Below are 56,589 nucleotides of genomic sequence, written 5' to 3' on the forward strand. Positions count from 1 at the left end.
CCTGTGGCAATCGCCGTTGTGTGGACCGGTGTTGGCCCAGGACACGGCAAACGCGACGCTCGGAAACCTTCATCTTGCTGCGAATGAGGTCGATGCAGGCACGGCGGCGCGAGGGGCTCAGAAGTTTCCCTTTGCGGCCTCGGACAGGATCAATTTGTCCAGCGTCAGGTCCGTTACCGCCCTGCGCAGGCGCTCGTTTTCCTTCTGGAGCCGCTTCAGTTCCTTAAGCTGCTCTGTGCCCATTCCACTGTACTTCTTCTTCCAGCGGTAATAGGTTTGCTCCGTCACGCCGATCTGACGGATTGCATCAATCCGGGGCATCCCTTGCCCCATCAACACTTCAACCTGCCGTAACTTCACGACAATCTCTTCGGGCTTCGGTCTCTTAATAGCCATCTATGGTCCTCCGCTTTTCTAAACATAGGGGCGGACCACTTCATTGGGGGAGGCTCAGGACGAAACAAGCGCCGCCGCGCCACCGATCTGCGCCTCGACTGCCCCTACAACGGCCAGGGTCTCGCCCCTGCCAATCTGATGGAGAATGAAATTGGAAAAGGTTGAAACGTAAAAGATCGGGCGCAGCACGCACACCCGATCTCTATGCCTGTGACAACAAGCTTGCGGCACCCTAATGGGCGGACGACCCGAGCGCCTACCAACACCTTTAGCGTGCATTTGTAGCCAAAACCTTAACCCCAGCCCCGAAACTGCACCACAAAATGGAAAGCTTATCAGCATGGCCAAAGTACTTATCGGATGCGAGACCAGCGGAGTCGTGAGAGAGGCATTTCTTGCCTTTGGGCATGATGCTTGGTCTTGCGACCTGCTCCCATCTGACACGCCCACCAACCGCCACATTCAAGGTGACATTCTCGACGTGATGCAGGGGGATTGGGACCTGATGGCCGTCATGCACCCACCTTGCACCCGTCTCTGCAATAGCGGCGTCCGCTGGCTCAGCAAGCCCCCTACAGGCCGCAGCCTGCAGGATATGTGGTTAGAACTAGACGACGGCGCTGCGCTGTTCTCAGCTGTCTGGAATGTGCCTCACATCCCCTGCGTGGCTGTTGAGAACCCCGTAATGCACAAACACGCCAAGGCGCGGATCCAAAACTATCAGCGCCCAGCGCAGACGGTGCAGCCTTGGCAGTTTGCGACAGACCCAAATGGCCCCGACAATGAGCGAAAGAGAACCTGTTTCTGGTTGCGCAACCTGCCGCCTCTGGCAGCTACAGGCTCCCTCGACGGTTCCACGTCCCGCGATAGCGTTCACAAAGCGAGCCCAGGCGCAGAGCGTTGGAAGTTGCGGAGCAAGTTCTTCCCCGGCATCGCTGCAGCAATGGCAGGCCAGTGGGGCAGCCACGCCTCTCAAATGGAGCGGGCGGCATGAACTCCCCCAAAACCGCTTCAAACCAACCCGGAGAGCCGCATGGGACGCGTTGAACGAATAGCTGTCACTGAAAAGACCGCTGCAAAGCTTATGGATATGGCGCCAGTGGAATTTCGCCAGCTCGTAAAATCCGGCTCCCTGCCTTCGCCTGTAAAGATTACGGGTAACTTTGAACGCTGGCGGGTTTCTGACCTTGAGGCAGTGCTCAATGGTGACGCAATGAATGAAGATGATTTCTCATGGTAAAGAAAAACGCCAAGCCGTACCTCGCCTGCATCCGCCGCGATGGAAAGGACTATTGGTATTTTCGACGGGGATACACCCGGATCAGGCTTCCTGACGATCCTGACAGCCCGGAATTTGATCGGGCCTATTGGAACATCCGAACGGGCAAGGCCAAGAAAGAAATTGCTACAACATTCGAGGCGGTGATCGTCAGCTACTATCAAACCCCGCGCTTCATGCGCCTGAAGGCTGGCACAAAAGCAGAATACCGCCGCACACTTGAACTAATCCGCGAGAAAAACGGATCCAAGGATTTCACTAAACTGCGGCGACGCGATGTGATCGCTGCCCGTGACCAGTATGCAGACCAATGGCGCAAAGCGAATGCAATGGTTGAACAGATATCAATCCTGGCTCGTCACGCAATCGATCTTGAATGGATCACCGCAAACCCCGCCCAGGGTGTGGAAAAGCTGAAAGGCGGCAGCTACGAGGCCTGGCCAGAGGTGAAACTTGCTGCCTATGAGCGCTACTGCAAAGATCACGGCCTGACAGTTGAGAGAACGATATTTGAACTCAGCATCGGAACCGGTCAGCGTATCGGTGACGTCGTTGCCATGGAGTGGGATCAGTTCAAAGGTGGCTATATGGAAGTAGTGCAGGAAAAGACAGGCGTCCGCCTATCCATCTTCTGCCCAGAGCGTCTACAATCCTATCTCGCACAATTGCCTAGAGCAGGTCGGCACCTCCTGGCGAAGAACCTCACCCAACACTTGAGCAAGCGCCGGGCGCAGTTTCTTGTGTCAGAGGTGCGGGAGGCAATTTCTGCCAAGGCTTATGTGATACACGGCTGGCGCTACACCGCAGCCAAGGAACTAGCGGAGGCGGGCTGTTCAGACACAGAGATTCAATCTGTCACCGGGCACAAATCTCTCGAAATGGTCAAGAAGTACCGCCAGCAGGCTCGCCAAAAACAGCTCTCGAAAACTGCACAGCTGCGTCGGAACAGAACGACAACGGAATAGGAACAAGAATCAGAGTGTAAAAAGAAGTGTAAAACTTCAAAATCGCACCTGAACCATGACCAAGAAAGAGTTGTGATTTTCCGTTTAAAATCAGAGTGGTGCGGGTGAAGGGACTCGAACCCCCACGCCTCGCGGCGCCAGAACCTAAATCTGGTGCGTCTACCAATTCCGCCACACCCGCACGTTTGGCAAATCACTGATTGCCTGCCGCGGTGGATAGCAAAGGTTGAAACCGGATGCGAGCGCTAATTTCACCAAAACCTAACAATGCAGCGGCGCAACAATCGGGAAAAAATTAACTTATTATGCAGGTCTGAGCAAAAAATGGCGCGACCAGATCACTGTTGCCCCCTAAGCTAAGCAAAAAAGTTGAGGCAAAAGAGTTGAAACCAATAAATTCGCAAGCCCCCAGGCCTGCGGGGTTGGTGGTCCCCCCCCCGAGACCGAGCCCACGCCGCCGCACATTTCAGAGCGTCGACGATCAGGCCTCTTTTGTTGCGCTGCTCCCCGGTACCCTGCTGCACACCCGGCGTGGTGACTGCCGTGTCGAAACACTTCTCCCAGGTGATGATATCATCTCTCGCGATCAGGGGCTGGTCACCTGTAACGCGATACAACAACGCACTTGCAGGACCAATACTATCTGGTTTGCACCTGGTTCTCTTGGCGATAGCCGCCCGGAATGCGATGTAATCCTGCCCGCCGATCAGCAGATTTTGCTCCGAGATTGACGGGCCAAAGCCATCAATGGAAAACCGCAAGCTCTGGCCCGGGCCGCAACCCTGGTAGACGAAGAATTCATCTGTGATCTTGGCCCGCGCGAAATCACGCTGACCGTTCTGCACTTTGGCCGTCCCCATATCATCTATGCTGGGGGACTGGAGGTCGCAGCGGCCAGGCACTCCGCAGGCGCTCAATCAGGCAAGATCACTGCACTCGGCTAACCTTCCGGCTCCAATCTGCGCAGCACAGCTGGGATCTGCTCAGGCAGATCTTCGGAGATCAGGCCCGGCCCAAAGGTGCGGGCAGATTCCACATGTAGCCAAGCTCCCATCTCTGCCGCTTGCATGGGGGAAAACCCGCGTGCCATGAGCCCCGTGATTATCCCGGCCAAAACATCCCCGGACCCCGCGGTCGCCAACCATGGCGCCGCCCGTTCGTAGTGAGCTGAATTCACCGAGCAACGCCCCGCTGGATCGGCGATCACTGTATCCGCTCCCTTGAACAGGATCACGCACCCGGCTCGCAAGGCCGCCTCTCGAGTGGCGTCTACCTTTGAATAGGCCGGGCCAGTTAGAGCAGGCGCTGCCAGCTTCGCCGCCAAATCCGGGAACAGCTTGGCAAACTCTCCGCCATGCGGCGTGAGCACGCAATCTTGATGAAGCAGATCAAACAGCACCTGCGGATCACGCTCAAACCGGGTGAGCGCGTCGGCATCCAGAACAGTGGCACGTCGCGCCTTCAAAGCAGCAATCACCACTGCCTGAGTATCCATTCCGCGCCCAAGGCCAGGCCCCAGACAGATCGCGTTGAACCGCTCGTCTTCCAGCAACTCAGAAACACCATGGGCTCCATCAATCTGATGTAGCATAATCGCCGTCAATTGTGCGGCATTCTCATACATGGCTGATCGCGGCGACCCCAATGTCACCAACCCAGCCCCAATGCGCAGCGCGCCGCGTGCCGCTAGCCGCGCAGCCCCCGTCTTGCCATGTCCACCGGAGAGAACAAGGGCATGTCCGTGGGAATATTTGTGATTTTGTGATGCCTTCCCAAGGGACTGCCCCCTCCCGCACTCCACCAGAGTGACAAGCCCACCAGTCGGGTGACACCCGTCAATCGCCAGGGGCTTCACCACAGTTCTTCCGCAATACCGAGCCCCTGCCCCAAGGACATGCCCCAGCTTCATGCCATGAAAGGTGACCGTTAGATCAGCCTCAACAGCTCTTGTTGCCGCGACGTTCTGTTCAAGCCCCTTAAACCCAGCCTCACAAAGAGCCCTACCACTGTCGCTACAGACACCGCTGGGCAGATCCACAGCAACTACCCTAGCGCTTGCCCCCTGGCGCTGCGCCGCCGGTGTGTACGATCCAACAGCGCGTTGTTCGCAAATGTCTAGCAACATCTGCCCCAGATCCAGAAGTGGGCGCGACAATCCAGTTCCAAACAAGGCATCCACAACCAGATCCGCCTCCATCGTAGAGGTCTCCAAGTTGTTCTCCAATGGCAGAACCGACCCAAACTCCAGCCACCGCTTGCAGTTCTGCTTTGCATCCGGCGGTAGCGTCTCTACATCACCATAGAGGAACACCTCCACTTCCCAGTCCCGTGCCTTCAACAGCCGCGCCACCACAAAGCCATCGCCGCCATTATTGCCAGGACCACATAGAACCACGGCGCGCCTTGGTGCGACCTGCTTCTTCATTTGGCCAGAAATATCCCGGGGGGAAGCCGCAGGCTGGGGGGCAGAGCCCCCCTCTTTCTCACCCTCTTTCCCCGCAAGCTCCGGCCATTCCTCAAAAATGGCCTCAACCACCCCCTGCCCGGCGCGCTCCATCAATTCCAGCCCGGTGATTTCCCCTGACTCGATGGCGACCAACTCAATGGCGCGCATTTGTGCAGAGGTCAGCAGTTCGGTCATCATGAGGCTCCTTCTTTTTCAAACTTGGCGATTCACTTCTGCATATTTTTGCAGCGCCTTGCCTAATTTTTAATCAAACACCTTCAAAACTGCCGTCCTCCCCCCCCTGAGACAGCACAGCGCATTGTCGTCATCATTAAGAAATGATCTGAGGGGCCTCGACAAGGTAGTGAGGAGCCGAAGCGATGAAAAAGATCGAAGCCATCATCAAACCGTTCAAATTGGACGAGGTGAAGGAAGCGCTGCAAGACGTCGGCGTCCAGGGCCTCTCCGTCATCGAAGTCAAAGGCTTTGGCCGTCAGAAAGGCCATACCGAGCTTTATCGCGGCGCTGAATATGTTGTCGACTTCCTGCCCAAGGTGAAGATCGAAGTTGTGCTGGAGGCCGATCAGGTCGAATCCGCCATTGAAGCCATAATCGATGCTGCAAAAACCGACAAAATTGGCGACGGCAAGATTTTTGTCTCTCCCGTCGAACAGGCCATCCGTATTCGGACCGGTGAATCCGGCACGGACGCGCTTTAAACATCAGAATTACCTGACATCAAAATCAGAAGGACCAAGGGAATGAGCACAGACGCAGTTCTCCAGATGATCAAAGACGAAGAAGCGGCCTATGTGGATATCCGCTTCACAGATGTGCGCGGCAAGCTGCAGCACGTCACTGTGGACGTGGACATGGTTGACGAAGACTTCCTCGACGAAGGATTCATGTTTGACGGCTCCTCGATCGCTGGCTGGAAATCGATCGAAAACTCCGACATGAAACTGATGGCGGACACAACTTCGGCCTATGTGGATCCTTTCTACGCTGAAAAAACCGTCTGCATTCACTGCTCCATCGTTGAACCCGACACTGGCGAAGCCTACGGTCGCGACCCGCGCGGTACTGCCCAGAAAGCCGAAGCCTACCTGAAGGCCTCCGGTATTGGCGACGTGGCCTATATGGGCCCCGAAGCCGAATTCTTCCTGTTTGATGACGTGCGCTTCTCCAACTCGATCAACAAGGTCTCCTATGAGGTCGACGCCACCGACGCCTCCTGGAACACCGACACCGAGTATGAAATGGGCAACATGGGCCACCGCCCTGGCCTCAAAGGCGGCTACTTCCCGGTGAACCCCATCGACGAAGCTCAGGATCTGCGCTCCGAAATGCTCTCGACCATGAAGCGTCTGGGCATGAAAGTGGACAAGCACCACCACGAGGTTGCTTCCTGTCAGCACGAGCTGGGTCTGATCTTTGACAGCCTGACCAAACAGGCCGATGAGCTGCAGAAATACAAATATGTGATCCACAACGTGGCCCACGCCTATGGCAAATCCGCTACCTTCATGCCCAAGCCGATCTACGGCGACAACGGCACCGGCATGCACGTGAACATGTCGATCTGGAAAGACGGCAAGCCGCTCTTTGCAGGTGACAAATATGCGGACCTCAGCCAGGAAGCGCTCTACTTCATCGGCGGCATCCTGAAGCACTCCAAGACCCTGAACGCCTTCACCAACCCGGCGACCAACAGCTACAAGCGTCTGATCCCTGGTTTTGAAGCCCCCGTTCTGCGTGCCTACTCTGCCCGTAACCGTTCCGGCTGCGTGCGTATTCCATGGACCGAAAGCCCCAAAGCCAAGCGCGTTGAGGCCCGTTTCCCCGATCCGGCCGCAAACCCCTACCTGTGCTTTGCAGCACTCCTGATGGCTGGCCTGGACGGCATCAAGAACAAGATCGACCCCGGTGAGGCCATGGACAAGAACCTCTATGACCTGCCTGCCGAAGAGCTGGCCGATATCCCAACCGTTGCGGGCAGCTTGCGCGAAGCGCTGGAATGCCTGGAAGCCGATCACGACTTCCTGCTGCAGGGTGACGTCTTCACCAAAGATCAGATCGACGGCTATATCGCTCTGAAAATGGAAGAAGTTCAGACCTATGAGCACACGCCGCACCCTGTTGAGTATGGCATGTACTACAGCTGCTAATCCCGAGCGATTAGACTGAGTTAGAAAGGGCGCCCCATCTGGGCGTCCTTTTTCCGTTTGAGTGTCGTTTTTCTCAGCATGGGCCGCCCGCAAGACGCGCAGCGCAATGCGGGTTAAGCTGCATCAGATCAGTCCACAAATGGGGTCGAGCCGTCCCAACCAGCACTGTTGCCAGCCGTGGTTAACGGCACAGTTTGTACAGGCACTGTCTGTACTGGTGCTGTCTGCACTGGAACCGTTGCCCCCGTCGGGCTGGCCACCGCCCCTACCTCTCCGACACAGCGCCCTGAAAAAATTTTGTAATCCGGCTCCGAGGGCAATACCCTGACGGAGAAGTCCACCATGGTGCCACCGGGGCAGGCGTCGATTTCAACATGCATTTTGATCTGCTGAGGTGTGAAATCAGAACCTGCAATGCCACTGAACCGGCCATTTGCTTCCTTGTCGAGTTGCATTTCATTGCTGGCAGGCAACCCGCCACAGGCCGTAAGCACCGCGCAGCATGCAACAGACAACAAGAGTTTGGCAGATTTTGTGATCATGGGTTTTTCTCCTTTTCCGTGGCACTTTACCCAATGGCTCCCCTATGGCAAGAACCCAAACCCTTCACTTCAACTTGGCACTTCACTTCAACTTGGCAAAATCCAACTCACCGTCTTCCTCTTGAAGCCCCATGGCGGCTCCTATAGGAAGGCGCGTTCCATCGCCCTACAGGAGCCCGCGCCATGACCGCCCCAGCTATGCCCCCCAAAACTCTGGGTATCGATTTTGGCACCTCCAATTCCGCTGCGGGCATTGCGGTTGGAGATCAGCCCTTTCTGGTGCAGATGGAGCCCGGTGAAACCACCCTGCCCACAGCGGTGTTCTTTGAACCCAAACGGCCGATGCGCATTGGGCGCGCGGCGACTCGCGCCCTGATCAATGGGGATGAGGGCCGCTTCATGCGCGCCCTCAAAAGCCTGCTGGGCACGCCCCTGTTGCGCGAAGAACGCCGGATCAATGGCGAGGTCACTGATTTCATCCGGATCATTGCGCGGTTTCTGGCAGAGGTAAAATCCCGCGCCGAGGCGGCCACCCATCAAACCTTCACCCATGCGCTGTCGGGGCGCCCGGTGCATTTTCACAGTGCGGATCCCGCCCGTGATGCCCAGGCAGAGGTAGATCTGTGCGATTGTTACCTGGCTGCGGGTTTCGAAGACGTGCGTTTTCTCTATGAACCCGAGGCCGCCGTGCGTTCTGCTGCGCCATCCGCAGGGCTGGGACTGATCGTTGATATTGGCGGGGGCACCTCGGATTTCACCCTGTTTGAACAGGACAGTACCGGGAAGACGCATATTCTGGCCTCGCATGGGGTGCGCCTTGGCGGCACCGATTTTGACCGCCAAATCAGCATCGACCATGTGATGCCGCTCCTGGGACGGGGCAGCCAGATCCGCAATGCCTTTGGGCCTGAGACCCTGCCCGCGCCCAATCGGTTGTTCAACGATCTCGCCACCTGGCAGATGATCCCCTTTCTCTACGCCGCCGACAGTCGTCGGGCCGCGCGTGAACTGGCAAAATACGCGGTGGAACCGGTCAAACTCAACCGGTTGGTTTCCGTCCTTGAGGACGAGTTGGGCCATGATCTGGCCTTTGCAGTGGAGCGCGGCAAGATCCAGGCCAATGGTGAGACAGGAGCAGATCCCCGGATCGATTTGCGCATTCTGGAACGCGGCCTGTCAGCGCCACTGCCCCCAGAGCTGATGCACCACAGCCTTGCCAAGATGATGGCACAGATTGCCCAATGTGCCGCTGAAACCCTGGCTCAGGCAGATGTGGCCCCCGGGCAAATCGACCGGTTGGTCATGGTTGGGGGTTCCTCTTTGCTGAGCTCTTTAGAAACCGGCCTGCGCCAGCTCTGCCCCAATGCTGCGGTCGAGAACCGCAATGCCATGACGGCTGTTGCGGACGGTCTGGCGCTCTCGGCTGCTGATGCCTTTGCCTAAAAGCGCCCGTCAGAAATGAGAAACAGGGGGCAGTTTTCCCGTTAGACTCCCTCTGTCGTCTCGTTACACTCTGATCGCAATTGCACCTCTTGCTTTCAGGATCTGATTATATGCGCCTTTTTGCCCCTGCCTCTCTTGCCCTCGCCCTAGCCGTCAGCAGCTTTGCCCTGCCCGCTTCCGCAGCCCCCTGCGGTAACACCTCTGCCAGGTTTAATGCCTGGAAAGCCGATTTTGCCAAGGCTGCGCGCCGGGCTGGCGTAAAATCCGCCGGGCTTCAGGCCTTGGCGCAGGCGCAATATGCCACCCGCACCATCGCCGCCGATCGCAACCAAAAGAGCTTTCGCTACAGTCTGGAGAAATTTATGCAGGTCCGCGGCTCGGCCACCATCGTGGCGCAGGGCCGCAAACGAAAGGCGCGCAATCCGGAGTTCTATGCGGCTCTTGAACGCAAATATGGTGTGCCTGCCGGGGTGCTGATTGCCATTCACGGCATGGAAACCGCCTTTGGAAACTATATGGGCGATAGCAAAATTGTCTCTGCTATTGTCACCCTGACCTATGATTGCCGCCGCTCAGCGTTTTTTGAACCCCATGCCTTGGGTGCTTTGAAGCTGGTAGACAGGGGCGCCATAACCGGTGCCACCCTCGGGGCCAAACATGGTGAGCTGGGCCATACGCAGTTTCTACCCGGCAATGCCTTGAAATACGGTGTTGACTGGGATCGCGACGGGCAGGTCAATTTTTATGACCTGGAAGACGCCCTGGCCTCTACCGCGCGCTATCTGCAAAAGCGGGGCTGGAAACGCGGCAAGGGCTACCAGGAGGGTCAACCCAACTACCGTGTCCTAAAGGAATGGAACGCCGCGACGGTCTATCAGCAATCACTCGCCATCATGGGGCGTCAGATCGACAGGTAATTTGGCGGGCGCCAGCCCGGTCGGCACACTCCTGGCCACGGGCTCACTCCCCTCCTGTTTTGCACCTTGAAACAAAGATGTGAACAATCCCCCGCATCGCTGACAATTGTAGGGTATGGGGCATCAAAGTGGCGGTTGAGCGCCCACATATTGCCTAATTTACCCAAGAAAAATGCAACAGATCCCCCTAAATATCTGAAAATTAATAATTTTCACAAATTCATAATTTCAAAGTAAAATCTGAATTTTTCTTCACCTATTGTCTCTCCCCGCCTCACTTTTGAGCCAGATCGCCCCCTATTGTTTATGCAGAGCAACCCGAACGGAGGACCCTGACGGTGGCACAGGTAGAGCAATACAAAGGCAAGCTGGGGTTTGAACACCGCAGCGAAGAGAAACTGACACTGGCGCTGACAGAGCTGCTGGATACGCTGGAAGAATTCGGCCATCCGACACTTCAGATCAATGCCCGCGATCCCCATCGGATCGGCTTGGACTGCGATCACTATAAGATTAGCCTGCGCCTGCGCCGTATTCCTTTGCGGCTTGGCGTACGGACGCCGCCGGGCGTTCCCGCCCCTGCTGCCTATATCGAGCTGGCATTGACCCCTTGTTTTCCTGACGCTTGCGATCAGGAGATCTCAGAAATTCTGCTCGCAATGATCCTGAAGCGGCTGACAGAGGCCCTGGATCCCCTGGTCATTTTTTGGCAGGAAACCAGTAAAGCTCTGACACCGAAGCAATTCCTTGGTGCATTTGCCCCTCTTGAAGAACCCGTTGCAGAGGCGTTTTTTGACTCCCCTGCCATGGTGATCAAGGATGAAAAAGCAGCCATTGTGGCAGCGGATACTATGCTGGAACAGGCTCTGGCCGATGCCTCACCTGCGCTTAGCCCCCCCGAGCCTGCCTCTCTCTTGGAAGAGTTTCTCTCCAAAGAACGCCACGTTGAGAAACCCGTCCCTTCGCAGGAGCAGTCTTCGGCAGCGCGGCCTGAGCCGGAAATGTCAGCCGCAGCAAAACGTCTTTGGATGGCGGACCAGGCCCGCGCTGATGCCGAGGCAGAACGCGCACGTGGTCAGGCCCGGTTTGGCTCTGCGGATGAGGCAACGCCAGTTCTGGAACAGCATTGTGACGAGATCCAGAGCCAGCCACGGCGCATCAAACCACGCAGCAAAATCCGGCGCAGACCCGCCGGGGCGGCGCCTCATGCCTCATATCAGACGGTCTTTGGAAAAAGCCGCCTCGGCTGGTTAATGGCACTTCCCCGCGCAGTTGCTTCGATGGTGACAAACTCCATCCGTAGCGTTGATCTGGTGCTGTCGGTGCGCGCCCTGCTGACCGGGATGGTCATTTTGTTCCTGCATGGCTCCGGCATGGTACAGGCTGCGGCCAAGGTACTCTTGCCCCACTAAATCTCTGCGCCCGGCTCACTGAATGGACCGGCTGGGCGCATTGGATGCCCCTGCAAAACAGCTATACAACTGCGTCAGTCTCCCCCCATTGCGCCATCACATCATCCTTGTGGACCATGAAGGTATGAATGGAAAAAACCACTGCACGGCTGACGGGCAGGCGCAGAATGGATTGTTTTTCACTGCGCATAAAGGGCGCATCCTTGCCGTGGCTGGTATCGCGGCGATCCTGCACACTGCGTGGCGCATGTAGATCCGACGACTGATACCATAGCGCATTGAACCGCCACAGCGGCCGTCCAACCTGCACCCCATCAAACAGCCGCTGCACCCGCGAGGCCATGCCGCCGTCATAGCTGTCGACCGTATCGTGAATAGCAATCAGAGGTCGCATGAATTTCTCGCTCAGCGTCCAGCTGGCCGGAAAGCACAACACTGCCCCTGTCAAAACATGCTCGTCGCTGCCCTCCCGGCGTTCGAGTATACAAAAGTCTTCCTGAGAGATCAGACCCAGCGTCGCCAGTGGATCCTGCCAGTCGATATCCACGGTCACCCCATCGGGCCGATGAACCTTATCGCCCTGCCCCGGATATCTGTGATCGAGAACCATCTGCAACAGTTCCTGCGCGGGGGCCAAAGCACCAGGATCCATCTGCAAAACCTGCGTGCGTTGCTCTGCAAGCAGCGCGTCACGACAGGCCATCTGACCCGCAAAGGCATCATCGGGAACCAGCCAATCCTTCAAATCCAAGGGTTTGATACCCGGCAGTTTGACCGTTTCCAGGGGGTTATGCGGAATGGATTTTTGCAGAATCATAGTTTGCCTTCATGTCTTTGCTACCCAAGATTACCAATCGAGCTGCCGTAAATCGCTCAAAAACGCCCAATCAACGGTCGCAATCAGAACGGAATCCCGGGAATGGCTGCACAAGACTGGACAGACATGTTCAGAGAGAAAGGCCCACCATGGACCTGCATTATCGAGACATCCGCAAGATTGACCCCACCCGTGGAACCCAGCTGGGGGATGGCAGCGAAAACAACAATGACCGGATCGAGATCGGCCCAACCCAACTGGCCTTCCAGGAATGGCAAGACGCTGGGCTGATCCTGCCTGACCTCACCCGCATGCGGGAGTTTCGCTGGAATCGGCTGGTGCAGGCCATCAATGCCCGTGACTATGGCGGCGTGTTGCTGTTTGATCCCTTAAACATTCGCTACGCCACCGACAGCACCAATATGCAGCTGTGGAACACCCATAACCCATTCCGTGCCCTGCTGGTCTGCGCCGATGGCTACATGGTGATCTGGGACTATAAAAACTCGCCGTTCCTTTCGAGTTTTAACCCTCTGGTCCGCGAACAGCGCTCGGGCGCCGATCTTTTCTACTTTGATCGCGGCGACAAGGTTGATGTGGCGGCTGATGCGCTCTCCAACGAGGTGCGGGAGCTGATCCAAGAACACGGCGGCGGCAATAAGCGGCTGGGGGTCGACAAGATCATGCTGCATGGGCTGCGCGCACTTGAGGCGCAGGGTTTTGAGATCATGGAGGGCGAGGAGCTCACCGAGAAAACCCGTGCCATCAAGGGGGAGGATGAGATCCGTGCCATGCGCTGCGCCAATCACGCCTGTGAAACCGCTGTGAAGGTAATGGAGGATTTTGCCCGCGCCAATGTCGGCGACGGCAAGACCAGCGAAGACGATATCTGGGCGGTGCTTCATGCGGAAAACATTCGCCGTGGCGGTGAATGGATCGAAACCCGGCTGCTGGCATCAGGGCAGCGCACCAACCCCTGGTTTCAAGAATGTGGCCCCCGCATCACCCAACAAAATGAGATCATCTCATTTGATACCGATCTAATCGGCTCTTATGGCATCTGTATCGATATCTCCCGCAGCTGGTGGATTGGTGATCAAAAACCCCGCCCAGATATGGTCTATGCCATGCAACACGCCCATGAGCACATCATGCAAAACATGGAGATGTTGAAGCCCGGCGTCATGATCCCCGAATTGACCGCCAATACCCATGTACTGGATGACAAATTCCAGGCGCAGAAATACGGTTGCTTGATGCATGGTGTTGGCCTTTGTGATGAATGGCCGCTGGTTGCCTACCCGGACAAGGCAGTGGCAGGTGCCTATGACTATCCACTGGAACCGGGCATGGTGCTCTGTGTCGAGGCCTGTGTCGGCGAGGTCGGAGGAGATTTCTCGATCAAGCTGGAGGATCAGGTGCTGATCACAGAGGATGGGTTTGAAAACCTGACAACATATCCCTTTGATGCCGCTTTGATGGGGCAGCTGTAACAGCGGTTCCTGAACATCCGGAGCCTCTCTCAAAGGCTCCGGATCAGCAATCCTGAGGCAACCAACACAACCAAAAATCCGGCGCCGATCTCCAAAATCGGCACAAACTGCGCGGCCCGCCCTGAACGCGCAAACAAAGCCAGCGCACCGCCACGTAGCCCAAGAGCCGCGAGCCCTACGGTGATTGTCACCAGTGCGGTGCCAAGTGCCATGGCAAAGGCCCCGGCAATACCGGCCAGGGCAATGCCCATCTGCCATGTAATCACCAGAACAAAAAGCGCGCCAGTGCAGGGCCTTATGGCAATGCCCGCAATCAAAACCAGGGCTTCTTTCCAGTTTTGCAAGCCGCTGACTTCTTCAATGCTCGGGCCATGACGATGGCCACATTCGCTACAAACCTCCGATGTGCCATGGTCGTGATCATGGGCAAGCGTGTGAGCGTGATCATGCCCATGGGAAGAGGCAGGGCTATGCTCATGCTCATGACTATGCGCGTGATCATGAGACACCTGCGAAGAGACGCTCGCGCTCCGCCAGAGTTTGCGCAGCCCCCGCAGCAGCAACCAAAAGCCAATGGCACCAATGGCCCCGTAGCTGATCGGTGCCATCGTTTTCTCAGCCACCCCGATCAGACTGTCGCGACCAAGTTGCAGCAGGGTAATCGCGCCATAGACCAGCACCACCGCCGTGACCGCCTGACCAAGGCTGGACAATAGCGCCACGCCGCTCAGACGGAGCCAGGGTGTTTTGCGCGCCAACCCATAGCCGCCAACCAGAACTTTGCCGTGGCCTGGGCCGATGGCGTGGAAAAACCCATAGGCAAAACACACCAGCATCAGGGCCATAATCGCCCCCGGCTCTCCGGCTCTCAGGGCCCGCAACGACCCTGCGATCTTGTTTTGGAAACTGCGCTGATGCCCGGCGGCCCAGTCCCCAAGGGGCGCAAGGAACCCCTGCGCCAGCCACCAGATGCTCAGACATAGTGCGATACAGCCCAGTGCCAGGGCCAGGGCTTTTAGGATGCGGGGCATGTGACCAGGATCTCAGTGGCAAATTCTCCGCCCATCAGCGGAATGTCATTTTCTTCCAGATCGGCATCGGCGTCCAACCTCAGCAGTTGCGCCTGCATGATGGCCAAGCCACCAACGATATCCGGCTCGATCCGCTCCAGCAGGCAGAGCCCCTGCAGATTGTCCGACAGTGTCACCGGCAGTATGATTTCATAGGCCGTGTAAAAGGACGGATCAAAGGCCTTGATCGAAAAAGGACCCGCCTGCATCGCCATTGGTGTCTCCAGCTGGCGTATATGCGTGCTGACAATCCGCCCCTCAACCAGGTCCGTGGTCGGGTTCACCGGGCCTGACAGCGCCAGGAGATCACCCCCTGCGCGGATTTCCAGATCTCCGTTAAACCCCTCGTCCCAATTGGTGTCAAACCCAACCAAACGCTCGGCTTCGCTGGGGGTCAGTTTGCCGTCGCCATCATTGTCCAGAAACAGGTCTTCGGTAATCAAAAGAGAATAGAATTCATCATATTGCCAGGTGACTTTAATTTGAACCAATTGGTTGCTTTCATCAAATTCCAGCAAAAAACCGGTATCCACAAAGACATGCGGATGGGCAACAAGTGATGCCGGAGCAGTCAGGCCACAGATCAGAGCAGGAAGGAGCAGCATAGGTTTCATGCCCCGGACCTTAGGAGCTGTAACCCTGCTCTGCAATTGCTGCGCAACAGATAGATGCAGGTGATCGGCAATTTCACGCTAAACAATCGGGTCGGATTTGATAGCTTTTTGCACAGGGCGGAAGGCCTTCGGCTCCCTTTTTCATCTCTTTGCTTCACCTTCCCGTGACGTTTCCTACTGCCGCCTTGCCCTAGGTGCCCCGGCTGCGCAATCTAAGGCACCCCTAGCAACAAGGCCTTTCCCAATGGCAACCGAACGCATCACCTTTCCCGGTCACTCCGGAGAACCGCTCTCAGCCCGACTAGATTTGCCCCCAGGCCCGGTGCTGGCAACAGCACTTTTTGCGCATTGCTTTACCTGTTCAAAGGATATTCCGGCGGCGCGGCGCATTGCCGGACGTCTGTCTTCAATGGGGATTGCCGTGCTGCGTTTTGATTTCACCGGGCTTGGCCATTCCGAGGGTGAATTTGCCAATACCACCTTCAGCTCCAATGTTGCCGACCTGAACTCCGCCGCCCAATATCTCGCGGGCCGTGACATGGCACCTTCGCTACTGATTGGTCACTCCTTGGGGGGCGCTGCTGTCTTGCGCGCCCGCGCCGGCATCCCGACGATCAAAGGTGTTGTCACCCTCGGTGCGCCCTTTGATCCGGGCCATGTCTCGCATCACTTTGATGCTGCCCTGCCTGAGATCCAATCCAAAGGTCAGGCCGAGGTCTGCCTCGGCGGGCGCCCCTTTGTGATTGGGCGCGACTTTGTTGAGGACATAAGGGCAGAAGCGCTCACCCCTGCCATCAAAGAGCTGAATGCAGCCCTCCTGGTGATGCATGCGCCGCTTGATGACACCGTGAGCGTGGACAATGCTGCAGAGATCTTTACCGCTGCCAAACACCCCAAGAGCTTTGTCACCCTGGATGAGGCAGACCATCTGATCAGCAAGGCCCGGGATGCGGAATATGCCGCCGAAATGATCGCCGCCTGGGCCGGACGCTATATTGACCTCACCCCGCCCGCACCGCCCCCCGGTGCGCCCGAAGGTGTCTTGCGGATCACCGAGGCCGATCCGGCAGGTTTCTTGCAGGATATCCAATCCGGCCCCCATCATCACGCCTATGCGGATGAACCCCTGGCCTATGGTGGCACCAATCGCGGCATGTCCCCCTATGGCTTTGTTTCCGCCGGTCTGGGGGCCTGCACTTCGATGACCATTCGGATGTATGCGCGCCGCAAAGGCTGGCCGCTGGACAGCGTCAGCGTCGATGTCTCACATGACAAGGTCCACGCACAGGATGCGCTGCCCTCAGGGCCGGCCAAGATTGACCAGTTTATTCGAACCATTCGCATCTGCGGCAGCTTGAGCGATGAGCAACGCGCCAAGCTGCTGGAAATCGCGGATAAATGCCCGGTGCATCGCACCTTAGAACACAGCTCTAAAGTTCTGACAACATTGGAAGAAGAGCACTCCATGATGTGAGAACTACCGCCCGATCTCTGGCCCATGTCTTTGGAGCCAGAGAAAGGAACCTCTGTCACCAATCAAGCAATCTCAAGAAATGGTATTGATACATATCAAAGTCGACCTGAGGGATCCATGTCATCTTCGCCTCAACAATCTGGACATTCGTCCACACGGAGGAGACGCGCATGGGACTTTTTTCAAAACTCGGACGAAGCACCGAACTGGTTGAGGGCATGGCAGATCGCCTGGGAGTAGATTTTGCTGATAGCATTGCCGCCGACCCAGAGGCCGAAGGCCGCAAGTTCAGACGTGCAGTCTTGAATTGCAGCCATTGTGGCAATCAGGCGGGCTGCGCTGACCTACAAGCTGAGAACGCCCATCTGGACGAAGCCCCGAGCTATTGCCGCAACCGGGAAATGCTGGCCCATCGCCCCAAGGTCTGAAACAGATCTGCGGAACAATAGATTGAACGGCGCCTTGAAACAGGTGCCGTTTTTTCGTTGGCAAGGGGTGTGACCAGTAGTCTTCGGACCCTTTCCTGTGCTGCGACATATTTCATATCGACCTTCCCGGACTTGCCCAATTGGCGCGCCTCCCGTATGACGCGCCCTATCAACTGGACAATCCCATAAAGGTGCTTTCGCCAATGATCCCTCGCTATTCCCGCCCCGAAATGGTCGCCATTTGGTCGCCCGAGACCAAGTTCAAGATCTGGTACGAGATCGAGGCCCATGCCTGCGAAGCCATGGCCAATATTGGTGTCATCCCGCGCGAAAACGCCGATGCCGTCTGGAAAGCCAAGGACGTGGAATTCGACGTCGCCCGCATCGATGAAATCGAAGCCGTGACCAAACATGACGTCATCGCCTTTCTGACACACCTGGCCGAACATGTCGGTTCCGAAGAGGCCCGTTTTGTGCACCAGGGCATGACCTCCTCGGATGTGCTGGACACCTGCCTCAACGTGCAGCTGGTACGGTCCGCCGATATTCTGATCAAGGACATGGAAGCCCTGCTGGCGGCGCTGAAAAAGCGCGCGCTGGAGCACAAAGACACGGTGCGTGTTGGCCGCTCTCATGGCATCCACGCGGAACCCACAACCATGGGTCTGACATTTGCGCGTTTCTACGCTGAGATGGACCGCAACATGGCGCGCCTGAAACTGGCACGGGAAGAAATCGCCACCGGTGCGATCTCTGGCGCGGTTGGCACTTTCGCCAATATCGACCCTGCCATTGAAGAACACGTCTGCGCCGAGCTGGGCCTGAGCCCCGAACCGATCTCCACACAGGTGATCCCGCGCGACCGTCACGCGATGTTCTTTGCCACTCTGGGCGTGATTGCATCCTCGATCGAGAATGTCGCCACTGAAATCCGCCACATGCAGCGCACCGAAGTTCTGGAAGGCGCGGAATTCTTCTCGATGGGCCAAAAGGGTTCCTCGGCCATGCCGCACAAAAAGAACCCGGTCCTGACCGAAAACCTCACCGGTCTGGCCCGTCTGGTGCGTTCTGCCGTGATCCCGGCGATGGAGAACGTGGCACTGTGGCACGAGCGCGATATCTCGCATTCCTCCGTTGAGCGTGCCATCGGCCCTGATTGCTGCGTCACCTTGGATTTTGCCCTGGCGCGCCTCACCGGTGTTGTCGATAAGATGCTGGTCTTCCCCGAAAACATGCTCGACAACATGAACAAGTTCCCCGGCCTGGTGATGAGCCAACGGGTGCTTCTGGCGCTGACACAGGCTGGCGTGTCGCGCGAAGACGCCTATTCCATGGTGCAGCGTAATGCCTTGAAAGTTTGGGAAGAGCGCCTCGATTTCCGCGAACTGCTGCTGGCCGATGCCGAAGTGGTTGCCGCGCTGGGCACCGATGGTGTCGAAGAGAAATTCAACATGGACTACCACACCAAACACGTTGATACGATTTTCAAACGGGTTTTTGACGCCTAACCGGCAAACCACTTGTCGCAAATGATCAGGCGCTTCTCCACCGGAGAGGCGCCTTTTTTTGGGGATACTCTGCTGCTCTCTCACGACAAGGTGACCGGACCGTCAGTGGAGAGTTGTAAACAAAAGAAGGTTCTGCACTATACTGGCTCAAAGCCCCCATAATCCGGAGTTGATTAATGCGTTACCTCGTTCTTGCAACCGCGCTGACCCTGCCTCTTCCCGCACTTTCGGCCGGAAGCGATACGCCGACACCCCCGACGCCCAGCGAGACAACCAAAACCTGCAAAGGCAAACGGGTTTGGGATGAAGCAAAGGGGCGTTGCGTGCGACCAAAACAATCCTCTCTGAATCAGGATGGTTTATATGATGCGGCGCGTGAGTTGGCCTATGCCGGTCGCAATGAGGATGCTCAGGCAGTGCTTTCTGCGATGGCGGACCAGGGCGATGCGCGGGTACTGACCTACTGGGGCTTCACCCATCGCAAGCTGGGCAACCGCGCCCTTGCCCAGGCCTTTTATGATCAAGCAATTGCCCAGGACCCCAATAATCTGTTGGCGCGGTCCTATATGGGGCAAGGCTTTGTCGAGGAAGGTCAATTTGGCCTGGCCCTGGCTGAGTGGAAAGAAATCCGCGCCCGTGGCGGTGAAGGAACCTGGCCAGAGACCTCTCTGCGTCAGGCCCTGGAAACCGGCGCCACAACCAGCTACTAAACTTCAGCTTTTCTTTACCGCTTCTGAGGTAGCTTAGACCTGACCGAAAAAGAATCTTTTTGGCTAGGGTGCTAGAATGCTGCAAGACGATATGTTGGCTCTACCGATGACCACTGATGGTGGTGGAATGGGCGATTTCTCCGCTCCGGCTCCGGTTGGACTAGGCGGAGGCTCTTTGTCTGCTCCAAAGCTAAGCGGTAAGGCCAAAGCAGCCATCGTTGTGCGCCTTTTGCTCAATGAAGGCGCTGATATTCCCATCGAAGAGCTGCCAGATGAGTTGCAGATGGAATTGACTCAGCAGATGGGCAAGATGCGCCTTGTTGACCGCGATACGCTCTATGCCGTTGCAGCCGAATTTGCCGAAATGCTCGACAATGTGGGCCTCACGTTTCCCAATGGCCTGGCCGGAGCGCTGACCGCGATGGATGGGCGCATCAGCCGCCAGACTGCCAGCCGATTGCGCAAAGAGGCTGGTGTGCGCCAGTTTGGCGACCCTTGGGAACGTCTCAAGGCCCTGCCCCCGGAAGATCTCGCCTCTTTGGCAGAGGCCGAAAGCATCGAGGTTGCAGCAGTTCTGTTGTCAAAACTGGACACCGCAAAAGCAGCACAGATGCTGGTTCATCTGCCCGGCAAGGTGGCGCGTCAGATCACCTATGCCGTCAGCCACACCAGTAACGTCACCCCAGATACCGTTGATCGCATTGGGCTTTCTCTTGCCGGCCAAGTCGAGGCCCGCCCTGATCTTGCCTTTGAAACCACCCCTGGCCAGCGTGTTGGCGCCATTCTGACCGAGGCCGCAGCCGCCAAACGGGAAGAGGTTCTGATCGCACTGGAGGAAGAAGACGAAGATTTTGCCACCGACGTACGCCGAGCCATCTTCACCTATGGTCTGTTGGCGCAGCGCATGCAGCCGCTGGACGTGCCCAAACTAATGCGTGTACTGGCGCAGCCGGAACTGGTCACCGCTATTGCCTTTGCAACCACCGAAGAAGACATCGCCACCAATGACTTCCTGCTCGACAATATGTCCAGCCGGATGGCCACCAATATCCGCGAAGAAGTGGCGGAGCGCGGTAAGGTCAAGCGCAGCGATGGGGAGGCCGCCTTTGGTCTGATCGTCTCGGCGATGCGTGACCTTGTGACAACCGGCGAGATTGAGCTGACCGCCGACGAAGAAGAAGAGTAGCCCCCAGGGCTATTTATACTGGTACGCTGTTATTGGGTTGCAGCTGCCCTTGCAGTCTCTGAAGGGCTCTTTGGTTGTGCCTTTGTTCACCAAAGGTTATGATCTTTTTCTGATCCATCTCCCTGCAGGCCCTCCCCCTTATGCCCCTAGATCCATCGCAACTGACGGCCAGGCAACGCGCCTCCTATTATGTCGAAAATATTGCCCTGCGCGGGGTCCTGGGTTTGGCCGGTCTTGTGCCCTATCAATGGCGCATTCCCCTGATTGGCAAGCTGGTCAGCGCCCTGGGGCCTGTTGTGGGATTTGATCGTAGAATTCGCGAAAACTTGGCCCTGACCTGCCCAGAATTGACGGCGCCGGACGTGGACCAGATGTGCCGCGACGTCAGCAATAATGCAGGCCGGACCATTGCTGAGCTTTACGCTGGAGCGCCCTTTATTGAGCGTGCCAAGGCCGCCCCCATCAGCGGCGAAGGTCTAAAAGCCCTTGAAGAAGCACGCGCCGCCGGGCGACCCGTCATTCTGGTTACCGGGCATTTTGGCAATTACGATGCGGCCCGTGCTGGGTTGATCTCTCGGGGCTATTCAATGGGGGCGCTGTACCGGCGAATGGCAAACCCATATTTCAACAACCACTATGTACGCACCATTAGCCAGATTGGCACCCCAATGTTCGAACAGGGCAAACGTGGCATGGTAGAGATGGTGAGGCACCTCAAAAAAGGTGGAATAATCGCAATCGTCGCGGACCTCCACGTGCACAATGGAGAGCTGATTGACTTCTTTGGCAAGCCCGCAGTCACCTCAACTGTACCGGCGGAGCTGGCCTTGAAATATGGCGCAGCTTTGATACCGATCTATGGGGTCCGGCAGGAAAATGGGCTGGATTTCCAGGTCATTCTAAACGCCGAAATCCCTGCTTCTGACCCTATCACCATGACCCGGGAGATCTGCGATGACTTAGAAAATATCGTGCGTCGCCACATGGGCCAATGGTTCTGGATCCACCGGCGCTGGAAGCCATTTGAGTCCAACAAGCCACCCAGGAAAGATCCTGAGGCCTCTTAGAAGTCGCAAGACGGGGTGCGGCTCGGAAACTTCTGACTCTCAAGGCCCAACTTCAAATCCGGTGGCCTTCACTGCAGCCGAGCAGCAGCCAGAACGGCCCCAAAGGGCCCCTGTTGCACCACAATGGCCGCAGGCTGCATACCGTCATACTCAACAGTATAGTCAGCCGCCTCGCGCCCATCCCAGATCGCAACCTGCTGTATATCATTCACAATATTGGCATAGCCGATCCGATGACCTGCCAGCTCTCCACGTGTGATATCCACGGTTTCCGAGTGGGTGTATCGCACGATCTGGATCAAAACAGGCCCATCCGGCAGGGACTTCTGCGGCGAGACCGACAGCGTTAGACGCCCGTCTTGGCGCTGCACGTCCAGAACCACTGGCCGGGGAAGGGCCTGATAGGCTGAAATCGCATCCGCAAGCCCCATCGCATCAACACCTGATACATCCTGCTGCCCCATGACAATCATCTGCGGCGTATAGATCATCTTGCGCCCCCCCACCTGCGCATAGCCTTTTTGCCTATTGGTGTGGGCGGGGCTGGCAAAGCTGTCTTTCCAACCGATGTAGTCCCAATAATCCACATGCAGAGCAAGAGCGATCACGTCAGAGCGCTGCGCCAGTTGCTTTAACAGGGCGTCTGCTGGTGGACAGGAGGAACAGCCTTGCGAGGTAAACAGCTCCACCACCACGGGCTGCGGCTGAGCCGTATCAACCTGCTGCGCCACCGCCCCTCCTGCGAGGGCAAGGTACAAAGCAGTGGCAAGGGCTGTGATGGATCGCATGGGTCGTTCTTTCTGCTTCTTGCCGCAACTCGGCAGTCTGGTTAAGGAGCCTCTATCTTTTCAGATTTACTGCGCCCTGCCCTGCAACACCAATCAATCATTCTTGAGCCTGGCGCGAGAACCACCTCGCGGACCGTGTCATGCATCACTTCGGTGTGAGGACAGCTACAGTATTCGCCCGGTATGCGGATTGTTGCAGGAACGTCTCGGCGTTCCACTCCCAATGTTTCTGGTCAAGATCTGCATTGAATTGCCGAGCAAAGTGATGCGGCCAAGATCCGCCCTATGCTCCCGGCATGCGGACAAGATCCAGGCACAAATTGAAAACCTTCAGGGTCGCCAGCAAGCCGGCTCTACCGCTAAACGATCTGTACAATTATGCCGAGAATTATCTGAATGAATTCAGGTTGTGCGACCCGCTCTTGCCATGCAAACCTAACTATCAGATACATCTATAGAGCCTAAGGCTCTGAAGTCCGACACCAAAAGAAAGGCTGGATGCCCCAATATGAAAGAGGCTGCGTTTGCGATTGTCTACCCCACTCCTCAAACCTTTAAAGAACACTACCAAGCAGTCTTGGCCATGCTCCCTGAAACCCGCTCTTTTCCGGGATGCTTGCAAGCCTGCGTGGGTATCAATCAAAGTCGCGTTGAAATATCAGTGTTTCACCTGTGGGAGTCCTCGGAACATCTGGATGACTATATGACCTGGCGGGCAGAGCGCGGCGATCTGGATGCACGCAGTGCCACGATGCGCCGTGAACAAGAGTTTCGCACCTATTCCGTGCCAGACCCCCTCCCCTCTCCCTGAAACTCCGCACAACATCTGTGCGGTTTCACTTTCTTGCAGGCCATAGCATCTCGGGTGACAATGGCTTCATGAAACAGATCACCACAATTCAGAGCTATCATGCTCATGTCTATTTCGACGCTGAGAGCGTTGCAGAGGCAAGAACCCTATGTGAAACCGCCGCCGCCGAATTTGGTGTTCCAATGGGCCGTGTCCATGAAAAGCCCGTCGGCCCGCACCCGATGTGGTCCTGTCAACTGGCAGCGACGCCCGAACAGTTTGCCAAATTGCTGCCCTGGCTGGCGCTGAACCGGGGCGAGCTTATCATCTTTGCCCACCCCGAAACCGGAAACGAGCTAGAAGATCACCGCGACCACGGTATCTGGTTGGGCACTGGCCTGGATCTCGACCTAACAATCTTTTCCTGATGCCGCTGCGTCAGACCTGAGGTATCATTGACGGCAAGGCGGGCTCAGTTCCCGCGCGCCTTGTCTAATGCCGGACGCAGCGTGGTTTCGATCACCCGCTCTGTTATCGGCCCGGCAAAGCGCAGAACGATCTTGCCGCTGCCATCCACCACATAGGTTTCCGGCACGCCGTATACGCCCCAGTCCAGCGCCATACGGCCCTTTTCATCGCGGCCAATGGCGGCATAGGGGTCGCCCAGCTCCTGCAGGAAGGATGCGGCATTGCCCTGCTGGTCCTTGTAGTTCACCCCGTAGATCTTGATGCCCTCTTGCGCCAGCGCTTCGAGGCTCGGGTGTTCCACCCTGCAAGGCGCACACCAGCTGGCCCAGTAGTTCACCAACTTGACCTCACCATCGCGCAGGTTGGCATCGTCAAACAGCTCTTTACCGACAAATTCTGTCAGCACTACCGCAGGCGCGGGCTGGCCTTCGCGCGCCGAGGGCAGGGCTTCGGGATCATCGCGGTACATGCCGGTGACGGCAAGACCAACAAAACTGGCAAAGACCACAATTGGCAGCGCCATCAGCGGAGAAAACTTAGCCATCCCGGCGCATCCTTTGCTCCAGCGTCTCCATCTCGCGTCGTACCCGGCGACCACGCCACAGAGTAAACGCCACCAAAAGCGCCAACAGGATCAGCGAGGCGGCATAGGCGCTCAGCACCGTGTCACTGTATTTCCCAAGATCCGGCAACATGGGTTACGCCTCCTGCCGTTCGCGCGCCATCAGCGCCTTGATCCGCCGGGCCCGAATTTCGGTGCCGGTGCGGTAGAATACCATAGCCACAAAGAACAGGCCAAAACCCACCATGCAGACATAGAGCGGGTTAGAAAAGGCATCCGCCACGTTTTCCTTTTCATCCAGGCTTAGTGAAGCCCCCTGATGCAGCCCCTGGTTCCAGAAATTCACCGCATAACGGCTGAGCACCGCAAAAACAGTGCCCACCAGACAGAGGATCGCGGTCAGATCTGCAGCGGTGTCGGGGTTATCAATGGCTTCCCAGAGGGCGACATAGCCGAGGTAAAACAGGAACAATACCAGAAACGAGGTCAGCCGTGGATCCCAGGCCCACCAGGTGCCCCACATCGGCTGCCCCCAGATTGCGCCTGTGGCCAGGGCGATCAGCGTCATCACGATACCAACCGGGGCGGCGGCCTTGGCGGCGAGCGCCGAGACATGGTGACGGCGGATCACCCAGATCAACGAAGCCACCAACATCATAAACCAGGCATTGATCGCCATCAGCGCTGCCGGAACATGCAAAAAGATGATCTTGACGGTCGAGCCCTGCCGATAGTCATCCGGCGTAAAGAAAAAACCCCAGATCAGCCCCACGGCCATCAACAGGCCCGAGCTCACCCAGAGCACCGGCATCACCCGTTCAGAGGTGTGCAGGAACTTTCGCGGATTGGCATATTCCCAGATCGACATTTTGGCTCTCTCGTTCCCGTGGTTTCGTTTACTAAATAGCTAGCGCAGATTGATACGCAATACGGCGGCGCTGGCAAAGGGCATCAGCGCAATAACGCCGGCAGAAATCCCCGCCAACATCAGTAGTGGTGTTTCAACCTGCATGCCCATGGCACCGCGCCGTGCGGCCTCGGCGCCAAAAATCAGCGTTGGCACGTAGAGTGGCATCACCAGAAGGGACAAAAGTAACCCGCCCCGTTTTAACCCCACCGTCAGCGCCGCGCCAAAGGTTCCGATCACCGACAGGGCTGGCGTACCCAGCAGCAGCGAGATCACCACCCATTTGAAGCCCTCAAGCGGCAGGTTCAGCAACACGCCCAGAACAGGTGCTGCCAGAACCAGCGGCAGGCCAGTAGTGATCCAATGGGCCAGCGCCTTGATGCTGACCACGGCTTCCAGTGGCAGCGGCGCAGTGGCAAGCAGATCCAGTGAGCCATCTTCCCAGTCCAGCGCCAGCAGACGATCCAGCGACAACAGGCAGGAGAGCAGCGCGCCAAGCCACAGAACCCCCGGCGCGATCCGCGCCAAGAGGTCGGATTCCGGACCGACGGAAAAGGGCACCATAACGGTGACAATCAGGAAAAACGCCAGCCCGAGGCCAAAGCCGCCCCCCGCCCGCACCGCAAGGCGCAGATCCCGCATCAATAGCGCAATCACAGGAAGCCTCCGTCAAAATCATCAAACTCTAGTGGCGCCGCCTTATAGGGGCCGACATCCAGCACCGATGCCTCCAATCCAAGGTCGATATGGGTGGCAATCAGCGCCGATCCCCCGGCCTTCAGATGGGCTTGTACCGCATTGGCAAACAGAGTGACCGAGGCCTGATCCAGGCTCACCGTGGGTTCATCCATCACCCAGATGGGGCGTCCGGTGACCAGCATCCGTGACAGGCCCAAACGCCGTTTCTGCCCCGCCGACAGTGCCCCTGCCGGACGGTCGCGCAGCCCGGTGAGGTTATAGGCCTCCAGCGCGGGTTCGATGCCTTGGCTGCCAAACACACTGGCCCAAAAATTGAGGTTCTCGGTCACGGTCAGGGCGGATTTCAACCCGTCAGAATGTGCAGCATAGGCAATCTGATCCTCGCCACCGCTGACAGTGCCCCCCAGCGGCGGTTGCAGCCCGGCAATGGTGCGCAACAGGGTTGTCTTGCCGCTCCCATTGGGGCCACGCAGGATCAGGGCCTGGCCGGGGGTCAGCTCAAAACTGATCCCCTCCAATACCGGCAAGCCGCCGCGAGCTATGCGCAGATCTGATACATTCAGTGACATGAATACAGGCTTATCTCATTGTTTGCTCGCACTAAAGAGCGAAAGCCAAAAGCCTGACATTGCGGCAGGTCAATTCTCTTCGGTTTGGGGTGAAAAATCAGAACCATTGGGGCAGGTTTCAGCAAGGGAGCCTCAAACCGGCAAAACCGCCAATGCTACCCGGCGCCCCTCAGACAGCAGCACATTGTAGGTTCGGCAGGCCGCAGGTGAGTTCATCACCTCAACCCCCAGTCCGGCTTCTTCCAGCTTATTGCGCAGCTCTTTGGGGATATGGGTGATCTCTGAGCCGGTTCCGACAAAGATCACATCTACCTGTCCGGCCAGCGCCAGAAGGCCTGCAGCATCATCGTAGCCGCCCCAGGGGCTTAATCCAGTTGCGGTGATCAACAGGGCCCCCTGATGGACGTCACCGCCAACACGAAAGAAACCGGGGCCATAGCCATCAACCGGCTGGGCCTCGCTAAATGTCACCTCATTGAGCTGCATCGGCTCTCCAATCTCTCTTGCGCTGTACAGGCCGACCTCAAACAGGAGCGATCCCTGCCTTGTGGCTTCTCGTCTGTAAAAACAAATGAAGCTGCGGGAAGATCCCGCAGCTCCGTCTTTACTCTCTCAAAGGCTTGGATTGAAGCCGTCAGGCATCAATATTGCCAAATTGGTTGCCGGCAGTATTGGCCTGCTTGCTCCAGTCTCGTTTCACGCCCAGCCACAAAAGTATGGTGGAAGCCACAAAGACCGAGGAATAGGTACCAACAATCACGCCCCAGATCATCGCAAAGACAAATCCGCGAATCACGTCGCCACCCAGCACATAGAGCGAGATCAGCGCCAAAAGCGTGGTGACCGAGGTCATCACCGTCCGGCTGAGGGTCTCGTTGATGGAAACGTTCAGAACCTCCGCCAGGGCCTTTTTCTTGTAGCGGCGCAGGTTTTCCCGCACCCGGTCAAAAACCACCACCGTATCGTTGAGCGAGTAGCCAACGATGGTCAGAAGGGCCGCGATGATGGCCAGATCAAATTTGATCTGCAGGGCCGAGAAGATACCAATGGTCAGCACCACGTCATGCACAAGAGCGGCAACCGCACCAAGCGCGAACTGCCACTCAAAGCGTAGCCAGATGTAGATAAGCACCGCGCCGATCGCCAGGACCACGGCCAGGATCGCCGTTTGCACCAGTTCACCCGAGACCTTGGGGCCAACGGATTCAACCGAGACAAACTTGATCCCCGGCGAGACAACGTCCAAGGCCTGTTGCAGGTTTTGGATTACCTCACCTGAAATCGCCTCTCCGCTTGCCTGAGCCTGGATACGGATCATGGCAACGTGCTGATCTTCTTCAAAACTGGGGTCAAAGACCTCGGTAATCGAAATATCGCCCAACTCAAGCGGCGCAATCGTATCGCGGTAGACCCCGACGTCGATCGCCGTTGTGCTTTCGGTCCGCACCGTGGTGCCGCCGCGGAAATCGATACCAAAGTTCAACCCCTGCAGACCAAAGGACGCCAGCCCAACAACCATCATGAGGGCGGAAATACCCAGCCAGACCTTCCACTTGCTGAAAAAGTCGAAGGAGGTTTCCTGAGGAACAAGTCTCAATCGCATGATTACACCTCAATCTTTTTGGGACGACGACGTTCAAACCACATCACGATCATCAGGCGGGTGACAAAGATCGCGGTAAAGACCGAGGTCAAAATGCCAAGCCCAAGAGTGATCGCAAAGCCGCGCACCGGACCAGAGCCCATGGCGAAGAGGATCACTGCGGTGATGAATGTGGTGATATTAGCGTCCAGAATGGCGCTCAGCGCCTTGGAGTAGCCCTCGTCAATGGCCCGTGCAGGCCCACGACCGGATTTGATCTCTTCGCGGATCCGCTCAAAGATCAGCACATTGGCATCCACCGCCATACCGACGGTCAGAACGATACCGGCAATGCCCGGCAGAGTCAGCGTTGCGCCAATAAGGCTGAGGAAACCAAAGATCAGGGCGACGTTCAGGATAAGGGCCACATTGGCAAAAAGACCAAACAGCCCATAGCTCAGCGCCATAAAGACCAGCACCGCGACAAAGGCCACGATGGTGGCGATCTTACCAGCATCAATGCTGTCCTGACCCAATTCTGGGCCAATGGTACGCTCCTCCAGGAACTCCAGCCCCGCAGGCAGGGCACCGGCACGCAGCAGGATCGCCAGTTTTGTGCTTTCCTCAATGCTGAAGTTTCCGGTGATAATGCCAGAGCCACCGGGGATATGTGACTGGATCACTGGTGCAGAGATCACCTCGTCATCCAGTACAATGGCAAAGGGAGAGCCGATATTGTCAGCAGTGTAATCGCCAAATTTGCGCGCACCGGAGGTATTGAAGCGGAAGTTCACCGCCGGGCGGCCATTTTGGTCAAAGGACGGCTGCGCGTCGACCAGCTCTTCACCGGTGACAACCGGGGCGGCCTCAATTGTGTAAAAGGCACCGGGTTCATCCACCGAAGGGATCACCTTATTGCCCACACCCGCAGGGGCGTCCGGGTCAGAGGCTCGGCCCACCACCGGGCTAAAGGTCAGCTGCGCCGTGGTGCCGATGATGGCTTTCAGCTCAGAGGCCGAGCCAATACCCGGAACCTGGATCAGAATGCGATCGGCGCCCTGACGCTGAATGGTGGGTTCGCGGGTGCCGACTTCATCGATCCGGCGGCGAATGATCTCAAGCGATTGGCGCACGGTACGGTCATTGGACGCCAACTTTTCCGCCTCAGAGAGCTCAATGGTTATAATGTCTCCCTCACCAGTGACAGTAATGTCAGAAGCACCAGCCCCGGACAGCGAGGTGATCGGATTGGCCAGCCCGCGGATTATTTCCATAGCCTCTGGCATGGCTTCCGGACGGGATTTTAGCCGCAACCGAATCTGCTCACCAGCCCTTGGCAATGGGCTAAACGTGCCGATCGTTTTTCGCTCCTGTGCCAGGGCTGTACGCACCTCAGGCCAGAGCGCATCCATGCGGGCGGCATAAACATCCTCGACCTTCACTTCGGCCAGCAGATGCGCACCACCGCGCAGATCAAGCCCGAGGTTGACCAGCCCGGAGGGCAGATAGGAGGGCCATTGTTCGACCAGCGCTTGGCGCTCTGGCGTGTCGCCCATGGTGAGGATTTCGGCTGCAGCATCGTTGGACTGCTCAACCCGGGTGTAAAACCCATTTGGCAGGGCAAGCAAAAGGCCGGTCACACAGACCAGCCAGATGAGAACCCTTTTCCAGAGATCAATTTGAAGCATTGCCCTGCCTTTTCAGTTTGTTAAAGGGGGCTATTAAGCTGCCGGCTCGGTTTTGGTCAGCACCTGCGCGATGGTGGATTTCACCACCCGTACCTTGACGCCTTCGGCCAGTTCGACTTCAACTTCGTTGTCATCCTTGACCTTGGCAATCTTGCCGATCAGACCACCCTGAGTGACCACCTGGTCACCACGACGGACATTGTTCACCATGTTCTGGTGCTCTTTCATCTTTTTCTGCTGCGGACGGATCAGCAGGAAATACATGATCGCAAAGATCAGGATGAGCGGGAGAAACTGGCCAATCTGGTTCATATCCAAGGGGGTCTTCCTTCTGTCTATTCGGCACCCTCTTGGCGAGGTGCCGTGAATTTGCGGCGAACCTATGCGTTGCACCCCAGCATTGCAAGGCAAGCGCGGGTCTTGGTCCTGAAAACCTGAGGAAAAGGGGTCGCAATGTGAGCGCGGAATCGGCCATGCCAGCCCTTGCCCCTAGCAGGGAATGAAACCCCCTCTCATTTTATTAAGTGACAATCTCTGATCTGACGGGTGGGTCGGGCGCAGGCCTGGCTGCAACCGACCAGACAACTTCCATAGGCGGGCTACGCTACAACAATTGCCAGCTTTTGCCCCTGCCCCCTTCCTCTTTGGCACCCCTTGCGGCATAGGTTGCCTATTGATTCAAAAACCGTCGAGGAGACGACACCATGCATGACATCCGTGCAATCCGCGAAAATCCTGCTGCTTTTGACGCCGCTTTGGCGCGGCGTGGGGATGCGGGCGTGTCTTCAGACATTCTGGCGCTGGACGAGGCGCGCCGCGCCAAGATCCAGGAAGCCGAGGCCGCGCAGGCCGCCCAGAACAAGGCCGCCAAGGAAATTGGTGCCGCCAAGGCCAAAGGCGACAATGAAACATTCGAGCGCCTGCGCGCGGAAGTGGCCGAGAAGAAGGCCCAGGTGGCCGCCCTGCAGACCGAAGCCAAGGAGCTGGACGCCAAGCAGACCGATATGCTGGCGCGGATCGCCAACCTGCCGGCCGAGGATGTGCCAGAGGGCGCCGATGAGGATGACAATGTCGAGGTCAACCGCTGGGGCACCCCGCGTGAGCTGGATTTTGACGCCAAGGAGCATTTTGAAATCCAGGGCGTGGCCCAGGCGATGGATTTTGAAACTGCCGCCAAAACCTCCGGCGCGCGTTTTGTCTTCCTCAAAGGTGGCGTGGCTCGCATCCACCGTGCTCTGGCGCAGTTCATGGTCGACACTCATGTAGACGAGAACGGCCTTACCGAGGTACAGACCCCGGTTCTGGTCCGGGACGAGGCGATGTATGGCACCGATAAGCTGCCAAAATTCGGTGATGACAGCTATCAGACCACCAATGGCTGGTGGCTGGTGCCCACCTCTGAGGTGACGCTGACCTATTCGGTGGCCGGTGACGTTTTGGAGGCCGCCGAGCTGCCTATCCGCATGACCGCCCATACCCAGTGTTTCCGCTCTGAGGCAGGCTCGGCCGGGCGCGATACCTCGGGCATGCTACGCCAGCACCAGTTTGAAAAGGTCGAAATGGTTTCGATCACCCACCCTGACGAGTCAGACGCGGAGCAAAAGCGTATGCTGCGCTGTGCCGAAGGCCTGCTGGAGCAACTGGGCGTGCCCTACCGCACCGTGGTGCTTTGCACTGGGGATATGGGTTTTGGGGCGCGGCGCACCTTTGACATCGAGGCCTGGCTGCCCGGCCAGAACACTTACCGCGAGATTTCCTCTGTCTCCACCACGGGCGCCTTTCAGGCCCGCCGCATGAATGCGCGGTTCCGCCCTGCCGATGGTGGCAAGCCAGAGTTTGTCCATAGCCTCAACGGGTCCGGCCTGGCGGTTGGGCGTTGCCTGATTGCGGTTCTGGAGAACGGCCAACAGGCAGATGGCTCGGTCACCCTGCCCGAGGTTCTCGGCCCTTATCTGAAAGGCAAACTGACACTTACTGCCGAGGGCGATTTGGTCTAAACGGTGTAGCCCCCATTTGGATGTCCAATATTTGTGAAAAGGCGGCGCTCAACATTGAGCGCCGCCTTTTTTAAGGACCCGAACTTTGGCCAACCGGACGCAGGACAAGCCCTAGGCCTTGTCTGTCTTCTTGGCTTTCTTCTTTTCAGGTGTTTTGGAGCTGGAAGATTTGGAAGCCGATTTGGGCTTTTTGTTCTTGCTCTTTTTCTTGTCTTTTTCCTTACCCTCGTCCTTGGACTTCTGCGCCAGGTCTTCCAGGATCGCCTTGGCTTTCGCCTTTTCACGATCAATGGCGCGGCGCGCCTCGGCCTTCATCTTCTTAGCCTTGATACGGGCCTTTTCTTTGGCCTTGGCAAATTCTTCCATCAGGGCCTCGGCCTGACGCGCCGATTTCTTGGCTTTGGCCTTGGCCTTGGCGGCCTTCTGTTCCGCCGCTTTGCGTGCGGCTTCGGCTGCGGCCAGTGCGGTGCTCAGGGCTTCTTCGGTCTCGGACACCAGCGGTTTTTCCGCCTCCCTCACCTTACTGCGCAGAGCTTTATCAACAGATTTGGCTTTGGACTTTGCAGCCAGGCTCTTTTTTGCTCCCCCTGCGGTTCCGGCCTTTGCAGGTCGCGGCGCGGATGATTTGGCAGAAGCGGAGGCGGGTTTTGCATCGGCAGCACCTTCACCGGCTGCGGCCTGTTTCAAGCGCATGGCGCGGGCTGCACCGATACCGGGAATGGCTTTCAGATCATCAAGGGAGGCCGCAGCCACAGCCTCGGATGTGGTCAGTCCTTGATCCTTGAGTATCTTGGCCAATGCCGGCCCCACGCCACTCAGTTCAATAATATCGGTCATTCCTGCCTTACTCCTATTCATTTCTCCGCTGCGCGTCGGTTCCTGCGGGAAATTATTGCACGTCATGCGTTACTCAGGAAAGGGCACAAGTCGCTTTTTGTCTTCATCCCATAGCTTTAGCGACAGAGCGCCCAGGGCTTCACCAAATTTGATGCGCCGCAGGGCAATGTCCGCAGGCAGGTTGTAGTGACACTGACGCAACCGATAGCTTGGGATGCGAGCATTAAAGTGATGGATGTCGTGCAGAGTGATATTGGCAACGGCAAAATCGAAGAACCAGCCAAAATCCAAACAAGAAGAACCCCGCAATGCGGCCTCGGCGGGTTGAAGATCAGGGCGCCGGTCCCAATAGGTGTCTTCAAAATTATGCTGAAGATAGACCAAAAACACGCCGATCATGCCGCCCAGAAAGGAAAAGCCCAACCAGATCAAAAACCCTTGCCAGCCTGCCAGGCGGTACAAGAGCCAAAGCATGCAGAGAATGGAGAGATTGTGGAGGATCACCCCAAGCGCTCCAAACCTCACGCTGTTCTTTGGCCAGCGATATCGGACAAAATAGGTAAACGCGGCCCCGAGTGGGACAAAGATCGCTGGATTGCGGTACAGACGGTAATAGAGCCGCTGCCAAAACCCGGCCTCTTGCCACTCTTGCAGGGTCATGGTGTGGATCTCACCGGTTTCGCGGTGATCCAGGTTGCCGATGTTTGCGTGATGCAGATTGTGGTTTTGCTTCATCACTTCAAAGGGCGCAAAGGTGAAGGGAGACAGCAGATGGCCGGCCAGCTCGTTCTGAAGACGGGTTTCAAACAGGGAATGGTGGCCAGTGTCGTGCTGCAACACGTAAAGCCGCACTGAGGCAAAGGCAAAAACCACCCCGGCCAAAACCAGGACGTACCAGTTTTCCGCAGAGGAGATAGCCAGGTAAAGGGTCAGGAAATAGACCGCAAAAGTTCCAAAATAGCTCAATACCGCCAGTCTGTTATCCTGAATGGCATAGTGCCGAGTATAGCGCCTGAGATCCATGAAAATTATCCTAGATTGGCTCTGTAACACCCTCTTGAAAACCGGAGGGGCAAGCACATTGAAGTAATAAGCCCTGACTACCGAAGTCTCTCTGTGTTGGGCCGCATATTCGTTAAAGTTAATAAAAACTTAGCAAGCTTCCTGAAAATTTCAATCAACCTGAGGAGGTTTCTTATCGCAAGATGTCGCTCAAAAAAAATCCCCACTGCACTGGGCAGAGGGGATTGATGGTTCTCAATACTGGCTTTGGCCTGTCCCTAGACACGCCGCCCAGAGATATGTTTGCGCAGCTTGGAAGGCGGCGCCTTCTTGCGTCCCTTAAAGGGGTTCTGATCATTTTGACCACGCATGGTCAAACGAATGGGCGTGCCCGGCATGTCAAAGTCCTGCCGCAGTCCATTAACCAGATAGCGGGTATAGCTCGCCGGGATTTTGTCAGGGTGCGAACACATCACCACAAAGCCCGGCGGGCGGGTTTTGGCCTGTGTCATATAGCGCAGCTTGATCCGCTTGCCCTGCGGTGCGGGGGGCGGGTGCTGCTCCAACATCCCCGTGAGCCAGCGATTCAGCGCCGCCGTGGGAACGCGCCGGTTCCAGACATCATGGGCGCGCATGACGGCTGCATGCAAACGATCCAGCCCCTTGCCGGTTTTGGCTGAAACCGTAACCAATGGGGCGCCGCGCAGTTGCGGCAAAAGCCGGGCAAAACTCTCTTTGAGAGCTGCCAGTTTTTCCTGTTTGTTGTCCTCGACATCCCATTTGTTGACCGCAACAACAACGGCGCGGCCTTCACGTTCTGCCAGGTCGGCAATCCTCAGGTCCTGCTGTTCAAAGGGAATTTCCGCGTCCAGCAGAATGACCACAACCTCGGCGAACTTCACCGCCCGCAGACCATCAGAAACAGAGAGCTTTTCAAGCTTCTCCTGCACCTTTGCCTTTTTGCGCATGCCCGCAGTGTCAAAGATCCGCATCGGGGTGCCAGACCAGTCAATCTGCAGGGAGATCGCATCGCGGGTGATGCCTGCCTCTGGTCCGGTGAGCAGACGGTCCTCGCCCAGGATCTTGTTGATCAGGGTCGATTTACCCGCGTTGGGACGACCAACCACGGCCACCTGCAGAGGTTTTTCACGGGTTGGCACCGGCACAGGGGGGGCGCTCTCTTCGTCCCAGTCGTCATCCTCATCCACATCGAGGTCAACAACGGGGGAGTGATCCACGGCCTCTTCAGCAAACTGATCCGCCAGGGGCGCCAGTTCAGAAAACAGATCCGCCATGCCTTCGCCGTGTTCGCCGGACAGGCGCAAAGGCTCGCCCAGCCCCAGTCCGTAGGCCTCCAGAACGCCAGCGTCGGCCGCATTGCCCTCGGCCTTGTTGGCCGCAAGGATAACATGGGCCGATTTGCGGCGCAGGATATCGGCAAACATTTCATCAACCGGAGTGACCCCGGTGCGCGCGTCGATCATGAACAGGCAGATATCAGCCATATCCACAGCGCGTTCGGTCAAACGCCGCATGCGCCCTTCAAGCGAATTGTCGGTGACATCTTCCAGACCGGCTGTGTCAATCACAGTAAAGCGTAGATCGCCAAGGCGCGCCTCGCCCTCGCGCAGATCGCGCGTCACACCGGGCTGGTCATCAACCAGCGCCAGCTTTTTGCCTACAAGGCGATTGAACAGGGTGGACTTGCCCACATTTGGACGGCCAACAATAGCGAGGGTAAAAGACATCGGACCCAACTTTCAGCGTTTGAGACGCGCCCCATAGCGCATCTATGCGGTCACGGCCAGAGCCGATTGCGCCTTAGCGGAAGGCGAGAAGGTTCCCCTTGCTCGACACCACGTAAAGAGTATTGCCTGCCACCACCGGCGCGGCAGTCGCCCCGCCCGGGATTTCGATGCTCTGCGACAGGCTGCCATCGCGGGGATCAAACAGCCGCAACAGCCCATCATTGGAGGCAATCAGCACCTGCCCACCAGTCACGATCGGCCCGTAATGCGCAACAACGGCGCTGCGCTTGCCGGGCTTATCCTTCAGGTAACCTGGCAGATCAACAGCCCAAATCACCTCACCACTTTTGGCATCGAGACGCAGCAGTTGATTGCGGTCACTGATCTGGAACAGGCTGTTGCCTGCAGGCCAGACCGGACCAATCGCGCCTTCTTGCGCGGTCCAGATACGGTCGCCGTTGGTCGTATCAAAGGCCACGGTTCGCCCGGAATGGTTTCCGACATAGGCGCGCTCGCCTACAAGAACCGGCTCGCCTGTTACGTCGCTGATCCGCGCCAGGGTGGATCCCACACGTTGCCCGGCCACCGAGGCACTCCAACGACGCAGCCCGCCACGGCGGAAGGTGGCGACCAAATCACCAGAACCAAAAGCAAAAATCACCAGATCCTTGGTCAAGACAGGTGCAGGGGCGCCCAAAACATTCGAGGGGCTTGGCGCGCCCTCGATCTGCCAGGCAATACGGCCATCTTTGGCGTGAATTGCCCAGCCGGTATCATCTCCGGCCACCAGGTAGATCAGCCCATCGCGTATCGTCGGCACCCCGGATCCGGTGGCATCCAATTCCTGTCGCCAGACCTGTTTACCGGTCTTGGCGTCCAGCGCAGTCAACACCCCATAGCCCGAGGAGACATAGAGAACCCCATCCGCATAGGCCATACCACCACCGGTGGCCTGGCCTTCGTCGTCACGCGCGGGCAACAGATCGCTGTGCCACAGGGGCTGCCCAGCAGGAGAAACCGCCGAGACCCGCGCTGCACTATCCAGCGTGAAAATTTTACCATCTGCTACAACAGGCCGGGTGTTGATCCGTTGTTTGCGGCCGTCTCCGGCACCGATGGGCACTGACCAGGCCAACCGTGGAGTCGCGCTCAAGGCCGGATGCGCTGTACGATGCGCTGGATTACCGTGGCTCTGGGCCCAGGTTGTATTGGCAACCTGTCCGGCCAGCGCAATTGCCGCAGACTGGTTCACCGTTTCAGTGTCTGCGTCAGGCCGGATCGCTTCACGCTTGCCGGGGAGAATCACTTCTGGCTCGGTGCAGGCAGAAAGCCCCAGTGCCAGAGCGCTGCTGCATAGCAAGATCCGTACCAAAGAAAAGGAATTAGCTGCCGTCATGACCCTGCCCCGTACCCGTTGTAGTTTTCCGCAGCTTGGCACTGCGGTTGTTGTTAACCTTCGGAGGTAACTGCCTCGTCCAGCTTGCCCCCCAGGGCTACAATCACTTGCGTGGCCCGTTCTTTCAAGTCCGCAGTGACACCCGCATCTTCGACAATTGTCTTCAGGCGATCAATTGCCGCATTCACGTCACCATCTTCAATATCCAAAAGCGCCATCTGCTCTGTGGCCAGCAGCGCCAGCGGAGCGCCCGGCTGTGCCAGCGCCTCAAACTGCAACCGTCGATCGGCGCTACTCAGGCTGTCCTGCTGCAGGCCCAGGGCCTTGAAGCTGGCGATATGGCGGTAAACCAGCGGCAATTCAGCATTCAGCGACACTGTTTGCAACCGTGCTACGGCCTCGTCCAGCTTATCCGCATCGGCCAGGGCTCCAGCCTGCAACATCGCCAATACAGCTGCGCCACCCGGCGTTTCAGCAGAGATCGCAGACAACTCAGCCGCACGGGCACTCTCATCCTCAGAAGAAAGTGCCGCAATCATCTCATCGCCCAGCTTTTGAGAGGCCGCGAGTTCTTTGGACTTGTTGTATTCGTTGAAAGCAGCACCGCCGACGATCAGTACAACCGCCAGACCGCCAATCCAGCCATAGCGCTTCAACATCACGAACAAACGGTCGCGGCGCACCTCTTCCGTGACTTCGTCGATAAAGCTGTCAGTGTCGCTCATGGTATTTGTCCCTGAAGTGCCATCCCCGCCACAAAAGCGACGCGAGACGAATTATCCTCTTTTGCCCCTCATATCCTGCCTGCTGCACCAAGCCAAGTGCCCCATTGCAGGGGAAATTTGGCGGAACCACCCCTTTTTTTCAATAAATATGAGCTGAACTGTTCCGTTTAGTGTGGACAATACTTAGATCGCAACTATCAATTCGCAGCAGATCTGGCGGGATCTCCGGTGTGTTTGGTCACCTGCGTTTACCAAACGAAAAGCTTTTGAAAGGCCTGAGATGAGACTGATCCCCCTTATTACTGCCATTTTGGTATCCCTTGGCCTGTATTATCTGGTCATCGAACGTGAGACCCTACTGGCCTTTGCCCGGGGCGAAGAGGCGCAAGATATCGCCTCATCAGATCCCGCCACTACGCCGGACGCAGACACAACCGTCCGGGCTGAGACCGCTGAACTGGTGGCAGAAAACCGCGTAGGTGTGGTCGCCCTGCACAGTCAGGCGCAGGTGTTTGACCGGGCGGTGATCCTGCGCGGTATGACCCAGGCGGTGCGTCAGGTCGAGTTGCGCGCTGAGACCTCCTCTACCGTAATCTCGGAACCTCTGCGCAAGGGGGTGCAGGTCCACGAGGGCGATGTGCTGTGTCGTCTTGATCCCGGCACCCGCCCGGCAACTCTGCTGGAAGCCCAGGCGAGGCTTACTGAGGCCCGTGCCAATATGCCCGTTTCTGAGGCGCGCCTTGATGAGGCCAACGCAAAGCTGAGCGAAGCGATTATCAATCTCACTGCGGCGGAAAAACTCTCTGAGGGCGGATATACCTCGGAAACAAAACTGGCCGCCTCCAAGGCGGCGGAACGCTCTGCTGTGGCAGGTGTTGCCAGCGCCAAGGGAGGGCTGGAAACCGCAAAAGCAGGAATTGAATCCGCTATCGCAGCCGTTGGGGCGGCTCAAAAAGAAATCGAACGGCTGACCATCGTGGCGCCCTTTGACGGCCTGCTGGAAAGCGACAGCGCAGAACTGGGCAGTCTGGTTCTGCCCGGTGACCCCTGCGCCACCGTTATCCAGCTCGATACCATCAAGGTTGTCGGCTTTGTTCCTGAGACACAGGTCAACCGTGTTGGCCTCGGCGCACCTGCACGGGCGGAACTGGCCACTGGCGATCTGGTCGAAGGCCTGGTGAGCTTTGTCAGCCGTTCCGCCGATCAGGCAACCCGGACCTTTGAGGTAGAGATCACCGTGGCCAACCCCGATCTGGCCATCCGCGATGGTCAGACTGCGGATATTGCAATTGCCGCCCAGGGGGCGACCGCGCATAAGTTGCCGCAATCGGCTCTGACCCTGAACAAGGATGGACAGCTGGGCGTCAGAATCGTCAACGACGACCAAACCGCCGGATTTGTCGCGGTTGAACTGTTGCGTGACGAAGCCGACGGGATCTGGGTTGGGGGCCTGCCAGAGCAAGCCGATGTGATCATTACCGGGCAGGATTTTGTCACCAGCGGCGTCGCCGTCGCCCCGCGCTATCAGAATGAGGCCACCCAATGATCGGCGTCGTCTCCTGGGCCGCTGACCGAGCCCGAATGGTTATCGCCTTCATCATGATCTCGATCCTGGTGGGGGGCTTTGCCTATTCCAGCCTACCCAAAGAGGGCGAGCCGGATATCGAGATCCCTGCCCTGTTCATTTCAGTCTCTTTCCCCGGCATTTCTGCCGAGGATGCCGAAAGCCTGCTGGTCAAGGTCATGGAGACCGAACTGGCCGATCTCGACGGGCTCGACAAGATGAGCGCGACTGCGGCGGAAAATTATGCCGGGGTGGCGCTGGAATTCGACTTTGGCTGGGACAAGACTGCCGTGATGGCGGATGTACGCGATGCGATGACCCGGGCCGAGGCTGATTTCCCTGATGGGGCTGAGACTTACAGCCTGACGGAGATCAACTTTTCCGAGTTCCCCATTGTTATTGTCAACCTGACCGGCGCGGTGCCGGAACGCACCATGGCCCGCATTGCCAAGGACCTGCAGGACGATATTGAGGCGCTGGATGCGGTTCTGGAAGCGGGCATTGCCGGCAACAGGGATGAAATGGTCGAAGTCATCATCGACCCTCTGCGCCTGGAATCCTACAACATCACCGCGGTGGAGCTGATCAATGTTGTACAGAACAACAACCAGCTGATCGCTGCCGGTGAGGTCGAGACGGAGCAAGGCACTTTCTCGGTCAAAATTCCGTCTTCCTTTAATGACGTGAACGACATCTATGGGCTGCCGGTAAAAACCAACGGCGACCGTATCGTCACCCTGGGTGAGCTGGCTGAAATCAACTTCACCTTTGAAGACCGTGCCGGCACCGCCCGGTTTGATGGCGCTGATACGGTTGCTCTACAGGTGGTGAAACGCAAAGGCTTCAACCTGATCGATACCGTTGATCTGGTGAAGGAGACCCTGGCCAAGGCCCAGACCAAGTGGCCCGCAGAACTGAAGGCCTCTGTCACCCTTGGCACTTCCAATGACCAAAGCCGGGTTGTCGGCTCCATGGTGAGCCAGCTTGAGGGCTCGGTTCTGACTGCCGTTGCCCTGGTGATGATTGTGGTTCTGGCCTCCCTTGGCAGCCGTGCAGCGCTGCTGGTGGGTTTTGCCATTCCCACATCCTTCCTCCTGTGTTTTGCCTTCCTCGCCCTCATGGGGGTGTCGATCTCCAACATCGTGATGTTTGGTCTGATCCTGGCTGTTGGGATGTTGGTGGATGGGGCCATCGTGGTGGTGGAATATGCCGACAAACGCATCAAGGAGGGCACCGGCCCGATGCATGCCTATGTCGAGGCTGCCCAGCGGATGTTCTGGCCCATTGTGTCTTCTACAGCGACCACGCTCTGTGCCTTTTTGCCCATGTTGTTCTGGCCCGGTGTGCCCGGCCAGTTCATGGGGATGTTGCCAGTCACTCTGATCTTTGTCCTATCCGCATCGCTGGTGGTAGCCCTGATCTATCTGCCCGTTATGGGCGGCCTGTCCGGACGCATCAGTCGAGTATTTGAACAAACCTCCAATGGGCTGCGTGCCGTTGCCCCCTGGTGGCTGCGGGCTCTTTTGGTTCCTCCTGCCCTTTGGGGGATGTTTGCCGGCGCCATGCAGATGCTCAACCCCAGCTATCTGATGCCTACGGGCACAGCCCCTATGGCAGGGCTCGCTATTGGCGGCTTGGTGTTCATCGGCTCGGCCTTTGCAGCTTCGATCACCCTTGGGGCGACCAAGATCACCCGCAAGGAACGCAGCGTCCAGGCCGGTTATCATCACACGGCCTTTGGCTATGTGATTAAATTCATCGCCGGCAACCCGGTGATGCCACTGGTCACCCTAGCTGGCGTTGCCTTCTGCATCATGACCGTTTTCACCATGTTTGGCGAAAACAACTACGGTGTGGAGTTCTTTGTTGAATCCGAACCTGAGCAAGCCACTGCCTATGTACGCGCCCGTGGCAACCTAAGCCTGCATGAACAGGACCAGATGGTGCAGGCCGCCGAACAGGCCATTATGGCCCATCCCGCAGTGATCAATGTCTTCTCCTTTGCCGGTGAAGGCGGGTTGTCGACTGGTGGTCCCAGTAACAACCAGGCTCCCGCGGATACTGTGGGTCAGGTCCAGTTTGAGATCATCCCCTGGGAGGATCGTCCCACTCAGACCGAAACCTGGTTCTTTGACCTGCTGACGCGCGAAGTCAGCGCGACCAAGTTTGACGGCAACACGGTGATTGAAGAGCTGAACACCGAACTGGCAAAAATTCCTGGGTTCTATGTTGAAATCAACGCGCTGGAACAGGGACCCGGATCCGGCAAGCCGCTGCACCTGCGTATTCGCGGCGACAGTTGGGAGGCGCTGACCTCCTCCACCCTCGCTGCCCGTGCCCAGTTTGACAGCACGCCGGGTCTCACCCTCACCGAGGACAGTCTGCCCCTGCCCGGCATCGACTGGCAGATTGACGTGAATGTTGAAAAAGCCGGCCGATATGGCGCGGATGTGGCCACGGTTGGCGCCATGGTACAGCTGGTTACCCGTGGGATCCTGCTGGACACCATGCGGGTCGACAGCTCGGATGAGGAAATCGAGATCCGTGTCCGCCTGCCTGACGAAGACAGGGTTCTGGCAACACTGGATACGCTGAAGGTGCGTACCACCGATGGCCTAGTGCCTTTGTCGAACTTCATCACCCGCAAGCCGGTGCCCAAGCTGGCGCAGATCAACCGGGTTGATCAGGAACGCTATTATGATGTCAAAGCCGATGTTGAGAGCGGTCTACATAGCCTGTCTATCGACAATCCCCATGGTGAAGGTCAGCTCAACCTCGCTCTGTTAAAGACAGTTCCCGACGGGCTGCCGCCAAAAGGCGAGGTCGTTACGGATGCGGGTGGCACAGAATACACCATCTATCAGTATGTTGCCTTCGAGAGCAGAGACGCCGTGCAGCAGGCCCTTGATGGTGGTGCCAAGATCGCTTTGATCAACGCAAATGAGCGCATTGCAAAGATCACCGAATGGCTCGAAACCAGCCCACTCGACCCTCGGGTGACCTGGGAATGGACCGGGGATCAAGACGAACAGGCCGAATCCGGCGCCTTCCTCTCCAAGGCCTTTGCCGGGGCGCTGGCCTTGATGTTTGTGATCCTGCTGGCGCAGTTCAACTCGTTTTACAACTCGGTGCTGGTGCTGCTGGCGGTGGTCCTGTCGACCACAGGTGTGCTGATCGGCATGATGGTGATGCAGCAGCCCTTCTCGATCATCATGACGGGTACCGGTATTGTGGCTCTGGCGGGGATTGTGGTGAACAACAATATTGTTCTGATCGACACCTATCAGGAGTTTAACCAGCATATGCCGCGGATCGAGGCGATCATCCGCACCGCCGAGGCCCGGATCCGCCCGGTGCTGCTGACCACCGTCACCACCATGGCCGGGCTTGCGCCGATGATGTTTGGCATCAGCCTCGACTTTATCGGCGGTGGTTATTCCATCGACAGCCCAACAGCGCTGTGGTGGAAACAGCTGGCAACGGCTGTGGTCTTTGGCCTTGGCATTGCCACGGTACTGACGCTGGTGGTGACCCCCTCGCTCTTGGCGATCCGGGTCTGGCTCTCAACCTATATGAGCTGGATGGGACGCCTGCTGGCCCGGGTGACCGGTGGCCGCTCCAGCCGGATTGCCAGAGACATGCGTCTTGCCAAAAAGGCGCGTAAGCTGCCCACCAGTGAAATCCTTTGGGATGATCTGATCGGTGCGGATCCCATGGGGAATTCTGCGCGCCACGAGGCCAGTGAAACACCAGATGCAAAACCCGGTGGCAGCGGCACCCTGCGCGCAGCAGAATAGCTCGCCACCTCCTACGGGAGCAGCCTCTGCCCCGAAACAAATCTTGAAAACGCTGTCAGATACCCTCTGACAGCGTTTTTTCTTTGCCCCAACATTCCCGACCCTGAGGGGGCATTCTTTTACGATTTCTTAGACAGCCATGGTGAATATGCAATCAGTAGCATTTGCTTCAAATAGGGAAATCTAAAAGTTGTTGAAAACATCACTGCCCGATCAGAGCCAAGCCGTTCCAAACGCCACCGCAGAAGGCCTTGTGCAGCGCGCCCAATCCGAACCTCTGACAGATGGCGGTTTAAAAACATCGCAGCTTTTGGCACAGGCGCTTTCCCTCGATCCCCATCATCATGCAGCACAGGTGCTGCAGGAGCGGCTGCATCAGATGCTTGTGCCGCGTTGGCATTTCCCGATGCTGGCTGATACAGCCCGCAACCAAGCCTATGCCAAGGCCATCGCCGCCAAGGTCAAACCCGGAGATATCGTGCTGGACATCGGCTGCGGGGCGGGACTGACAGCGATGCTGGCGGCGCGCGCCGGGGCAAAACACGTCTATACCTGCGAACAGCAGCCGCTGATCGCCCAGGCCGCCCGACAGGTTATCCAAGACAACGGGCTGAGCGAGCGCATCACGGTTCTGCAGAAATGGTCCCATGACATTGTTGTCGGCGTGGATATTCCGGAACCGGCGGATCTGGTGCTGTCAGAAATTGTTGATACCGTATTGCTGGGCGAAGGCGCTCTTGCGACACTGACCCATGCGATGTCCGCGCTGGCCAAGCCCGATGCCCGTGCGATCCCCGAGCGCGGTGTGCTGAAGGCGCAACTGATCGAAAGCCCCCAACTGCTGAATCAGTGGCAGCCACAACAGGCAGAAGGTTTTGACCTTAGCGCCTTCAACCGCCTCGCCAATCTAGCCCAGATCACACCAAGCGATTTTGCCGCCTGCAGCATGCGTCCCTTGGGGGCTGCAACTGACCTGTTCCAGTTTGACTTTGCCAATCCCAGCATAGATCCCGGACGCATCACAACTGGGCTGAGCTGCGCCTCCCCTGGCAAGATTCACGCGGTGCTTGTCAGTTTCGAAATGGAGCTGGCACCTGGTGTTTCGGTCAATAACAACCTGCAATCAGAGGGCCATTGGGGACGCACGGCCTTTCTGCTTGATGACCCCAAGGCGGCACAACCCGGCGATCAAATGACAGTTACAGCACAGCATGACGCAGCTCATCTGAGCCTCTCTGTGCATGAGGCAGAGTTCACCTCGCAGGCTGCCGTTCCAGCCATGATCTGGGCAAAGCAAACCTTGAGCCTTCCCCATCAGCAGGGGAGCAGCGTTGCTACATCCAGCAGCCCCAAATGGCACCAACGCAAAGTCACGCCTGCGGAAAACCGCGGCCAAGCCGTTCACTAACGCAGCGATCGGTGCAAAACACCCTACCCCTAAATCTCAGTAAAACTATTGCAGATTTAGGGGCAGTTTGCCCCTCCGCTTAAACCTTTACCCCCGCCGCCAAAAAGCGAGGTCAGCATTGGTTCCCGAATGTCCGGGGTTGCAAGCCTGGATAGATTGCCCTTTTCTCTGGTCATTCTTCGCGCGGACAAAAGGCAGTGTAATGCAGCTCAAAAACAAAGTGGTCGTTGTCACCGGTGGCAGCGATGGGATTGGCAAGCATATCTGCCTCAAACTCGCGGCTGAGGGCTGCCGTCTGGCCATTCTGGGCCGGGATGAAGCCAGGCTGAACCTGGTCTGTAAAGCGGCTGTGTCCGAGGGCGCCACAGAGGCGCGCAGCTATGCCATGGATCTGATGGATGCCCAGACGATTGCTGCCATTGCAGCGCAGATCCTGGCGGATTTTGGCGGCATCGATATCCTGATCAACAATGCCGGCATCTGGCACAAGGCCGGGCCACTGGACACAATTCCACCTGCACTGCTCAGTGAGACGGTTCAAACCAACCTCACCGGGTTGATGCAACTCACCCAGGCCTTTTTGCCAAGCCTGCGCACCGCAGAAGAAGCCGCCATTTTGAACGTGGTCTCGAAATCCGGCGTTGTGGCCCAGGCCGGTCAGTCGGTCTATACAGCCACCAAATACGGGGTGCGCGGCTTTAGCGATGTGCTGAAACAGGATGAGGCGGAAACCGGCGTACGGGTGGCCGCATTGTACCAAAGCGGCACCAACACAGGCATGTTTGCCAAGGCCGGTGAAGAGGTCCCCAACCACATTTTTACCGAGCCTGATGATCTGGCCGATGTGGTGGTCTTTATGCTGTCACGCCCGGCAAAGCTGTGGATGCATGAGGTCCGCGTCGAACTCTAGACTGTGCAAAAACAGTGGGCGGATCTTGCGACCCGCCCTAATTTTCTTACCAACCTCTTTTAGGCAACCGCCTGGTCATCTGCTTGCTGACGATGCCACAGATGCGCATAGCGACCCTCACGAGCCAGTAACTCGTCATGGCTGCCCTGCTCTACCACCTCGCCCTGCTCCAGCACCACGATGGTATCGGCCTCGGCCACAGTGGACAAACGATGTGCGATGGTCAGCACTGTGCGCCCCTGAGCTGCGCGTTCCAGCGCATCTTTGATCTCCTGCTCGGTATCTGTGTCCAGCGCTGAGGTGGCCTCGTCCAGCAGCAGGATCGGTGGATTCTTCAGCAGGGTTCGGGCAATGCCCACCCGCTGCTTTTCACCGCCCGAAAGCTTCAGCCCACGTTCCCCGACCTGAGTGTCATAGCCCTCTGGCAGGCTGGTGATGAAATCATGGATCTGCGCATCCCGTGCCGCCTGCTCCACTGCGGCCTGATCGGCGCCTGCTTTGCCATAGGCGATGTTGTAGCGGATGGTATCGTTGAAAAGCACCGTGTCCTGCGGCACCACGCCAATGGCGGCGTGCAGGCTCTCCTGTGTGACCTGGCGCACATCCTGGCCATCAATGGTCAGCGCCCCGCCGGTGACATCATAAAAGCGGAACAACAACCGCCCGATGGTGGATTTGCCCGATCCGGTGGAGCCCACAATGGCAACCGTTTGCCCCGCCCCCGCCACCAGATCGACCCCTTTGAGGATCTCGCGGTCGCTGTCATAGCCAAAGCGCACATCCTTCAGCCGGATCTCCCCGCCAGTGACCTTCAGCGACTTGGCATCGCTGGCGTCAGAGACATCGGCTGGTTGCTCCAACAGATCAAACATCTCGCCCATATCCACCAGGCTTTGGCGGATTTCGCGATAGACCGTGCCCAGAAAATTCAGCGGCACGGTAATCTGGATCATATAGGCGTTGACCATGACAAAATCGCCAACTGTCAGCTCCCCATTCTGCACCCCCATGGCCGCCATCACCATCACGGACACCAACCCGGCGGTGATGAACAGGCTTTGACCAAAGTTCAAAAAGGCCAGGGAATAGGCGGTTTTGAGGGCCGCCTGCGCATAGGCCCGCATGGCGCCGTCATAACGCTCTGCCTCGCGCTTTTCCGCGCCAAAGTACTTTACGGTCTCATAGTTGAGCAGGCTGTCGATGGCCTTTTGATTGGCATCAGTGTCCTGCTTGTTCATCTCGCGGCGCAGTTTCACCCGCCATTCGGTGATGGCAAAGGTGAACCAGACATAGAGCCCGATGGTCACAACAACCGCCGCCAGATACCAGGCGTCAAACAGCACGGTCAGGACAATTGCCACCAGGGTCAGCTCCAGCACCAATGGGCCGATTGAGAACAGCATGAACCGCAGCAGGAACTCGACGCCCTTGACGCCCCGCTCAATGATCCGCGACAGGCCCCCAGTTTTGCGGGTGATGTGATAGCGCATCGACAGGCGGTGAATATGGGTAAAGGTCTCCAGCGCCAGATGGCGCAGGGCGCGTTGACCCACCGGGGCAAAGATCACATCCCGAAGCTGTTGAAACCCGGTGGTAAAGATCCGCGCCATACCATAGGCGATGGTCAGCCCAACCGCCCCCAGCGCCAGCGGCGGAACGCCCTCTGCCGCCAGGCTGTCTACCGCGCCTTTGTAGAGCATTGGCGTATAGACCGCGATCAGCTTGGCCAGCACCAGCACCGCGATGGCCAGCACCACTCGCTGTTTCACCCAGAGATGTTTGCTCGGCCACAGATAGGGCCCCATCCGGCGCAGGGTCCGCAGGCCAGAGCGACGCTCGTCACTGGCAATAGAAGTCTCGGCTGGGGGCATTTGTGGCGCTTTCCTGGCTCAATGCATGACAGATAGGGTGCCGCTGGTGCCACCACCAGTAGCCGCGGAAAAAACGTGCCCCGGTGAGGCGCGTTTTCCGTAATGGTTCATAGGTTATTCCGGAAGCGTAAAGACCTGGCCGGGGTAGATCAGATCCGGGTCGCGGATGGCGGAATTGTTGGCCTCAAAGACCCGCACGTAGAGATAGCCGCTGCCATATCGCTGTTGCGAGATCGCCCAGAGCGTATCCCCCTCCTGCACGGTCACGGCCCGCACCAATGGTGCGGCCTCCCCTGTTGCCCCTTCGGAGACGGGGGGCTGCAAGACCTCTGGGGCCTCCCGTTTGAACGGGGTTTCCAAGCGGCTCAGCACCTTGCCTGCGGTGTCTACCTCATCCAGGCGCAGGGTGTAGACACCAGGGGTCACTGCCTCCAGGCGCCCGCCCCAGCTGCCATTTTCGGCAGCGGCAAACTGCCCAGCAGGGGCATTGTCGAGATAGACCAGTACGTTAGAGGCCGCGCCAGCACGACCCGCCAATTGCACCTCGCCACTGTCCGAATAGCTGATGGTGTCCAGAACCACCTTGCCCTGAGGTTTTTGCGCGATGGGCTGCACCAAAGTCACCCCTTCGGCATCTGCACGCAGAACCGCAACCTGCGCAGGTTGGGGCTGGGGGGCCGGTTTGGTCTCGAGTTCTGTAACCTCCTCAGCCTGGCCCGGCGTGGTCGCCTCCGGTTCTGCCAAATCCGTTGTCGCATCTGCCACAAGCGTGGTTTCCGGCGCGGCAAGCACAGCAGCAGGCGCAGTGGTCTCTGGTGCCACCGAGGCGACACCTTCAGGCACATTCGACAGTGGTGTTTCCGCCACCGCTTCAGACGCTGTGGTCAGCTCTGCGGCGCTCTCTGTTTCAGAAACCTGTGCTCCCGCGATCTCAGCTGCATCGCTGCTTTGCGGTTCTGCCTCAGCAATCACCTCTTCTGTGGGCATAGAAACGGCGGCATCACTGGTAGTACTGGCGAGCTGCACAGTGTCATCAGAGGATTTCTCTGCGTCAGGACTGCCCGCCTCAGTGGTTGCGACCTCTTCTGAAGCTGAGGTTTCAGCTGTGTTCGGAGTTTCCACCTCCGAGGTCGCCTGCGCCAGATCCGTTGCCTCAGGCTGTGCAGAACTCGCCACGGGGGTTGCAGGCGCGACGATAAAACTACTGTCTGACAAACGAACCTGCCCTTCGGCGCTGGCCCGCAAAGAGATCACCCGGGCCTGGCGACTGGGGGACAGATCGGTGAAGGCCACAAAATCTCCGCCAGCGGGAACTTCAACCTGCTCGACCACCTCGCCATCCAGCAGCACCTCCACCAACACCCCTGCTGTTGCACGGCCCGCAATGACTGTTTCGCCTGTTGGTCCAACGCGCACCAAATCAAGCAGGGGCGCATCAAACAAGGGAGCCTCGGACGCGGTATCCTCTTCCTGCGGCACCGCCAGCGCTGCGACCTGAGCGGCCTCGCTGTCATCGACAGAACCATCGCTCGGGCTCGCTGCAGGCGCCGTCTCGGCAACGATCTCGCCCGCCTCTGCCTCGACTGCAGGCGTGTCACTGGTAGCGTCTGCCGCGACTTCCGGCTCCGAAGCGCTCGCACTTGGTGTCTCTTGTTGCGGCTCTACCTGAGTGTCCTCTTGCTGGGCCTGCACAACTGCTTCGGCTTGGCTTTCTACCGGGTCGGGTTCTTGCGAAACGCCTTGGATCACCTTTGGCGGATTGGCCGATGGGGAAATGGCAATGGTATTTGAAACCTCGTCGCGCGTCGCAGCGTCGCTTTCGTTTCCATCAAAAACGCCGAGCCAAGCCATGGTCGCCCCGCCAACCACGACAACCGTCGCAACAGCACCCCCCAGAGCCAAACCACTCAGCCCACCTGCTACACCTGTCCCAGCCATCTTTTCCCTTCCTTCAGCGCCAGACGGGTTTCCCGTTGAAACCCCGCCATGCACCTGGTTGAGGCAGCCTATCAATCACGCTATCAAGGGTCAAAACAGCTTTTGTTCTTCTCCTTGAAATCCCAGTGAAAGGCCCTCTCATGAGCATAAAATCCGTCTGTGTGTATTGCGGATCCCGGTCTGGGGCAATGCCCGCCTATGAAAGCGCCGCCAAAAGCCTAGGCGTGATGCTTGCAGCACGCGGATTGCGACTGGTCTATGGTGCTGGTGATGTGGGGTTGATGGGCGTGGTGGCCCGCGCCACCCAGCAGGCCGGCGGCGAAACCTTTGGCGTTATCCCGGAACATCTGGTGAAACGGGAAGTGGGTAAATCGGATCTCAACACCTATGTGGTGACCGAGACCATGCATGAGCGCAAAAAGGTCATGCTCTATAACGCCGATGCAGTGGTAGTGCTGCCCGGCGGGCCAGGCTCGCTGGATGAGCTGTTTGAGGCCCTGACCTGGCGGCAACTGGGCCTGCATTCCAAACCCATCGTTATCCTGAACGTCGAAGGCTACTGGGACAAGCTGCGCGATCTGGTGGAACACATGTTGGCCCAGGGTTTTGCCGATGCCTCGCTGGGCGAGTTCCTGACCTGGGTCGAAACACCAGAGCAGGTACTTTTAGCCTTGGAGATCTAAACCTTAACCGACCAAAGCGCATTCACTGAACACCACGAGACACCCGGCTACTTAGTTCTCAAAGGCAAAACGCGGTATCAAAGCAAGAGTCACTAATTACCGTGAGCTGCGATCAGCGCGTTGACTGTTTGCAAAGTGTTCTTAGCGGTATCGACCGCCTTCACGGTGACTTCTGCATTCGGTGCCGCCCCTCTCACAAGCACATCGTCCCATACGACCGAACAGCCCGTGTAGTTCTCATCATCCACCTTTGCGATGGCCTCAAGCTTTCTGCAAGCCCTGTTTACATTTTGCAACAGAGCCACGACCTGCCATTGCTCCAGCTTCCAATCGAGCCCAGCGGCAATGGCCGCTTTTGAAGTGGAATAGATGTCGTGGATTGGTCTTTGCGCCGTCACCTGCTCAAGACTTTCGTCTGCGGGCCGGTTGATCAGGTTAACAAAGCTCTTGGTTACAGGGCTGCAAGCCGGGATTACGTTGTTAGAGCATGAGCTCACGACTGACTGTCCAAAGACGATTGTAACGTCTCGGAAGGTGGCAAGATAATCCATCAAGATTGGTATAAGCCTGCGCGCCCCCAGCACTGCCCGCAGTATCTCAGAAGGATCCAGGGCAATAATACGTTTTACATTTGCCTTGATCTCAAGATTGTCAAAAGCCTGTTTCAAAGCATCCCCCAGAGAGTTTGCCACTTCAAAAGACAGGGATTCAAAATTCAGAGCCGTATTTGCATTATCTTTCACAGTGTTCGCAGTGCAATCTATAGTGACCTCATCAGGTTTGGGGTCGCCAGAAACTGGCTTGGTAGGGAACTTGCACAAGGAAGCCGCCGCTTTCAATTTGGCGATGTTCCCATACAAAAGCTCTATTGCAGAAGATGATAGCTTTGCCTCGGTGCCGGTACGGGCGGTTTCAGCGACCAGCGGCGCAATCAGTGCCAGGCTAACCAAGTAGCGATTTACGCGCTGTTCCTGACCCTTGGCAAATAATGTGTTGCGGTCTGCCAGATAGCCCAGATTACCCCCAGGATACCCCACCTCGCGTTCGATCAACGAGCAGGACGCCAAAGCAAAAAGCAAAATCAAACCAAAAGTGAAACGCATAAGAATCCCTCAATCAAAAGCAGATCTTACAATTCTTGGTTGAAGTCCCCCCACACAGCAACTTATTTCCACCTCCAAAAGCCCTGCCATTTCCGGTTGGGCTTCATGGTTTTGAAAACTAACGAAACTTTATTTAAGATCTTTCGGGCGTCTTTACAGCTTGAGCGTCTCTTGTCTCTTGATGTGATTTTTGCAAAGCACTGAGCGAAAAAATAATCACTGCCCCCCAGATCAAACCAAAGGCCGCGCCATGCCAAGGGGTGAACAGTTCCCCAAAAACCACTGTTGCCACAAGCGCTTGTAGTGTTGGATTAATGTATTGCAACACGCCAATACTGCCCAGTGCCACACGCCGCGCGGCATAGCTGAACAGGATCAAGGGCGCGCCTGTCAGTGGTCCTGACAGCATCAAAAGCCCGGCATCCCGCCAGCTGCCCTGGATCCCACCACCACCGGTCAGTAAGATCACCAGAATTGCAATGGGAAACAGCAACCAGACTTCGGCGGTGACAGAGACCACCGGACCAATATCCAGCCCCTTCTTGACCACACCATAAATGGCAAAACTAAAGCCGAGCACCAGGGCAATCCAGGGCGCAACACCCAGACCATAGGTCAGCAGGGCAACGGCGAAGGTGGCAAGACCAATCGCCAAGCCCTGGGCTCGGCTCAAATGCTCGCCAAAGAACACCCGCCCCAAAACCACGCTTACCAGCGGGAAGATATAGTAACCCAGAGAGGACTCAGTCGCGCGTTCAATCTGAACCGAAGTGATGAATATGAACCAGTTCAGCGAGATCATCGCCGTGGCCAGCATCAGGACCCGCACCCGCCGCCACTGGGTGAGAGCTGCCACCAGCTGATCCACCCGCCCCTGCACAGCCAGGATACAGGCAAAGAACACCCCGGACCAAAGGATCCGATGAGAGAGGACTTGCTCCGGCGGGATATGCGCCAGTAGCTTGTAAAAAATCCCCGAGAGCCCCCAGATCGTGCAGGTAACAATCATGGCAATAACGCCCTTGGTGCCCTCAGTCATCACTGAAGCCAATCAAAGCACCTGTTCTCATCCCGCACCTTTTTGTTTCTAAAACCAACAACGCCCGGCCATCGGGCCGGGCGTTGTCAAAAGGATTGCAAATCTGGAGAGGGTTAGCCCAGACGCGATGCAACGTTTTCCCAGTTCACCAGGTTGTCGAGGAAGTTCGACAGGTAGGCTGGGCGTTTGTTGCGGAAATCGATGTAGTAGGAGTGCTCCCATACGTCGCAGCCCAACAGCGCGGTCTGGTTAAAGCACAGTGGGTTTACACCGTTTTCGGTCTTGGTCACGGCCAGCGAGCCGTCAGCGTTTTTCACCAGCCAGGCCCAGCCAGAGCCAAACTGGCCAGCGCCAGCGGCAGAAAACTGCGATTTGAATTCGTCAACCGAGCCAAAGCTCTCAACCAGTGCTTTTTCCAGATCACCAGGCATGGCGGATGCGCCAGGGCCCATCATTTCCCAGAACTGGTTGTGGTTCCACAGCTGGGAGATGTTGTTGAAGATACCGTTCTGCGCCACAGAGGAGGCGTCATAGGTGCCTTTGATGATCTCTTCCAGCGACTTGCCGTCCCACTCGGTGCCGGCGATCAGCTTGTTGCCGTTGTCGACATAGGCTTTGTGGTGCAGGTCGTGGTGGTATTCCAGAGTTTCTGCGGACATGCCCTTGGCTGCCAGCGCGTCATGTGCATAAGGAAGATCGGGAAGTTCAAAAGCCATGATGGACCCCTGTCAAATTAGTGTTGCGTTCCTGTGCAGATACATGCGGCGCGGGGGGCAGCAGGTCAAGTACCAAGACAATAAAACCGCGCATGTCTTATGTGCAAAAGTGAGGGAATTTGAGATGATCGCAGAGACTTGGATCGCCGCGCGCAAAATGTTTTACCGCGCCCGAGGCCATTATGCGGGCTCTCTCAACAGCATTCCCTTTCGCCTCGACCCCTATCACTCCAAATTCTGGCGCAAGGCCTCTGCGGGAACCTGGGAGCCCGAGACCTTTGCGGTGCTGGACGAACATCTGGACGCGGATCACGACTATCTCGACATTGGGGCCTGGATTGGCCCCACCGTGTTATACGGCGCCAGCCTGGCCCGGCGGGTCTATTGTTTTGAGCCAGATCCGGTTGCTTTTCGCTACCTCGCCTGGAACCTTGAACTCAACGCGGTACAGAATGTCTCTGCCTTTTCAGCGGCGCTGAGCCAGGGGGTCGGCATCGCCCGCATGGCCTCCTTTGGCGGCGAGGCCGGCGACAGTATGACCAGCCTGCTCAACGATGGGGAGCATGGCTCTGATGTGATCACCCTGGGCTGGGAGGATTTTGCCAAATCAGCGGATCTGAGCCGTGTCTCCCTGGTCAAAATGGATATTGAGGGGGCAGAGTTCGACGTGCTTCCCAGCCTGATCCCCTGGCTGAAAGAACACCGCCCTGCCCTCTATCTCTCCACTCATGCACCGTTCCTAGATCCGCAGATCCGCAAGCAGCGGATGCAAGAACTCGCCGACAGCCTGTCCTTCTACAGCACCTGCCTAGAGGACAATGGCCAGGCATCGGGGTTTGATACCCTCACACAAGAGCGCGCCTTAACCCGATTCCCGACATTCTTGTTCAGTGACAAATAGTTGACAGCAAGTGCCATTAGTCAGGCTATTTGCAAAATAGGGTTCCAGGGCCGTCCCGCGCCCCACCTGAAGGGATTGCGACCCACATCTGCCCTGCTTTTGTTTCAGGCTTGAAATCTACTCTGTAGCCAATCGACATGATGGTCCCTTCCGTGGTGCGCAGCCCAATCCTCCACTTGAAGCGCAGGGTCTCGTTATCTCTGCGTTTGAGCTTGACCGTCACAGGCCCCTCTTCCCCAGGCGTCTCCATCCCATGGTCAACCAGAACCGTCCCGTCTTCCTCGTTAATGGAGAACTTTATACCATAGGGGGTCCAGCCCCCCGTCCGCTTCGCTTCGATACGGCAATCATAGTCAAATTTCGCCTCCTGTGCGGCCTGAACCACTGAGCCGAATACAGCCAAGACCAGAGCTGCTGAAAGAAGTGCCTTCACGTGATATCCTTTTGGTGTTCATTCACTTCATGTTTCTCAAATCTTCGTTTTCATCCCAATCAGTTAGCCCTGAATTTTCAGTTGGTTTATTCACGTGCCCCCAACCTTGGTACAGGTTCCTGCGCCGCGTGGAGACCGTACGCCGGGAAAACTCTCTGACAGAACCTGGAGCGAGACTTTCAAATTGCCCAGATTCAAAACAGCCCTGTAGCGATCATTGCTCAGTTCTGTGGCTTTTGCGGCCAGGGCGCGGCTAGGGGTCCAATCCAACAGGTAGGAATGACTGCTGCGCTGTTTCAGAACCACAGGCACTGGCCAGCTGTCCTCAGATATCCGAATCGAGACGGTCTCGCGGTTTCCCTTAAATTGCACCGCTACCCGTTCTGGTATCCATCCGGCTTTGGTCACGGGCCTTAGGGTACAGATAAAACTATCTGCCGCAACAGCGCTGCTGCCAAACAGGAAGATCGTCGAAAACAACAAACTGTTTACGTAATTCACCATCAGATCCTCAAGACACCCATTTTTCGCCAATGTGTTTCGATAATATCAAATACTACTAAAGATTGAATTTAACAATAATCAAATTCGTCAGGGGTGAACGTTGCGGCAACTGCCTGATAAGAGGAAAAATTACATCCTTTCACGATACAGGTGACGCTCGCAATTTCGCTGGAATAGAGGCAAGTGACTCTCCTTCTAGGAAACCGGTCGACATTTTCCACTTCCACGCGCGTGATTGGCATATCCACCCAGGTAGCCTGTGAACGTTGCTGTCATCTCATTGAGGTTCAGCCGCAGAATACTCTGTGAACTGGCAGTGGTATTGCCATTCACCGGCAGGTTTTCAATCCCCCAGGAAATTGTGTAGCGAGAAGCCCCGACCTCCTCCAACACAGCGGCAATTGGCTTGCCATAGACCTCGTGAATATGCCCATCATAGGCCAGAACGGACCCGCGGTTTTTGCCAAACTGGATAAGCACCTTTGGCGGCACCAGGCCAAATCTCGTATGCGCGGCCAATTCACACATGAAGCGTTCCGCGGCCTGCGTTTGGGTGCCAAGGCAAAGGCCTGCAACCAGGGCAAGGCCCAGGTTTCTGAGCTGTTTCATTCTACACCCCTGCTCTTTCATTTTTCTCTCAAATTTTCCCGCACTTACCAGTCACAAAGGCAGGCGCAGTTCCATGAGGTCGGTCATCACCAACCCTCAGAAAAACCTTATTCAATGTCAGGTCCAACGAAGCCTGAAATTTGTAAAACCCGGACATTCCGCGCTCCACCGCTCGAAGGCCGGGCATAGTCCAACGAAATTTGACCTTGTTACCCTCCTCAGAGGTCACAACTGCGACAATTGGATTTTTGGAAATGGTCCGCGTCAAAGGCCCCTGCACGCGCACGGTGTTTCGTGCTTCGTTCAGAAAAATATCCAAGGTCCAAGGGTGCTGTTTGAGCGGTGCGACGATCCGCCTTCCCTGAGCCAAATCGGTCATCTCACATCGAATTTGGGTGTCTTTTGCCATGGCAGGCAGCGCGTGAAAACCAAAACACATCCCCGTCATGGCGACCAGTGGCACTAGTCTACAAAATCGCAAAATCAAAACCCGTCACTGCTCTACTCGTCCAATCTGTTACAGCTTCAACAAATGCAAAAACACAAATGGCAAACGAAAAAATGCCCTCAAAATTGCTTTGAGGGCACCCTAGTTTCACAGTTTTGACAATTCAACCTTAAAAGGAATGCGCCCCTCAGTAAACGTCCACAGAGGATTGTGGATGGGCGGCATTCGACAAGAGATTGAACATATAGGCGCCAACCGAGCGGAAGCAGACCAAGCGGAAGCTGCCGTCTTCTTCCATCCAGAAAGCCGCTGCCACCTGTGCCGTCCGGCTGCGACGGAAGTCACCTGCAGCAAAGGCTTCGGGTGACAGATCCACCGGAGCGATCTTGGCCAGTGTCTCGCGCGCACCTGCGCCCGAGATGCTGAAGTAGGACCGTGCGTCGGACACATTGGCCGCAAGCGCATGTTCACCCGACAGGGCCTCGGCCAGCGCGGCAGTTTTGGCCACAGCTTCGCCGTAGGGGACCAGCAGCAGCAGCTCATCCGGGGACATCCAGGCCGCAGCGCCGCTCTCAACCACCGAGACCTTGCCCTGCGCGGGCACCTCGGCGCCGGTGGCCGCCTTGACGGCAGCCCCCAGAACAGATGAGGAAAGATCGCCGCGCAAGGTGATCATCCCCTGCAGACCAGCGTCCTTGACGGTTGCGATGCCGGTGAACTCGGCGCCATTGGTTGCGGTGACAGGATTAGACATTCTGCTTCTCCCCTTCCTTGTCATAGAAGACCGGGTCGACGATCTTGGCTTGGTAGATCTTGCCATCGGTTCCGGGGAACTCGATCACCTCGCCCATGCGTTTTGGTCCGTGTTTGACCAGCCCCATGGCAATGCCACGGCCCAGCGTGGCGGAGTAATAGGTCGAGGTCACCCGGCCGATCACGTTCTGCTGGCCATTGGCATTGATGCCATTGCCA

General features: G+C 57.2%; 56 protein-coding genes, 1 tRNA gene and 1 pseudogene (1 of these 58 only partly in view). 25 read left to right on the top strand and 33 right to left on the bottom strand.

The window, feature by feature from the left end:
• Positions 1–396 (bottom strand): annotated as a pseudogene (locus ED661_RS15125) (transposase); the annotation flags it as partial.
• Between the two features lie 340 nt (positions 397–736).
• Between ED661_RS15125 and ED661_RS15130 the strand changes: the two are divergent.
• Genes ED661_RS15130 through ED661_RS15140 form a run of 3 tightly spaced genes read left to right on the top strand, consistent with a single transcriptional unit; the run spans position 737 to position 2,640 of the window.
• Positions 737–1,390, top strand: a complete 654-nt coding sequence (locus ED661_RS15130) for a hypothetical protein (RefSeq protein WP_122074769.1) — start codon at positions 737–739, stop codon at positions 1,388–1,390.
• 39 nt (positions 1,391–1,429) lie between these two features.
• Positions 1,430–1,636, top strand: coding sequence for an AlpA family transcriptional regulator (locus ED661_RS15135; RefSeq protein ID WP_122074770.1), 207 nt, complete (start codon positions 1,430–1,432; stop codon positions 1,634–1,636).
• Entirely contained in the window at positions 1,630–2,640 is a 1,011-nt protein-coding gene (locus ED661_RS15140) for a site-specific integrase (protein ID WP_122074771.1), read from the top strand. The genes ED661_RS15135 and ED661_RS15140 overlap by 7 nt, the downstream gene beginning before the upstream one ends.
• A 96-nt stretch (positions 2,641–2,736) precedes the next feature.
• Here the strand turns inward: ED661_RS15140 and ED661_RS15145 are convergent.
• Positions 2,737–2,821: transfer RNA gene (locus ED661_RS15145), tRNA-Leu, on the bottom strand.
• 244 nt (positions 2,822–3,065) lie between these two features.
• On the opposite strand from ED661_RS15145, the gene ED661_RS22420 reads away from it, so the two are divergent.
• Entirely contained in the window at positions 3,066–3,371 is a 306-nt protein-coding gene (locus ED661_RS22420) for a Hint domain-containing protein (protein WP_371412455.1), read from the top strand.
• A gap of 209 nt (positions 3,372–3,580) precedes the next feature.
• On the opposite strand, the gene ED661_RS15155 is transcribed toward ED661_RS22420, so the two are convergent.
• Positions 3,581–5,281 carry an NAD(P)H-hydrate dehydratase gene (locus tag ED661_RS15155; protein ID WP_122075442.1) on the bottom strand — a complete coding sequence of 567 codons (1,701 nt, stop codon included), beginning with the start codon at positions 5,279–5,281 and terminating at the stop codon, positions 3,581–3,583.
• Positions 5,282–5,466: 185 nt separating this feature from the next.
• Here ED661_RS15155 and ED661_RS15160 point away from each other — a divergent pair, with 185 nt between their 5' ends.
• Positions 5,467–5,805 carry a P-II family nitrogen regulator gene (locus tag ED661_RS15160; protein ID WP_122074773.1) on the top strand — a complete coding sequence of 113 codons (339 nt, stop codon included), beginning with the start codon at positions 5,467–5,469 and terminating at the stop codon, positions 5,803–5,805.
• Positions 5,806–5,847: 42 nt separating this feature from the next.
• Positions 5,848–7,254 (top strand): type I glutamate--ammonia ligase, encoded by a 1,407-nt coding sequence (gene glnA, locus ED661_RS15165; RefSeq protein ID WP_122074774.1) that lies wholly within the window; start codon positions 5,848–5,850, stop codon positions 7,252–7,254.
• Positions 7,255–7,382: 128 nt separating this feature from the next.
• Here glnA and ED661_RS15170 read toward each other — a convergent pair whose 3' ends face one another.
• Positions 7,383–7,796 (bottom strand): hypothetical protein, encoded by a 414-nt coding sequence (locus tag ED661_RS15170; RefSeq protein WP_122074775.1) that lies wholly within the window; start codon positions 7,794–7,796, stop codon positions 7,383–7,385.
• Positions 7,797–7,979: 183 nt separating this feature from the next.
• On the opposite strand from ED661_RS15170, the gene ED661_RS15175 reads away from it, so the two are divergent.
• From ED661_RS15175 to ED661_RS15185, 3 genes are all read left to right on the top strand, one after another.
• Positions 7,980–9,239 carry an Hsp70 family protein gene (locus ED661_RS15175; RefSeq protein WP_122074776.1) on the top strand — a complete coding sequence of 420 codons (1,260 nt, stop codon included), beginning with the start codon at positions 7,980–7,982 and terminating at the stop codon, positions 9,237–9,239.
• Between the two features lie 110 nt (positions 9,240–9,349).
• Positions 9,350–10,156, top strand: coding sequence for a lytic transglycosylase domain-containing protein (locus ED661_RS15180; protein ID WP_122074777.1), 807 nt, complete (start codon positions 9,350–9,352; stop codon positions 10,154–10,156).
• A gap of 338 nt (positions 10,157–10,494) precedes the next feature.
• Entirely contained in the window at positions 10,495–11,568 is a 1,074-nt protein-coding gene (locus tag ED661_RS15185) for a hypothetical protein (RefSeq protein WP_122074778.1), read from the top strand.
• Positions 11,569–11,629: 61 nt separating this feature from the next.
• On the opposite strand, the gene ED661_RS15190 is transcribed toward ED661_RS15185, so the two are convergent.
• Positions 11,630–12,385 (bottom strand): DUF3445 domain-containing protein, encoded by a 756-nt coding sequence (locus ED661_RS15190; protein WP_122074779.1) that lies wholly within the window; start codon positions 12,383–12,385, stop codon positions 11,630–11,632.
• Positions 12,386–12,534: 149 nt separating this feature from the next.
• Here ED661_RS15190 and dddP point away from each other — a divergent pair, with 149 nt between their 5' ends.
• The gene (gene dddP / locus ED661_RS15195) at positions 12,535–13,878 is read left to right on the top strand and encodes a dimethylsulfonioproprionate lyase DddP (protein WP_122074780.1); all 1,344 of its coding nucleotides are present in this window, start codon (positions 12,535–12,537) and stop codon (positions 13,876–13,878) included.
• Between the two features lie 29 nt (positions 13,879–13,907).
• Here dddP and ED661_RS15200 read toward each other — a convergent pair whose 3' ends face one another.
• Together ED661_RS15200 and ED661_RS15205 are read right to left on the bottom strand one after the other, a co-directional pair.
• Positions 13,908–14,909, bottom strand: a complete 1,002-nt coding sequence (locus ED661_RS15200) for a nickel/cobalt transporter (protein ID WP_122074781.1) — start codon at positions 14,907–14,909, stop codon at positions 13,908–13,910.
• Positions 14,894–15,553 carry a DUF1007 family protein gene (locus tag ED661_RS15205; RefSeq protein ID WP_254054858.1) on the bottom strand — a complete coding sequence of 220 codons (660 nt, stop codon included), beginning with the start codon at positions 15,551–15,553 and terminating at the stop codon, positions 14,894–14,896. Before ED661_RS15205 ends, ED661_RS15200 begins: the two co-directional genes overlap by 16 nt.
• 253 nt (positions 15,554–15,806) lie before the next feature.
• Here ED661_RS15205 and ED661_RS15210 point away from each other — a divergent pair, with 253 nt between their 5' ends.
• From ED661_RS15210 to ED661_RS15235, 6 genes are all read left to right on the top strand, one after another.
• Positions 15,807–17,036, top strand: coding sequence for a bifunctional alpha/beta hydrolase/OsmC family protein (locus tag ED661_RS15210; RefSeq protein WP_122074783.1), 1,230 nt, complete (start codon positions 15,807–15,809; stop codon positions 17,034–17,036).
• 170 nt (positions 17,037–17,206) lie between these two features.
• Positions 17,207–17,464 carry a DUF6455 family protein gene (locus tag ED661_RS15215; protein ID WP_122074784.1) on the top strand — a complete coding sequence of 86 codons (258 nt, stop codon included), beginning with the start codon at positions 17,207–17,209 and terminating at the stop codon, positions 17,462–17,464.
• A 203-nt stretch (positions 17,465–17,667) separates the two neighbouring features.
• Entirely contained in the window at positions 17,668–18,972 is a 1,305-nt protein-coding gene (gene purB / locus ED661_RS15220) for an adenylosuccinate lyase (RefSeq protein WP_122074785.1), read from the top strand.
• A 176-nt stretch (positions 18,973–19,148) separates the two neighbouring features.
• Positions 19,149–19,682 (top strand): hypothetical protein, encoded by a 534-nt coding sequence (locus ED661_RS15225; protein ID WP_122074786.1) that lies wholly within the window; start codon positions 19,149–19,151, stop codon positions 19,680–19,682.
• A 76-nt stretch (positions 19,683–19,758) separates the two neighbouring features.
• Positions 19,759–20,868, top strand: coding sequence for a flagellar motor switch protein FliG (locus ED661_RS15230; RefSeq protein WP_122074787.1), 1,110 nt, complete (start codon positions 19,759–19,761; stop codon positions 20,866–20,868).
• Positions 20,869–21,008: 140 nt separating this feature from the next.
• Positions 21,009–21,935, top strand: a complete 927-nt coding sequence (locus ED661_RS15235; protein WP_122074788.1) for a lysophospholipid acyltransferase family protein — start codon at positions 21,009–21,011, stop codon at positions 21,933–21,935.
• Positions 21,936–22,003: 68 nt separating this feature from the next.
• Here ED661_RS15235 and ED661_RS15240 read toward each other — a convergent pair whose 3' ends face one another.
• Positions 22,004–22,723: a thioredoxin family protein gene (locus tag ED661_RS15240; RefSeq protein WP_122074789.1), complete on the bottom strand. Its 720-nt coding sequence runs from the start codon at positions 22,721–22,723 to the stop codon at positions 22,004–22,006.
• Between the two features lie 508 nt (positions 22,724–23,231).
• Between ED661_RS15240 and ED661_RS15245 the strand changes: the two genes are divergently transcribed.
• Positions 23,232–23,534: a hypothetical protein gene (locus ED661_RS15245; RefSeq protein ID WP_122074790.1), complete on the top strand. Its 303-nt coding sequence runs from the start codon at positions 23,232–23,234 to the stop codon at positions 23,532–23,534.
• Positions 23,535–23,602: 68 nt separating this feature from the next.
• Entirely contained in the window at positions 23,603–23,941 is a 339-nt protein-coding gene (locus tag ED661_RS15250; protein WP_174214188.1) for a DOPA 4,5-dioxygenase family protein, read from the top strand.
• A gap of 44 nt (positions 23,942–23,985) precedes the next feature.
• On the opposite strand, the gene ED661_RS15255 is transcribed toward ED661_RS15250, so the two are convergent.
• The 9 genes from ED661_RS15255 to yajC all read right to left on the bottom strand — a co-directional run bounded on the left by ED661_RS15255 (position 23,986) and on the right by yajC (position 30,300).
• A complete protein-coding gene (locus ED661_RS15255; RefSeq protein WP_122074791.1) occupies positions 23,986–24,525 on the bottom strand; it encodes a DsbE family thiol:disulfide interchange protein in 540 nt (179 codons plus the stop codon).
• Positions 24,518–24,676 (bottom strand): heme exporter protein CcmD, encoded by a 159-nt coding sequence (gene ccmD / locus ED661_RS15260; RefSeq protein WP_162930145.1) that lies wholly within the window; start codon positions 24,674–24,676, stop codon positions 24,518–24,520. Before ccmD ends, ED661_RS15255 begins: the two co-directional genes overlap by 8 nt.
• 3 nt (positions 24,677–24,679) lie before the next feature.
• Positions 24,680–25,411 carry a heme ABC transporter permease gene (locus ED661_RS15265; protein WP_122074792.1) on the bottom strand — a complete coding sequence of 244 codons (732 nt, stop codon included), beginning with the start codon at positions 25,409–25,411 and terminating at the stop codon, positions 24,680–24,682.
• 39 nt (positions 25,412–25,450) lie between these two features.
• The gene (gene ccmB, locus ED661_RS15270; RefSeq protein ID WP_122074793.1) at positions 25,451–26,107 is read right to left on the bottom strand and encodes a heme exporter protein CcmB; all 657 of its coding nucleotides are present in this window, start codon (positions 26,105–26,107) and stop codon (positions 25,451–25,453) included.
• Positions 26,104–26,718: a heme ABC exporter ATP-binding protein CcmA gene (ccmA, locus tag ED661_RS15275; protein WP_122074794.1), complete on the bottom strand. Its 615-nt coding sequence runs from the start codon at positions 26,716–26,718 to the stop codon at positions 26,104–26,106. The genes ccmB and ccmA overlap by 4 nt, the downstream gene beginning before the upstream one ends.
• Positions 26,719–26,850: 132 nt before the next feature.
• A complete protein-coding gene (locus ED661_RS15280; protein WP_122074795.1) occupies positions 26,851–27,204 on the bottom strand; it encodes an Mth938-like domain-containing protein in 354 nt (117 codons plus the stop codon).
• A 148-nt stretch (positions 27,205–27,352) separates the two neighbouring features.
• A complete protein-coding gene (gene secF, locus ED661_RS15285; RefSeq protein ID WP_122074796.1) occupies positions 27,353–28,321 on the bottom strand; it encodes a protein translocase subunit SecF in 969 nt (322 codons plus the stop codon).
• A 2-nt stretch (positions 28,322–28,323) separates the two neighbouring features.
• Positions 28,324–29,988, bottom strand: coding sequence for a protein translocase subunit SecD (gene secD / locus ED661_RS15290; RefSeq protein WP_122074797.1), 1,665 nt, complete (start codon positions 29,986–29,988; stop codon positions 28,324–28,326).
• A 33-nt stretch (positions 29,989–30,021) separates the two neighbouring features.
• Positions 30,022–30,300: a preprotein translocase subunit YajC gene (gene yajC / locus ED661_RS15295; protein ID WP_122074798.1), complete on the bottom strand. Its 279-nt coding sequence runs from the start codon at positions 30,298–30,300 to the stop codon at positions 30,022–30,024.
• A gap of 392 nt (positions 30,301–30,692) precedes the next feature.
• Between yajC and serS the strand changes: the two genes are divergently transcribed.
• Complete coding sequence (serS, locus tag ED661_RS15300; RefSeq protein ID WP_122074799.1) at positions 30,693–31,985, top strand: serine--tRNA ligase; 1,293 nt, start codon at positions 30,693–30,695, stop codon at positions 31,983–31,985.
• A 111-nt stretch (positions 31,986–32,096) separates the two neighbouring features.
• Here serS and ED661_RS15305 read toward each other — a convergent pair whose 3' ends face one another.
• From ED661_RS15305 to ED661_RS15325, 5 genes are all read right to left on the bottom strand, one after another.
• Positions 32,097–32,822, bottom strand: coding sequence for a helix-hairpin-helix domain-containing protein (locus ED661_RS15305; RefSeq protein ID WP_122074800.1), 726 nt, complete (start codon positions 32,820–32,822; stop codon positions 32,097–32,099).
• Positions 32,823–32,891: 69 nt separating this feature from the next.
• Positions 32,892–33,845, bottom strand: a complete 954-nt coding sequence (locus tag ED661_RS15310) for a fatty acid desaturase (RefSeq protein ID WP_122074801.1) — start codon at positions 33,843–33,845, stop codon at positions 32,892–32,894.
• Between the two features lie 257 nt (positions 33,846–34,102).
• On the bottom strand, positions 34,103–35,572 hold the full coding sequence (gene der, locus ED661_RS15315) for a ribosome biogenesis GTPase Der (RefSeq protein ID WP_122074802.1): 1,470 nt from the start codon (positions 35,570–35,572) through the stop codon (positions 34,103–34,105).
• A 73-nt stretch (positions 35,573–35,645) separates the two neighbouring features.
• Complete coding sequence (locus ED661_RS15320) at positions 35,646–36,968, bottom strand: PQQ-like beta-propeller repeat protein (RefSeq protein ID WP_162930146.1); 1,323 nt, start codon at positions 36,966–36,968, stop codon at positions 35,646–35,648.
• A 53-nt stretch (positions 36,969–37,021) separates the two neighbouring features.
• Positions 37,022–37,693, bottom strand: a complete 672-nt coding sequence (locus ED661_RS15325; RefSeq protein WP_122074803.1) for a hypothetical protein — start codon at positions 37,691–37,693, stop codon at positions 37,022–37,024.
• Positions 37,694–37,973: 280 nt separating this feature from the next.
• On the opposite strand from ED661_RS15325, the gene ED661_RS15330 reads away from it, so the two are divergent.
• From ED661_RS15330 to ED661_RS15345, 4 genes are all read left to right on the top strand, one after another.
• Positions 37,974–39,239, top strand: coding sequence for an efflux RND transporter periplasmic adaptor subunit (locus ED661_RS15330; protein ID WP_122074804.1), 1,266 nt, complete (start codon positions 37,974–37,976; stop codon positions 39,237–39,239).
• Complete coding sequence (locus ED661_RS15335) at positions 39,236–43,054, top strand: efflux RND transporter permease subunit (protein WP_122074805.1); 3,819 nt, start codon at positions 39,236–39,238, stop codon at positions 43,052–43,054. The genes ED661_RS15330 and ED661_RS15335 overlap by 4 nt, the downstream gene beginning before the upstream one ends.
• 190 nt (positions 43,055–43,244) lie before the next feature.
• Positions 43,245–44,462, top strand: coding sequence for a 50S ribosomal protein L11 methyltransferase (locus ED661_RS15340; RefSeq protein WP_122074806.1), 1,218 nt, complete (start codon positions 43,245–43,247; stop codon positions 44,460–44,462).
• Between the two features lie 202 nt (positions 44,463–44,664).
• Entirely contained in the window at positions 44,665–45,372 is a 708-nt protein-coding gene (locus tag ED661_RS15345; protein WP_122074807.1) for an SDR family oxidoreductase, read from the top strand.
• Positions 45,373–45,431: 59 nt separating this feature from the next.
• On the opposite strand, the gene ED661_RS15350 is transcribed toward ED661_RS15345, so the two are convergent.
• Both ED661_RS15350 and ED661_RS15355 read right to left on the bottom strand, forming a co-directional pair.
• On the bottom strand, positions 45,432–47,243 hold the full coding sequence (locus tag ED661_RS15350) for an ABC transporter ATP-binding protein/permease (RefSeq protein ID WP_122074808.1): 1,812 nt from the start codon (positions 47,241–47,243) through the stop codon (positions 45,432–45,434).
• A gap of 114 nt (positions 47,244–47,357) precedes the next feature.
• Complete coding sequence (locus ED661_RS15355; protein WP_122074809.1) at positions 47,358–49,181, bottom strand: LysM peptidoglycan-binding domain-containing protein; 1,824 nt, start codon at positions 49,179–49,181, stop codon at positions 47,358–47,360.
• 140 nt (positions 49,182–49,321) lie between these two features.
• Here ED661_RS15355 and ED661_RS15360 point away from each other — a divergent pair, with 140 nt between their 5' ends.
• Entirely contained in the window at positions 49,322–49,864 is a 543-nt protein-coding gene (locus tag ED661_RS15360; protein WP_122074810.1) for a TIGR00730 family Rossman fold protein, read from the top strand.
• Positions 49,865–49,956: 92 nt separating this feature from the next.
• Here the strand turns inward: ED661_RS15360 and ED661_RS15365 are convergent, their stop codons facing one another.
• The 3 genes from ED661_RS15365 to ED661_RS15375 all read right to left on the bottom strand — a co-directional run bounded on the left by ED661_RS15365 (position 49,957) and on the right by ED661_RS15375 (position 52,722).
• Positions 49,957–50,967 carry a hypothetical protein gene (locus ED661_RS15365; protein ID WP_122074811.1) on the bottom strand — a complete coding sequence of 337 codons (1,011 nt, stop codon included), beginning with the start codon at positions 50,965–50,967 and terminating at the stop codon, positions 49,957–49,959.
• A gap of 133 nt (positions 50,968–51,100) precedes the next feature.
• Positions 51,101–52,006 carry an EamA family transporter RarD gene (gene rarD / locus ED661_RS15370; protein WP_122074812.1) on the bottom strand — a complete coding sequence of 302 codons (906 nt, stop codon included), beginning with the start codon at positions 52,004–52,006 and terminating at the stop codon, positions 51,101–51,103.
• Positions 52,007–52,119: 113 nt separating this feature from the next.
• The gene (locus ED661_RS15375) at positions 52,120–52,722 is read right to left on the bottom strand and encodes a superoxide dismutase (RefSeq protein ID WP_122074813.1); all 603 of its coding nucleotides are present in this window, start codon (positions 52,720–52,722) and stop codon (positions 52,120–52,122) included.
• Positions 52,723–52,846: 124 nt separating this feature from the next.
• Between ED661_RS15375 and ED661_RS15380 the strand changes: the two genes are divergently transcribed.
• Complete coding sequence (locus ED661_RS15380) at positions 52,847–53,623, top strand: FkbM family methyltransferase (protein WP_254054859.1); 777 nt, start codon at positions 52,847–52,849, stop codon at positions 53,621–53,623.
• Positions 53,624–53,648: 25 nt separating this feature from the next.
• Here ED661_RS15380 and ED661_RS15385 read toward each other — a convergent pair whose 3' ends face one another.
• From ED661_RS15385 to ED661_RS15410, 6 genes are all read right to left on the bottom strand, one after another.
• Positions 53,649–54,056, bottom strand: coding sequence for a hypothetical protein (locus ED661_RS15385; protein ID WP_122074815.1), 408 nt, complete (start codon positions 54,054–54,056; stop codon positions 53,649–53,651).
• 90 nt (positions 54,057–54,146) lie between these two features.
• A complete protein-coding gene (locus ED661_RS15390; protein ID WP_122074816.1) occupies positions 54,147–54,560 on the bottom strand; it encodes a hypothetical protein in 414 nt (137 codons plus the stop codon).
• Between the two features lie 195 nt (positions 54,561–54,755).
• Complete coding sequence (locus tag ED661_RS15395) at positions 54,756–55,169, bottom strand: hypothetical protein (RefSeq protein ID WP_122074817.1); 414 nt, start codon at positions 55,167–55,169, stop codon at positions 54,756–54,758.
• Positions 55,170–55,197: 28 nt separating this feature from the next.
• On the bottom strand, positions 55,198–55,578 hold the full coding sequence (locus ED661_RS15400) for a hypothetical protein (protein WP_162930147.1): 381 nt from the start codon (positions 55,576–55,578) through the stop codon (positions 55,198–55,200).
• 226 nt (positions 55,579–55,804) lie between these two features.
• Positions 55,805–56,371: a sarcosine oxidase subunit gamma gene (locus ED661_RS15405; protein ID WP_122074819.1), complete on the bottom strand. Its 567-nt coding sequence runs from the start codon at positions 56,369–56,371 to the stop codon at positions 55,805–55,807.
• Positions 56,364–56,589, bottom strand: partial view of a sarcosine oxidase subunit alpha family protein gene (locus ED661_RS15410; protein WP_122074820.1) — the final stretch only. It continues 2,807 nt past the right edge of the window; 226 of the gene's 3,033 nt are visible here — the last part of the coding sequence; the start codon falls outside the window, past its right edge; its stop codon occupies positions 56,364–56,366. The genes ED661_RS15405 and ED661_RS15410 overlap by 8 nt, the downstream gene beginning before the upstream one ends.

Source organism: Pseudophaeobacter sp. EL27, from assembly GCF_900313025.1.
Classification (GTDB): domain Bacteria; phylum Pseudomonadota; class Alphaproteobacteria; order Rhodobacterales; family Rhodobacteraceae; genus Pseudophaeobacter.

Bases quoted from the DNA above. Each gene is read 5' to 3' on its own strand.
- ED661_RS15230 (WP_122074787.1), top strand. From the start codon at position 19,759: ATGCTGCAAGACGATATGTTGGCTCTACCGATGACCACTGATGGTGGT.
- ED661_RS15405 (WP_122074819.1), bottom strand. From the start codon at position 56,371: ATGTCTAATCCTGTCACCGCAACCAATGGCGCCGAGTTCACCGGCATC.
- ED661_RS15400 (WP_162930147.1), bottom strand. From the start codon at position 55,578: ATGGCAAAAGACACCCAAATTCGATGTGAGATGACCGATTTGGCTCAG.
- ED661_RS15350 (WP_122074808.1), bottom strand. From the start codon at position 47,243: ATGCCCCCAGCCGAGACTTCTATTGCCAGTGACGAGCGTCGCTCTGGC.
- ED661_RS15155 (WP_122075442.1), bottom strand. From the start codon at position 5,281: ATGACCGAACTGCTGACCTCTGCACAAATGCGCGCCATTGAGTTGGTC.
- ED661_RS15200 (WP_122074781.1), bottom strand. From the start codon at position 14,909: ATGCCCCGCATCCTAAAAGCCCTGGCCCTGGCACTGGGCTGTATCGCA.
- ED661_RS15205 (WP_254054858.1), bottom strand. From the start codon at position 15,553: ATGCTGCTCCTTCCTGCTCTGATCTGTGGCCTGACTGCTCCGGCATCA.
- ED661_RS15335 (WP_122074805.1), top strand. From the start codon at position 39,236: ATGATCGGCGTCGTCTCCTGGGCCGCTGACCGAGCCCGAATGGTTATC.
- ED661_RS15395 (WP_122074817.1), bottom strand. From the start codon at position 55,169: ATGAAACAGCTCAGAAACCTGGGCCTTGCCCTGGTTGCAGGCCTTTGC.
- ED661_RS15390 (WP_122074816.1), bottom strand. From the start codon at position 54,560: ATGGTGAATTACGTAAACAGTTTGTTGTTTTCGACGATCTTCCTGTTT.
- ED661_RS15240 (WP_122074789.1), bottom strand. From the start codon at position 22,723: ATGCGATCCATCACAGCCCTTGCCACTGCTTTGTACCTTGCCCTCGCA.
- glnA (WP_122074774.1), top strand. From the start codon at position 5,848: ATGAGCACAGACGCAGTTCTCCAGATGATCAAAGACGAAGAAGCGGCC.
- ED661_RS15140 (WP_122074771.1), top strand. From the start codon at position 1,630: ATGGTAAAGAAAAACGCCAAGCCGTACCTCGCCTGCATCCGCCGCGAT.
- ED661_RS15225 (WP_122074786.1), top strand. From the start codon at position 19,149: ATGCGTTACCTCGTTCTTGCAACCGCGCTGACCCTGCCTCTTCCCGCA.
- ccmA (WP_122074794.1), bottom strand. From the start codon at position 26,718: ATGTCACTGAATGTATCAGATCTGCGCATAGCTCGCGGCGGCTTGCCG.
- rarD (WP_122074812.1), bottom strand. From the start codon at position 52,006: ATGACTGAGGGCACCAAGGGCGTTATTGCCATGATTGTTACCTGCACG.
- serS (WP_122074799.1), top strand. From the start codon at position 30,693: ATGCATGACATCCGTGCAATCCGCGAAAATCCTGCTGCTTTTGACGCC.
- ED661_RS15305 (WP_122074800.1), bottom strand. From the start codon at position 32,822: ATGACCGATATTATTGAACTGAGTGGCGTGGGGCCGGCATTGGCCAAG.
- ED661_RS15210 (WP_122074783.1), top strand. From the start codon at position 15,807: ATGGCAACCGAACGCATCACCTTTCCCGGTCACTCCGGAGAACCGCTC.
- ED661_RS15255 (WP_122074791.1), bottom strand. From the start codon at position 24,525: ATGGCTAAGTTTTCTCCGCTGATGGCGCTGCCAATTGTGGTCTTTGCC.
- ED661_RS15310 (WP_122074801.1), bottom strand. From the start codon at position 33,845: ATGGATCTCAGGCGCTATACTCGGCACTATGCCATTCAGGATAACAGA.
- ccmD (WP_162930145.1), bottom strand. From the start codon at position 24,676: ATGTTGCCGGATCTTGGGAAATACAGTGACACGGTGCTGAGCGCCTAT.
- ED661_RS15250 (WP_174214188.1), top strand. From the start codon at position 23,603: ATGAAACAGATCACCACAATTCAGAGCTATCATGCTCATGTCTATTTC.
- dddP (WP_122074780.1), top strand. From the start codon at position 12,535: ATGGACCTGCATTATCGAGACATCCGCAAGATTGACCCCACCCGTGGA.
- ED661_RS15130 (WP_122074769.1), top strand. From the start codon at position 737: ATGGCCAAAGTACTTATCGGATGCGAGACCAGCGGAGTCGTGAGAGAG.
- ED661_RS15215 (WP_122074784.1), top strand. From the start codon at position 17,207: ATGGGACTTTTTTCAAAACTCGGACGAAGCACCGAACTGGTTGAGGGC.
- ED661_RS15135 (WP_122074770.1), top strand. From the start codon at position 1,430: ATGGGACGCGTTGAACGAATAGCTGTCACTGAAAAGACCGCTGCAAAG.
- ED661_RS15345 (WP_122074807.1), top strand. From the start codon at position 44,665: ATGCAGCTCAAAAACAAAGTGGTCGTTGTCACCGGTGGCAGCGATGGG.
- ED661_RS15190 (WP_122074779.1), bottom strand. From the start codon at position 12,385: ATGATTCTGCAAAAATCCATTCCGCATAACCCCCTGGAAACGGTCAAA.
- ED661_RS15380 (WP_254054859.1), top strand. From the start codon at position 52,847: ATGATCGCAGAGACTTGGATCGCCGCGCGCAAAATGTTTTACCGCGCC.
- ED661_RS15265 (WP_122074792.1), bottom strand. From the start codon at position 25,411: ATGTCGATCTGGGAATATGCCAATCCGCGAAAGTTCCTGCACACCTCT.
- ED661_RS15170 (WP_122074775.1), bottom strand. From the start codon at position 7,796: ATGATCACAAAATCTGCCAAACTCTTGTTGTCTGTTGCATGCTGCGCG.
- ED661_RS15235 (WP_122074788.1), top strand. From the start codon at position 21,009: ATGCCCCTAGATCCATCGCAACTGACGGCCAGGCAACGCGCCTCCTAT.
- secD (WP_122074797.1), bottom strand. From the start codon at position 29,988: ATGCTTCAAATTGATCTCTGGAAAAGGGTTCTCATCTGGCTGGTCTGT.
- ED661_RS15320 (WP_162930146.1), bottom strand. From the start codon at position 36,968: ATGACGGCAGCTAATTCCTTTTCTTTGGTACGGATCTTGCTATGCAGC.
- ED661_RS15375 (WP_122074813.1), bottom strand. From the start codon at position 52,722: ATGGCTTTTGAACTTCCCGATCTTCCTTATGCACATGACGCGCTGGCA.
- yajC (WP_122074798.1), bottom strand. From the start codon at position 30,300: ATGAACCAGATTGGCCAGTTTCTCCCGCTCATCCTGATCTTTGCGATC.
- ED661_RS15245 (WP_122074790.1), top strand. From the start codon at position 23,232: ATGAAAGAGGCTGCGTTTGCGATTGTCTACCCCACTCCTCAAACCTTT.
- ED661_RS15280 (WP_122074795.1), bottom strand. From the start codon at position 27,204: ATGCAGCTCAATGAGGTGACATTTAGCGAGGCCCAGCCGGTTGATGGC.
- ED661_RS15365 (WP_122074811.1), bottom strand. From the start codon at position 50,967: ATGCGTTTCACTTTTGGTTTGATTTTGCTTTTTGCTTTGGCGTCCTGC.
- secF (WP_122074796.1), bottom strand. From the start codon at position 28,321: ATGCGATTGAGACTTGTTCCTCAGGAAACCTCCTTCGACTTTTTCAGC.
- ED661_RS15175 (WP_122074776.1), top strand. From the start codon at position 7,980: ATGACCGCCCCAGCTATGCCCCCCAAAACTCTGGGTATCGATTTTGGC.
- ED661_RS15325 (WP_122074803.1), bottom strand. From the start codon at position 37,693: ATGAGCGACACTGACAGCTTTATCGACGAAGTCACGGAAGAGGTGCGC.
- ED661_RS15330 (WP_122074804.1), top strand. From the start codon at position 37,974: ATGAGACTGATCCCCCTTATTACTGCCATTTTGGTATCCCTTGGCCTG.
- purB (WP_122074785.1), top strand. From the start codon at position 17,668: ATGATCCCTCGCTATTCCCGCCCCGAAATGGTCGCCATTTGGTCGCCC.
- ED661_RS15160 (WP_122074773.1), top strand. From the start codon at position 5,467: ATGAAAAAGATCGAAGCCATCATCAAACCGTTCAAATTGGACGAGGTG.
- ED661_RS15355 (WP_122074809.1), bottom strand. From the start codon at position 49,181: ATGGCTGGGACAGGTGTAGCAGGTGGGCTGAGTGGTTTGGCTCTGGGG.
- ED661_RS15360 (WP_122074810.1), top strand. From the start codon at position 49,322: ATGAGCATAAAATCCGTCTGTGTGTATTGCGGATCCCGGTCTGGGGCA.
- ED661_RS15180 (WP_122074777.1), top strand. From the start codon at position 9,350: ATGCGCCTTTTTGCCCCTGCCTCTCTTGCCCTCGCCCTAGCCGTCAGC.
- der (WP_122074802.1), bottom strand. From the start codon at position 35,572: ATGTCTTTTACCCTCGCTATTGTTGGCCGTCCAAATGTGGGCAAGTCC.